General features: G+C 72.5%; 35 protein-coding genes (2 of these 35 running past the window's edge). 11 read left to right on the forward strand and 24 right to left on the reverse strand.

Annotation, left to right across the window (positions count from 1 at the left end; all coding sequences use genetic code 11):
• Nucleotides 1-3,012: the 3' portion of a GH92 family glycosyl hydrolase gene (locus tag ACZ3ZE_RS25490; RefSeq protein WP_467260809.1), read on the forward strand. 816 nt of this gene lie to the left of the window's left edge; 3,012 of the gene's 3,828 nt are visible here — the last part of the coding sequence; its start codon lies off the left edge, out of view; the stop codon is at nucleotides 3,010-3,012.
• A 66-nt stretch (nucleotides 3,013-3,078) separates the two neighbouring features.
• On the opposite strand, the gene acnA is transcribed toward ACZ3ZE_RS25490, so the two are convergent.
• Nucleotides 3,079-5,796 (reverse strand): aconitate hydratase AcnA, encoded by a 2,718-nt coding sequence (gene acnA, locus ACZ3ZE_RS25495; RefSeq protein ID WP_361176893.1) that lies wholly within the window; start codon nucleotides 5,794-5,796, stop codon nucleotides 3,079-3,081.
• A gap of 675 nt (nucleotides 5,797-6,471) precedes the next feature.
• Here acnA and ACZ3ZE_RS25500 point away from each other — a divergent pair.
• The gene (locus tag ACZ3ZE_RS25500; RefSeq protein ID WP_467260810.1) at nucleotides 6,472-7,644 is read left to right on the forward strand and encodes an eCIS core domain-containing protein; all 1,173 of its coding nucleotides are present in this window, start codon (nucleotides 6,472-6,474) and stop codon (nucleotides 7,642-7,644) included.
• Nucleotides 7,645-7,664: 20 nt separating this feature from the next.
• Here ACZ3ZE_RS25500 and ACZ3ZE_RS25505 read toward each other — a convergent pair whose 3' ends face one another.
• Nucleotides 7,665-8,516, reverse strand: a complete 852-nt coding sequence (locus tag ACZ3ZE_RS25505; RefSeq protein ID WP_467260812.1) for an alpha/beta fold hydrolase — start codon at nucleotides 8,514-8,516, stop codon at nucleotides 7,665-7,667.
• Between the two features lie 64 nt (nucleotides 8,517-8,580).
• On the opposite strand from ACZ3ZE_RS25505, the gene ACZ3ZE_RS25510 reads away from it, so the two are divergent.
• The 3 genes from ACZ3ZE_RS25510 to ACZ3ZE_RS25520 all read left to right on the forward strand — a co-directional run bounded on the left by ACZ3ZE_RS25510 (nucleotide 8,581) and on the right by ACZ3ZE_RS25520 (nucleotide 11,235).
• Nucleotides 8,581-9,210 carry a sigma-70 family RNA polymerase sigma factor gene (locus tag ACZ3ZE_RS25510; RefSeq protein WP_467260813.1) on the forward strand — a complete coding sequence of 210 codons (630 nt, stop codon included), beginning with the start codon at nucleotides 8,581-8,583 and terminating at the stop codon, nucleotides 9,208-9,210.
• 88 nt (nucleotides 9,211-9,298) lie between these two features.
• Entirely contained in the window at nucleotides 9,299-9,655 is a 357-nt protein-coding gene (locus ACZ3ZE_RS25515) for a VOC family protein (protein ID WP_361176887.1), read from the forward strand.
• 50 nt (nucleotides 9,656-9,705) lie between these two features.
• Nucleotides 9,706-11,235 (forward strand): helix-turn-helix domain-containing protein, encoded by a 1,530-nt coding sequence (locus tag ACZ3ZE_RS25520; protein ID WP_361176885.1) that lies wholly within the window; start codon nucleotides 9,706-9,708, stop codon nucleotides 11,233-11,235.
• A gap of 72 nt (nucleotides 11,236-11,307) precedes the next feature.
• On the opposite strand, the gene ACZ3ZE_RS25525 is transcribed toward ACZ3ZE_RS25520, so the two are convergent.
• Genes ACZ3ZE_RS25525 through ACZ3ZE_RS25540 form a run of 4 tightly spaced genes read right to left on the reverse strand, consistent with a single transcriptional unit; the run spans nucleotide 11,308 to nucleotide 20,092 of the window.
• Nucleotides 11,308-14,007, reverse strand: a complete 2,700-nt coding sequence (locus tag ACZ3ZE_RS25525; RefSeq protein ID WP_467260815.1) for a pPIWI_RE module domain-containing protein — start codon at nucleotides 14,005-14,007, stop codon at nucleotides 11,308-11,310.
• A gap of 10 nt (nucleotides 14,008-14,017) precedes the next feature.
• On the reverse strand, nucleotides 14,018-17,494 hold the full coding sequence (locus ACZ3ZE_RS25530; protein WP_467260817.1) for a pPIWI_RE_Z domain-containing protein: 3,477 nt from the start codon (nucleotides 17,492-17,494) through the stop codon (nucleotides 14,018-14,020).
• A 46-nt stretch (nucleotides 17,495-17,540) separates the two neighbouring features.
• Entirely contained in the window at nucleotides 17,541-18,722 is a 1,182-nt protein-coding gene (locus ACZ3ZE_RS25535) for a pPIWI_RE_Y domain-containing protein (protein ID WP_361624641.1), read from the reverse strand.
• Nucleotides 18,668-20,092: a PD-(D/E)XK nuclease family protein gene (locus tag ACZ3ZE_RS25540; protein WP_361624644.1), complete on the reverse strand. Its 1,425-nt coding sequence runs from the start codon at nucleotides 20,090-20,092 to the stop codon at nucleotides 18,668-18,670. Before ACZ3ZE_RS25540 ends, ACZ3ZE_RS25535 begins: the two co-directional genes overlap by 55 nt.
• A 201-nt stretch (nucleotides 20,093-20,293) precedes the next feature.
• Here ACZ3ZE_RS25540 and ACZ3ZE_RS25545 point away from each other — a divergent pair, with 201 nt between their 5' ends.
• A complete protein-coding gene (locus ACZ3ZE_RS25545; RefSeq protein WP_361624647.1) occupies nucleotides 20,294-21,196 on the forward strand; it encodes a serine/threonine protein kinase in 903 nt (300 codons plus the stop codon).
• A gap of 24 nt (nucleotides 21,197-21,220) precedes the next feature.
• Here ACZ3ZE_RS25545 and ACZ3ZE_RS25550 read toward each other — a convergent pair whose 3' ends face one another.
• Nucleotides 21,221-23,959 (reverse strand): AfsR/SARP family transcriptional regulator, encoded by a 2,739-nt coding sequence (locus ACZ3ZE_RS25550; protein ID WP_467260819.1) that lies wholly within the window; start codon nucleotides 23,957-23,959, stop codon nucleotides 21,221-21,223.
• A gap of 644 nt (nucleotides 23,960-24,603) precedes the next feature.
• Between ACZ3ZE_RS25550 and ACZ3ZE_RS25555 the strand changes: the two genes are divergently transcribed.
• Nucleotides 24,604-25,371, forward strand: coding sequence for a hypothetical protein (locus ACZ3ZE_RS25555; protein WP_361624656.1), 768 nt, complete (start codon nucleotides 24,604-24,606; stop codon nucleotides 25,369-25,371).
• On the forward strand, nucleotides 25,368-25,661 hold the full coding sequence (locus tag ACZ3ZE_RS25560; RefSeq protein ID WP_361624659.1) for a DNA-binding protein: 294 nt from the start codon (nucleotides 25,368-25,370) through the stop codon (nucleotides 25,659-25,661). The genes ACZ3ZE_RS25555 and ACZ3ZE_RS25560 overlap by 4 nt, the downstream gene beginning before the upstream one ends.
• Before the next feature lie 73 nt (nucleotides 25,662-25,734).
• Here ACZ3ZE_RS25560 and ACZ3ZE_RS25565 read toward each other — a convergent pair whose 3' ends face one another.
• From ACZ3ZE_RS25565 to ACZ3ZE_RS25575, 3 genes are all read right to left on the reverse strand, one after another.
• The gene (locus tag ACZ3ZE_RS25565; RefSeq protein WP_361176873.1) at nucleotides 25,735-27,288 is read right to left on the reverse strand and encodes an MFS transporter; all 1,554 of its coding nucleotides are present in this window, start codon (nucleotides 27,286-27,288) and stop codon (nucleotides 25,735-25,737) included.
• 100 nt (nucleotides 27,289-27,388) lie between these two features.
• A complete protein-coding gene (locus tag ACZ3ZE_RS25570) occupies nucleotides 27,389-27,787 on the reverse strand; it encodes a RidA family protein (protein ID WP_361176871.1) in 399 nt (132 codons plus the stop codon).
• Nucleotides 27,784-29,022: an acyl-CoA dehydrogenase family protein gene (locus ACZ3ZE_RS25575; protein ID WP_467260821.1), complete on the reverse strand. Its 1,239-nt coding sequence runs from the start codon at nucleotides 29,020-29,022 to the stop codon at nucleotides 27,784-27,786. Before ACZ3ZE_RS25575 ends, ACZ3ZE_RS25570 begins: the two co-directional genes overlap by 4 nt.
• A 225-nt stretch (nucleotides 29,023-29,247) precedes the next feature.
• Between ACZ3ZE_RS25575 and ACZ3ZE_RS25580 the strand changes: the two genes are divergently transcribed.
• Both ACZ3ZE_RS25580 and ACZ3ZE_RS25585 read left to right on the forward strand, forming a co-directional pair.
• Nucleotides 29,248-30,864 (forward strand): AMP-binding protein, encoded by a 1,617-nt coding sequence (locus ACZ3ZE_RS25580; protein WP_361178808.1) that lies wholly within the window; start codon nucleotides 29,248-29,250, stop codon nucleotides 30,862-30,864.
• A 43-nt stretch (nucleotides 30,865-30,907) separates the two neighbouring features.
• Nucleotides 30,908-31,741, forward strand: a complete 834-nt coding sequence (locus ACZ3ZE_RS25585) for a PaaX family transcriptional regulator (protein ID WP_467260823.1) — start codon at nucleotides 30,908-30,910, stop codon at nucleotides 31,739-31,741.
• A gap of 56 nt (nucleotides 31,742-31,797) precedes the next feature.
• Here the strand turns inward: ACZ3ZE_RS25585 and ACZ3ZE_RS25590 are convergent, their stop codons facing one another.
• Nucleotides 31,798-34,365: an oxidoreductase gene (locus ACZ3ZE_RS25590; protein WP_467260825.1), complete on the reverse strand. Its 2,568-nt coding sequence runs from the start codon at nucleotides 34,363-34,365 to the stop codon at nucleotides 31,798-31,800.
• The gene (locus ACZ3ZE_RS25595) at nucleotides 34,362-35,189 is read right to left on the reverse strand and encodes an enoyl-CoA hydratase family protein (RefSeq protein ID WP_046911368.1); all 828 of its coding nucleotides are present in this window, start codon (nucleotides 35,187-35,189) and stop codon (nucleotides 34,362-34,364) included. The genes ACZ3ZE_RS25590 and ACZ3ZE_RS25595 overlap by 4 nt, the downstream gene beginning before the upstream one ends.
• 317 nt (nucleotides 35,190-35,506) lie before the next feature.
• Between ACZ3ZE_RS25595 and ACZ3ZE_RS25600 the strand changes: the two genes are divergently transcribed.
• The gene (locus ACZ3ZE_RS25600; RefSeq protein WP_361624674.1) at nucleotides 35,507-35,971 is read left to right on the forward strand and encodes an ATP-binding protein; all 465 of its coding nucleotides are present in this window, start codon (nucleotides 35,507-35,509) and stop codon (nucleotides 35,969-35,971) included.
• Here ACZ3ZE_RS25600 and ACZ3ZE_RS25605 read toward each other — a convergent pair.
• The 12 genes from ACZ3ZE_RS25605 to ACZ3ZE_RS25660 form a co-directional block, all read right to left on the reverse strand.
• A complete protein-coding gene (locus tag ACZ3ZE_RS25605; RefSeq protein ID WP_467260827.1) occupies nucleotides 35,922-37,364 on the reverse strand; it encodes an amino acid permease in 1,443 nt (480 codons plus the stop codon). The two genes, ACZ3ZE_RS25600 and ACZ3ZE_RS25605, sit on opposite strands and share 50 nt — an antisense overlap.
• A gap of 178 nt (nucleotides 37,365-37,542) precedes the next feature.
• Entirely contained in the window at nucleotides 37,543-38,577 is a 1,035-nt protein-coding gene (gene argF, locus ACZ3ZE_RS25610; RefSeq protein ID WP_363291823.1) for an ornithine carbamoyltransferase, read from the reverse strand.
• 188 nt (nucleotides 38,578-38,765) lie between these two features.
• A complete protein-coding gene (locus ACZ3ZE_RS25615) occupies nucleotides 38,766-39,998 on the reverse strand; it encodes an arginine deiminase (protein ID WP_361178792.1) in 1,233 nt (410 codons plus the stop codon).
• A gap of 40 nt (nucleotides 39,999-40,038) precedes the next feature.
• The gene (locus tag ACZ3ZE_RS25620) at nucleotides 40,039-42,633 is read right to left on the reverse strand and encodes a DNA polymerase III subunit gamma/tau domain-containing protein (RefSeq protein ID WP_467260828.1); all 2,595 of its coding nucleotides are present in this window, start codon (nucleotides 42,631-42,633) and stop codon (nucleotides 40,039-40,041) included.
• Nucleotides 42,633-44,747 carry a hypothetical protein gene (locus ACZ3ZE_RS25625; RefSeq protein WP_363291825.1) on the reverse strand — a complete coding sequence of 705 codons (2,115 nt, stop codon included), beginning with the start codon at nucleotides 44,745-44,747 and terminating at the stop codon, nucleotides 42,633-42,635. Before ACZ3ZE_RS25625 ends, ACZ3ZE_RS25620 begins: the two co-directional genes overlap by 1 nt.
• The gene (locus ACZ3ZE_RS25630) at nucleotides 44,744-47,239 is read right to left on the reverse strand and encodes a hypothetical protein (protein WP_442304569.1); all 2,496 of its coding nucleotides are present in this window, start codon (nucleotides 47,237-47,239) and stop codon (nucleotides 44,744-44,746) included. Before ACZ3ZE_RS25630 ends, ACZ3ZE_RS25625 begins: the two co-directional genes overlap by 4 nt.
• A complete protein-coding gene (locus tag ACZ3ZE_RS25635; protein ID WP_467260830.1) occupies nucleotides 47,236-50,685 on the reverse strand; it encodes a tubulin-like doman-containing protein in 3,450 nt (1,149 codons plus the stop codon). The genes ACZ3ZE_RS25630 and ACZ3ZE_RS25635 overlap by 4 nt, the downstream gene beginning before the upstream one ends.
• 70 nt (nucleotides 50,686-50,755) lie before the next feature.
• A complete protein-coding gene (locus ACZ3ZE_RS25640; protein ID WP_467260832.1) occupies nucleotides 50,756-53,260 on the reverse strand; it encodes a VWA domain-containing protein in 2,505 nt (834 codons plus the stop codon).
• A gap of 7 nt (nucleotides 53,261-53,267) precedes the next feature.
• A complete protein-coding gene (locus ACZ3ZE_RS25645; RefSeq protein ID WP_361178781.1) occupies nucleotides 53,268-53,819 on the reverse strand; it encodes a Pycsar system effector family protein in 552 nt (183 codons plus the stop codon).
• Entirely contained in the window at nucleotides 53,816-55,237 is a 1,422-nt protein-coding gene (locus ACZ3ZE_RS25650; RefSeq protein WP_467260834.1) for a hypothetical protein, read from the reverse strand. Before ACZ3ZE_RS25650 ends, ACZ3ZE_RS25645 begins: the two co-directional genes overlap by 4 nt.
• A complete protein-coding gene (locus ACZ3ZE_RS25655) occupies nucleotides 55,234-57,645 on the reverse strand; it encodes an nSTAND3 domain-containing NTPase (RefSeq protein WP_467260835.1) in 2,412 nt (803 codons plus the stop codon). The genes ACZ3ZE_RS25650 and ACZ3ZE_RS25655 overlap by 4 nt, the downstream gene beginning before the upstream one ends.
• Nucleotides 57,642-57,671 carry the end of a nucleotidyl cyclase domain-containing protein gene (locus ACZ3ZE_RS25660; RefSeq protein WP_467260837.1) on the reverse strand. The gene runs 765 nt beyond the window's last position, so the window shows 30 of its 795 coding nt (coding positions 766-795); the start codon falls outside the window, past its right edge; the stop codon is at nucleotides 57,642-57,644. Before ACZ3ZE_RS25660 ends, ACZ3ZE_RS25655 begins: the two co-directional genes overlap by 4 nt.

Here is a 57,671-nt window from a genome sequence, read left to right on the forward strand (position 1 = left end):
TGGTCGTACAACAAGGTCTTCGACGTCGACACCCGGATCACGCGGAACACCGAGCTGTCGTACCGGATCTTCCCGGCGATGAACGAGACGGACCTGAACTACCCCGCGACGAACGTCGCCGTCGACCTCGCCTTCACCGACGGCACCTATCTGAGCGGGCTCGGCGCCACCGACACGCACGGCGGGCTCCTCACCCCGCAGGGGCAGGGCGCCGCCAAGCGGCTCTACGTCAACCAGTGGAACCAGGTCACGGCGAGGATCGGCGAGGTCGCGAACGGGAAGACCGTCGACCGGATCCTCGTGGCGTACGACTCCCCCAAGGGCCCGGCGAAGTTCCAGGGCTGGATCGACGACCTGTCGCTCGCCCCGAAGGCGCCGCGGCAGCCGCTCGCCCGGCTCTCCGACTACGCCTCGACGACCCGGGGCACGAACTCCTCCGGCTCCTTCTCGCGCGGCAACACGTTTCCGGCCACGGCCGTGCCGCACGGCTTCAACTTCTGGACGCCGGTGACGAATTCGGCCTCACAGAGCTGGCTGTACGAGTACGCGCGGAGCAACAACGCCGACAACCTGCCGACCCTGCAGGCACTGTCCGCGAGCCATGAGCCGAGCCCGTGGATGGGCGACCGGCAGACCTTCCAGCTGATGCCCTCGGCCGCCGCCGGCGCCCCGCCGGCCGACCGGACGGCCCGGGCACTGCCCTTCCGGCACGAGAACGAGACGGCCCGGCCGCACTACTACGGCGTCACGTTCGAGAACGGCCTGAAGGCGGAGATCGCGCCGACGGACCACGCGGCGGCGATGCGCTTCACCTACCCCGGCGCCGACGCGAGCGTCGTCTTCGACAACGTCACCGACCAGGGCGGGCTCACCCTCGACCCGGCGACGAGCTCCTTCACCGGCTGGTCCGACGTGAGGAGCGGGCTGTCCACCGGGGCCGGGCGGATGTTCGTGTACGGCGTCTTCGACGCGCCGGTCACCGGCTCCGGCAAGCCGGCGGAGCCGGGTGTGAAGGGGCACTTCCGCTTCGACGCGGGCGCGGACCGCACGGTCGGCCTGCGGATCGCGACCTCGCTGATCTCCGTCGAGCAGGCGAAGGCGAACCTCGCCGACGAGATCCCCGAGGGCACCGGCTTCGACACCGTACGGGAGCGGGCCCAGGACGCCTGGGACGAGGTGCTCGGCCGGGTCACCGTCGAGGGCGCGACCCACGACCAGCTCGTCACCCTCTACTCCAGCCTCTACCGGCTGTACCTGTACCCCAACTCCAGCTTCGAGAAGGTCGGTTCGGGCTACCGGTACGCCAGCCCCTTCGCCGCCCCGGCCGGTCCCGACACCCCGACCCGTACCGGCGCGAAGATCGTCGACGGCAAGGCGTACGTCAACAACGGCTTCTGGGACACCTACCGGACGACCTGGCCGGCCTACTCCTTCCTCACCCCGAAGAAGGCGGGCGAGCTGGTCGACGGCTTCGTGCAGCAGTACAAGGACGGCGGCTGGATCTCCCGCTGGTCCTCCCCCGGCTACGCGGACCTGATGACCGGCACCTCCTCGGACGTCGCCTTCGCGGACGCGTACGTGAAGGGCGTGGACTTCGACGGGGAGGCCGCGTACGAGGCGGCCCTGAAGAACGCCACCGTCGTCGCGCCGAGCCGGGGCGTCGGCCGCAAGGGCATGGAGACCTCGCCCTTCACCGGCTACGCCTCGACCGAGACCCACGAGGGCCTGTCCTGGTCCCTGGAGGGCTATCTCAACGACTACGGCATCGCGAAGATGGGCCAGGCCCTCTACGAGAAGACCGGCAAGAAGCGCTACCGCGAGGAGTCGGCGTACTTCCTGAACCGGGCGCGGAACTACGTCTCGCTCTTCGACGCGAAGGCCGGTTTCTTCCAGGGGCGGGACGCCAAGGGGGCCTGGCGGCTGCCCTCGGAGACGTACGACCCGCGCGTCTGGGGCTACGACTACACGGAGACCAACGGCTGGGGCTACGCCTTCACCGCCCCGCAGGACTCCCGGGGCCTGGCCAACCTGTACGGCGGCCGGGCGGGCCTCGCGAAGAAGCTGGACGCCTACTTCTCGACGCCCGAGACGGCGAGCCCCGACGTCGCCGGCTCGTACGGCAGCGTGATCCACGAGATGACCGAGGCGCGGGACGTGCGGATGGGCATGTACGGGCACTCGAACCAGGTCGCCCACCACGTGCCCTACATGTACGACGCGGCCGGGCAGCCGTGGAAGACGGCCGAGAAGGTCCGCGAGGTCCTGTCCCGTCTCTACACCGGCAGTGAGATCGGCCAGGGCTACCACGGCGACGAGGACAACGGCGAGCAGTCGGCCTGGTTCCTCTTCTCCGCGCTCGGCTTCTACCCGCTGGTGATGGGCAGCGGGGAGTACGCTATCGGCTCGCCGCTCTTCAAGAAGGCGACGGTGCGGATGGACAACGGGCGCACGCTGGTCGTGGAGGCCCCGCGCAACAGCGCCCGCAACGTGTACGTCCAGGGCGTGCGGCTGAACGGGAAGCGGTGGACGTCGACGGCGCTGCCGCACGACCTGCTGGCGAAGGGCGGCACGCTGAAGTTCGACCTGGGCCCCGAGCCCTCGGCGTGGGGCACCGGCGGCTCGGCCGCCCCGGTCTCGGTCACCCGCGACGACAAGGTGCCGGCGCCCCGGGCGGACCTGGTGAAGGGCGCCGGCGTGCTCTTCGACGACACCTCGGCGACGGCGGCGCCGCTGGCCGGCGCGGTGGAGCTGCCGGTGGCGGCGCCCGGGAAGGCGGTCCAGTACACGCTGACCTCCTCCGCCGACCGGGCGAAGGCACCGGCGGGCTGGGTGCTCCAGGGCTCGACGGACGGCGTGACCTGGAAGGACCTGGACCGGCGGGCCGGCGAGTCCTTCGCGTGGGACCGGCAGACCCGGGTGTTCACGGTGGCGGCGCCGGGCTCGTACGCGCGCTACCGACTCGTGGCGACGGGCCCGGGCGCGGAGCTCGCGGAGATCGAGCTGCTGGGCTGACACGCGTACGGGCATGAGGAAGGGCCCTCTCCCCACCGGGGAGAGGGCCCTTGCCGTTCCTGATCCTTAGCCGCGGATCAGGTTGCGCAGCACGTACTGCATGATGCCGCCGTTGCGGTAGTAGTCGGCCTCACCGGGGGTGTCGATGCGGACGACCGCGTCGAACTCGACACCGGTGTCGGTGGTGACCTTGACGGTGCTCGGGGTCGTGCCCTCGTTCAGCTCGGTGATGCCCGCGATGGAGAAGGTCTCCTCGCCGGTCAGGCCGAGCGAGTCGGCCGACTGGCCGGCCGGGAACTGGAGCGGGAGGACGCCCATGCCGATGAGGTTCGAGCGGTGGATGCGCTCGTACGACTCGGTGATGACGGCCTTGACGCCGAGGAGCGCGGTGCCCTTGGCCGCCCAGTCGCGGGACGAGCCGGAGCCGTACTCCTTGCCGCCCAGGATGACCAGCGGGATGCCGGCGGCCTGGTAGTTCTGCGAGGCGTCGTAGATGAACGACACCGGCGCGTCGGCCTGGGTGAAGTCGCGGGTGAAGCCGCCCTCGGTGCCCGGCGCGATCTGGTTGCGCAGGCGGATGTTGGCGAAGGTGCCGCGGATCATGACCTCGTGGTTGCCTCGGCGCGAGCCGTAGGAGTTGAAGTCACGACGCTCCACACCGTGCTCGGTGAGGTACTTGCCGGCCGGGGTGTCGGCCTTGATGGCACCGGCCGGGGAGATGTGGTCGGTGGTGACCGAGTCGCCCAGCTTGGCCAGGACACGGGCGCCGCTGATGTCGGTGACCGGGGTGGTCTCCATCGTCATGCCCTCGAAGTACGGGGGCTTGCGCACGTAGGTGGACTCGGCGTCCCACTCGAAGGTGTTGCCGGTCGGGATCGACAGGGCCTGCCACTGGGCGTCGCCCGCGAAGACGTCCTGGTAGGACTTGTTGAACATGTCCTCGCCGATGGCGTTGGCGACGACGTCGTTGACCTCGGCCTCCGACGGCCAGATGTCGGCCAGGTAGACGGGCTTGCCGTCCTGGTCCACACCGAGGGCGTCCTTGGTGATGTCCACCTTCATGGAGCCCGCGATGGCGTACGCGACGACCAGCGGCGGGGAGGCCAGGTAGTTCATCTTGACGTCGGGGTTGATACGGCCCTCGAAGTTCCGGTTGCCGGAGAGGACCGAGGTGACCGCCAGGTCGTGCTCGTTGACGGCCTTGGAGACCTCCTCCGGCAGCGGGCCGGAGTTGCCGATGCAGGTGGTGCAGCCGTAGCCGACGAGGTTGAAGCCGACCTTGTCGAGGTACGGGGTCAGGCCCGCCTTGTCGAAGTAGTCGGTGACGACCTTCGAGCCCGGTGCGAGGGTGGTCTTGACCCACGGCTTGCGGGTCAGGCCCTTCTCGGTGGCCTTCTTCGCGACGAGCGCGGCGGCGACCATCACGTACGGGTTCGACGTGTTGGTGCAGGAGGTGATCGCGGCGACGGTGACGGCGCCGTGGTCGAGCTCGTACGTCGTGCCGTCGGGGGCGGTCACCTGGACCGGCTTCGACGGGGCGCCGTTCGGGTGGTTCGCCGGGGCGTCGGAGGCCGGGAAGGACTCCTTGCCCGCCTCGTCGACCTCGTCGACGTAGTTGCGCACGTCCTGGGCGAACTGCGCGGCGGCGTTCGCGAGGACGATGCGGTCCTGCGGGCGCTTCGGGCCGGCGATCGACGGGACGACCGTGGAGAGGTCGAGCTCCAGCTTCTCGGAGAAGTCGGGCTCGGCGGCCGGGTCGAGCCAGAGGCCCTGCTCCTTGGCGTACGCCTCGACGAGCGCGACCTGCTGCGCGGAGCGGCCGGTGAGCTTGAGGTAGTTCAGGGTCTCGCCGTCGATCGGGAAGACCGCGGCGGTGGAGCCGAACTCGGGCGACATGTTGCCGATGGTGGCGCGGTTCGCGAGGGAGGTGGCGGCGACGCCCTCACCGTAGAACTCGACGAACTTGCCGACGACACCGTGCTTGCGCAGCATCTCGGTGATGGTCAGCACCAGGTCGGTGGCGGTGGTGCCGGCGGGCAGCTCGCCGGTCAGCTTGAAGCCGACGACGCGCGGGATCAGCATGGAGACCGGCTGGCCGAGCATCGCGGCCTCGGCCTCGATGCCGCCGACGCCCCAGCCCAGCACACCGAGGCCGTTGACCATGGTGGTGTGCGAGTCGGTGCCGACGAGGGTGTCGGGGTACGCCTGGCCGTTGCGGACCATGACGGTGCGGGCCAGGTGCTCGATGTTCACCTGGTGCACGATGCCGGTGCCCGGCGGGACGACCTTGAAGTCGTCGAAGGCGGTCTGGCCCCAGCGCAGGAACTGGTAGCGCTCCTTGTTGCGGCCGTACTCCAGCTCGACGTTCTGCGCGAACGCGTCGTTGGTGCCGAACTTGTCGGCGATGACGGAGTGGTCGATGACCATCTCGGCCGGGGAGAGCGGGTTGATCTTCGCCGGGTCACCGCCGAGCGCGGCGACGGCCTCACGCATGGTGGCGAGGTCGACGACGCAGGGCACGCCGGTGAAGTCCTGCATGATCACGCGCGCCGGCGTGAACTGGATCTCCTGGCTCGGCTGGGCCTGGGAGTCCCAGTCGCCGAGCGCCCGGATGTGGTCGGCGGTGATGTTCGCGCCGTCCTCGGTACGGAGCAGGTTCTCCAGGAGAACCTTCAGGCTGTAAGGCAGCCGGGCGGAGCCCTCCACCTTGTCCAGCTTGAAGATCTCGTACGACTCGTCACCCACGCGCAGCGTGGCGCGGGCGTCGAAGCTGTTCGCCGACACGACAGTCTCCTTCATATATGTGCGCGTTCCACCGCATCCTGCCGCCACGTACACGTCGTCGATCCGCTAAGGTAAGGCTAAGTTAGGTAACCCTTACCGGGGTGGCGGCAGCGGTGCGCCTCGGCAGATATCTCGATGTCGAGATAACTCTAGTACATCACCGGCGGTCGGTCATGCCCGGCATGCCAGTGGTGGCGCCCGCCGCGCGCCGCGGCTCGGGGGCCGAGCGGCTGCGGGGCCGGCACCTGGGGGGCTGGGCGGGCGAGCTCGGTTGCGGGGGCCCGGAGGGCTGGGGGCCTGGGGGCCTGGGGGCCTGGGGGCAGCGAACGATGCCCGGCGTTCTGCCTTCCCTTTCCTTTCCGCACCCCGGACAGGGCGGTGTCGTGGGGATGGCCTCCCGCAACGTCGACAGGAAGGGCGGCACCCCGCATGGTCCGCAAGAACGGTCGAACCCCCGACTCCGAACGCTCCCCCCAGCCTCCGCCCGGCCGGACACCCCTGCCCCGATCGGGCGCGCTGAACCTCCCGGAGACCGCCGGGAACACGGCGATGATCCAGATGCTCCGCCAGGCAGGGCACCCCTGGGCCCAGGCCCCCTCACCCGAGCAGCACCAGCACGGACCCGGCTGCGACCATCGGGCCACTTCGCGCTCCGGGGCCACGGAGGCGGCGCCGGTGCAGCGATCCACCGTCCATGACGTACTCCGCGCCCCCGGCCGGCCCCTCGACGACAACACGCGCACCGACATGGAGTCCCGCCTCGGCGCGGACTTCACCGACGTCCGCATCCACGACGACAGCGCGGCCCGCGCATCCGCCGACGAGATCGGCGCCCGGGCGTACACCTCGGGCAGTCATGTCGTCATCGGCGCCGGCGGCGGTGACAAGCACACACTGGCCCACGAGCTCACCCACGTCATCCAGCAGCGCCAAGGGCCGGTGGCCGGGGCCGATCACGGAGACGGTCTGCGCGTCAGCGACCCCTCCGACCGCTTCGAGCGCGAAGCCGAGGCCAACGCCACCCGGGCCATGGGGGCGTCCACCGCGGAACCCGCGTCACACGATGCGCTCCCTCGTTCCCAGGACACCGGCCACACGGCCAGCGTGCAGCGCATGCCCTTCAACTCCAACGGAAAGCAGACCGCCGGGCCGCCTCCGAAGCAGGGCGACCACCTGTTCAACAAACTGGCCGAGGCCGCGATCGCTCTCGGAACAAACGGCAACGACAGAATGCAAGCCGTTTTCAACGGGCTCGACAGCGCCACCAAGAAGATCCTGAAGAACAACCAGGCCGCCCTCCAGACGAAGCGGAACGCCTATATGGCCAAGCGGGCGGAAATGCTGGAGAAGGCGGCCGAGGCAAAACGGGAGCGGCACCCGAAGGACCACCCGAAGACGTTGTTCTACGCCGCGGAGGGCGTCAGCAGCCAGGCCGGCGGCGATACCAACTCGACGACGTTCGGGTCCTTCAGGGACAGCCTTGTCGCTCTGCCGAGTCTCTGCGGAACAACCGCCAACGGGACCGTCCAGCCCCTTGCGCTACCCGCCGATGTGGCCGCCGCGCGGGGTGGGTGGGACAACCTCAAGGGCAAGGTCTATGACAGTGACGCGGAAAACAGGGTGAGGACCTTCCTGAAGGGGATCGAGAGGGGGAAGCACCAAAGGAGTTTCGGGACGTGGCTCACTGCTACACAGACCATCTACACAGAGCTGTACACACTGATGATGGAGACGGTCGAGGCCCTTCAGGACGTGTGCGCGACGATGCTCAGGGGCGGCGTGGCCGCCACGCCCGCCACGCCCGCGAACAGTACGGCGACCACGGATCCGGAGGAGAGCCACACCTGACGGGCGGCCGGCGCCCACCTCTAGGAGAGGAAGCCGGCCAGGGTCTCCGTGAATCGCGCGGGGTCGTCGAGCCACGGGTAGTGCCCCGCTCCCGGCTGGACGGTGAAGTCGGCGCGGGGGAAGAGGCCGGCGAACTCCGCCACCGCGCTCGGCGGGCTGTTCAGGTCGTGGGCCCCGGCCAGCAGGAGGACCGGGGCGGGGAAGCCGGCGAGCGCGGCGCGGGTGGCGTCCGGGGTGAAGGCGCCGTCGGCGACGAAACGGGCGACGGCCTCGGGATTGTCGGGCTGCCCCTCGGCGTGGTGGCGTCGGGCGGCCTCGTCCCAGCGCCCGTACAGGAAGGGGGCGATGGCCTCCCAGTCGCTCCCCTCCCCCGCGACGATCGCCTCCAGGGCGGCGAAGGCCTCCGGGAACCACGGCTCGCCCGCCCTCTCCAGCGCCAGTTCGCGCCGGACCTCGGGGGCCACCTCCACCCCGACGGCCCGCATTCCGGGCGCGACCAGGGCGAGCCGGGTGACGCGGTGCGGGTAGCGGGCGGCGTACTGGGTGGCGACGTTGGCGCCCGCGGAGTGGCCGAGCAGGTCGAACCGGTCGAGCCCGAGGTGCCGGCGGAGCGCCTCGATGTCCTCGACGAGGCGGTCGCAGCGGTACGAGGAGGGGTCGGCGGGCACGTCGGAGCGGCCCGTGCCGCGCAGGTCCGGGATCACCAGGGTGCGGTGGGCGGACAGGCCGCCGAGGTCGCCGAGGTAGGCGGAGTCGGCGGGACCACCGGGGACACAGAGGAGCGGGGCACCGGAGCCGGTGAGGCGGTGGGCCAGCCGGGTGCGGTCGGGGGCGGTGAGGAACAGCGCGGGTGACGTCTCGACAGGTCTCATAACTCGGTTATATAACGTGGTTATGAGAGCTGTCGAGGGCGGGTTCGGCCGGTATAACTGGGGGGTGACAGCCGACGACAACGCACCCCCGGACCCGACCGCCGACCTGACCGAACAACAGGTCGAGGACCTGTTCGCCGGGATGAACGAGGTCATCCGGGCGGGCGAGGAGATGCGCCGGACACGCGCCGAGATGATCCAGCTGTTCGCCGCCGCCGGCTGGACGCAGGACCGGCTCGCGCGGCTCGCCGGGATGAGCCAGCCGGCCGTCTCCAAACAGGTGTCCAAGCCCCGCACCGGGGAGCCGGCCGACCTGTCGCAGGACGGGGACGACACGCCGTGGCTAGAGGGGCGCCTGTGGGGCCTGGCCGAGCAGGTGTCGGACACCTTGGACGGCACGGCCCACTGCTCGCGGCCGGTCCACGCGCTGGCCCGCGGCCGGAAGCGGTTCACCCCGCAGAACGTGGACGCGCTGCGGCGCCTGGTCGAGGCGGACCTGCGGGAGCGCGCGGCGGAACTGCCGGGCGCGTACCGGGACACGTACGACCGGATCGCCCGGGGTCTCGACGTACGGGCCGGGGCGGGCGGGACGAACGGGCCGGACGGGCCGACCGAGGCCGGCTCCGCCTCGGCGCGGCGGGCGCTGGCCCGCCAGATCCAGCGCGTCAGACTGCGCGACACCGACGGAAACTGACGGCCGACCGCCGCCTGTCGCCCCCGCCCCCACCCCGTACGGACGCGGAACGATTGCGACAAACAGCCCACCAGTGGACGATCAACCCATGTTCAGCGGCACGCATGTGATCCTCTACACCCGGGACGCGGAGGCCGACCGCACGTTCCTCAAGGACGTGTTCGGCTTCGACCACGTGGACGCGGGGCGCGGCTGGCTCGTCTTCCGGTTGCCTCCCGCCGAGGTCGCCGTGCACCCCACGGACGGCGAGCCGAAGCACGAGGTCTACCTGATGTGCGACGACATCACGGCGACCCTGGCCCGCCTGGAGGAACGGGGGGCGGAGGTCTCACGCCCCGTCAGCGACCAGGGGTGGGGCCTGCTCTCCGGAGTGCGCCTGCCGAGCGGCACCGAACTGCCGCTCTATGAACCGCGTCACCCCATTGCGCACAGCCCGTCACCCTGATGGCCCACCCCACCGCGAGCGTCATCTCATATCTGAGATAACGTGACGGCATGGCAGACGACTACCTCGTACGCATCGGCAAGCTCATCCGTGACGCCCGCCAGCACCGTGGCTGGACCCAGACGCAGCTGGCCGAGGCGCTCGGCACGAGCCAGAGCGCGGTCAACCGGATCGAGCGCGGCAACCAGAACATCAGCCTTGAGATGATCGCCCGCATCGGCGAAGCGCTCGACAGCGAGATCGTCTCTCTCGGTTACGCCGGACCCATGCATCTGCGGGTCGTCGGCCGCCGCCGCCTCTCCGGCGCGATCGACGTCAAGACGAGCAAGAACGCGTGCGTGGCGCTGCTCTGCGCCTCGCTCCTCAACAAGGGCCGTACGGTGCTGCGCCGGGTCGCGCGCATCGAGGAGGTCTTCCGTCTCCTGGAGGTCCTCAACTCCATCGGTGTCCGCACCCGCTGGATCAACGAGGGCGTAGACCTGGAGATCGTGCCCCCGGCCGAGCTGGACATGGAGTCGATCGACGCCGAGGCGGCGATCCGCACCCGCTCCATCATCATGTTCCTCGGCCCGCTGCTGCACCGCCTGGACCGCTTCAAGCTGCCCTACGCCGGCGGCTGCGACCTCGGCACCCGCACGATCGAGCCGCACATGATCGCGCTGCGCCGCTTCGGCCTCGACATCACGGCGACCGACAACCTGTACCACGCCCAGGTGGAGCGGTCCGTCTCCCCGGACCGCCCGATCGTCCTGACCGAGCGCGGCGACACGGTGACCGAGAACGCCCTGCTGGCGGCGGCCCGCCACGACGGCGTGACCGTCATCCGCAACGCCTCCTCCAACTACATGGTCCAGGACCTGTGCTTCTTCCTGGAGGCGCTCGGCGTCCAGGTCGACGGCATCGGCACCACCACCCTCACCGTCCACGGCATCCCCCAGATCGACGTCGACGTCGACTACTCCCCCTCCGAGGACCCGGTCGAGGCGATGAGCCTGCTCGCCGCCGCGGTCGTCACCGAGTCCGAGCTGACCATCCGCCGGGTCCCGATCGAGTTCATGGAGATCGAGCTCGCCGTCCTGGAGGAGATGGGCCTCGACCACGACCGCACCCCCGAGTACGCGGCGGACAACGGCCGCACCCGCCTGGTCGACCTGACGGTCCGCCCCTCCAAACTGGAGGCGCCGATCGACAAGATCCACCCGATGCCCTTCCCGGGCCTCAACATCGACAACGTGCCCTTCTTCGCGGCCATCGCGGCCACGGCCCAGGGCAAGACCCTGATCCACGACTGGGTCTACGACAACCGCGCCATCTACCTCACCGACCTCAACCGCCTCGGCGGCCGCCTCCAGCTCCTGGACCCCCACCGCGTCCTGGTCGAAGGCCCCACCCGCTGGCGCGCCGCCGAAATGATGTGCCCCCCGGCCCTCCGCCCGGCCGTGGTAGTCCTCCTCGCGATGATGGCAGCGGAAGGCACTTCGGTGCTGCGCAACGTGTACGTCATCAACCGGGGGTACGAGGAGCTGGCGGAGCGACTCAACTCGGTGGGGGCTCAGATCGAGATCTTCCGGGACATCTAGGAAGCCGATCGGACCCCCCGCGGGTCCCGTAGGCCCGGGCCAGGTGGACGACCAGGCCCGGGCCTCTCTCCGTCAGAGCTCGTCGAGGGTGGGCGCCTCGACTCGTGCCCCCTCCGGTGCTGCGAGCGGAAGCGCGTACTCTCCGGCGAGACGTGCCAGGTGCAGCGGGAGCGGCCTGGCGAGCGGCGGGTAGTCGTCGTGCTGACGCAACTGGTGTACGAGTGTCGCCCATTCCGCCGGCTCGTCAGGGGTGTCTCCCGCACGCCCGGAGTCCGTCAGGGCCTTCTCCGACAGGCATCCGAGTACCGTGATCTCCAATTGTCCGGGGTTCCAGGCGGTCTTCCCGGGGGCAGTACGGTTCTTCGCCGTCGGTACCAGCTTCATCAGCCCCTTGGGGAGTTTCGCGGCCGTGTGAGGCCGGCTTGTCGTGCTCGCGAAGACCCGGCTCGCCTCCGGTGTCCCCCACACGCCTTCGGCGAACCCCACCTCTCCGTTCGCGTCACGGGCGTACCACTCGGCGACTTCCTCCCGTCCGTTCGCGTCCCGTACGCACAGCACACGCAGGTCCTGCCCGTACACCGTGTGGCGCTGGTCGGGTTCGTTGCCGAAGCCGAGGGTGTCGCGGCTCAGCGCGCCGTTGCGCAGGCGCGGCCAGCACTGGCGCAGATTCGCCAGATCGGTGAGCAGGAGCGTCGGACGGTCACGGAGCTGGAAGAGCACGGCGCGGATCTGCCGCTCGACCTCCGGGTCTTCGTCCGCGGGCTCTTGGGCCTCAGCGAGTTGCTGGAGCAGACTCGGGTAGGGCAGCCAGTCGCCCCGCTCGGCGTCCCAGCCTTCGATGGCTCCCGGGCTGCCGGCGCCATCCCCCGGACGGACCCGCACCGCGACGAGTCGTCGGACCGGACGGCGGGTGGGGCCCTTCCTGGTGTGCCGGACGAACCAGAGGGCCGCGTACTGGAGGTCGCCGGGGATCCCGGCGCCCACCCGGTGAGCGGGCGGGCTGATCGCACCGAACTGGCGGAACGCGTCGAGCAGGGTCCACCGTGCCCGGTGCTCCAGTGCGCTGTCGGTGTCGTCGGACAGGTTCACGAACTGGGTGAGCCAGCCCTGCCTCGCCCAGGCGACTCGCAGCGCGTGCTTGGGGTCCGAATCCGGGACCGATGTGAAACGTTCCTTGCCGGCGATCTCCGCGATCACGATGCCGAGGCCCCCGCCCGGAGGGGCGGTCCGGTCCGCGACCAGGGCGCAGCGGCCCTCTACGGCCTCCGCGAAGCGGATGGCCCTCGGGCGCTTGCGGTCCTTGGAGACCGGCAGGGCGTCGGCCAGCTCGCCGGCCGGCCGGGCGCGCACCGTGATCTCGATGCCGTCGCCTCCGCACCGCCAGGTGCCGTCGGCCTCCGGCCCCACCCTTTCGACGGGGTCGAAGCCGATGAGCCTCGGCAGTTCCGACAGGAGCGCGTCCCGTGTCTCCTTGGACTGCCAGCGCACTTCGATCTCCAGCGGGCGGTCGCCCAGGGCGCGGGCCAAGGCTGCGCGGCGCTGGAGCGTCAGCTGCGCCTCCCGCTTCCCAGGGTCGGCCTTGGCCCCTGAGCGGGGCAGGAGCGAGGGGGTGTTGCGCCTCGTGACCCTGACGAGGTCGGGGACCCTGCGCAGCACCGGACCCAGCCCCTCCTCGACCCAGGCGTCGAGATCCGCCCGCTCCCGCGGCAGCAGTCCGGTTCCGACCGGGTGCGGGCCGAGCGACGGGTGGTAGACGATGCCGGCCGCGACGTCCCCTTGCCCATTGATCCAGCGCTCCGGATGGGCGAAGAGCTCCACGGCTTCCGGATAGCGGCGCACGATGTCGAGGTCGGGCAGCAGCGACACGGAGCTGTGCCGCCGCCAGGCCGGTTCCTTCTGGCGCCGGTCGTAGGCGAGCGTGTTCGCCGTCAGCCGGTAGCCCCGGTCAGGTCCTTCCGGCCAGGGCAGCGGAGTGTCGAGGAGGACCGTCGCGCCACTGAGCTGGTGAGGGCGCACATCCAGCTGGGTGGCCCAGCGCCGCACCTGCGTCGACACATGGACGCGGAAGCGGGAGGCGAACGGCACCGTGTGGACGCAGATGTTCAGACATGCCGAGTAGTACCAGGTCTTCTTCCGGTGCTCGTAGCGCTGGGGCGGCCAGGAGATCAGGCGCGTCCCGCTCCCCGAGCTCTCGACCCGGAAGTGGAGTGAGGCGCCGCCCGTGCGGAACGGACGGGCGGCCAGCCGGAACGCGATCCACTCCGGGAGCAGGCTGTACAGGCGAGGGACGGGTTCGGCGGTGCCGCCCGGCGACATCACCGTCTCGGTGAGGTCGACGCGCTCGGTCTCCCAGCGCGGGAGCAACGCCGGCACGCGCGGGTCCTCGGCGAGGAGCCGCGCCTCCAGGTCAAGGCCGTCGTCGTCCCCTTCGGCATCGAGATAGTCCGGTGCCAGGGCCATGGACCAGGTACCGATCAGCGGGGCGAGAACGTCAGGTGGCACTACCTCGCGGGCGTAGAGCCAGGGAAGGCCGCCGTCCGTACCGGCGTTGCGGCCGGTCGCGATGACGCCCGGAGCCATGGCCCGGAGCAGGGAGTTGAGCCCCCGGACGGGAAGCCGGTCGGGGCGGCTCCCGCCCTCGTTGGCGGCGGCGTTCAGGCAGGTGAGCTCGGCGTGCAGATCCTCGCCGAGCCGCAGCACATGCAGGTCCTCCCGCCAGGGTCCATGGCCCGGGTCGGGTTCGTACGCGGCGGAGCGGATGGTGGGGTACACGGGGTTCCTCCTAGCGGGTGCTGTGCGGTTCCTCGGCGGGGGTGCGGGGGTCCGGATCGGTGAGCAGCCGGGTGAGCATCTGCCGGAGCGGCCCGTACAGGGCGCCGGCGATGAACTGCTCCTCGGCGGTCTTCGTGTCGCTTTCGAAGTAGGGATCCAGTACGGCGAGCATGCTGTGCAGCAGGCTCGACTCCGGGGTGTCGGGACGGTCGGACGGCCCGCCTCGGTGCGGAGCGAAGGCCACGTCGACGAAGACGACCTTGGCGGGCACACCACCACGCACCAGCCGTCCGATCACCTGCCACATCAGGACCAGCAAGTCCCAAGTGACGCGTTCCCGTTCGTCCCCGAGGCGGCTCCACGCCATCGAGTGCTCCAGCACCTGGTACCAGCGGGACCGGGCCAGCCGGCGGACCTCGTCGGCCCCGTCCTCGACGGTGCGTCCCGTCCGCACCCACGAGGCGAACGTGTCACTGGTGGTGGCACGCACGATCCAGTCGTTCACCGCGTAGACGGCCTGGTGCAGGTCGTCTGGGTGCGGATTGGGGCGGGCCAGGAAGTAGACCGTCCCGATGGCGGCCTCGTCCTCCTCGTTGAGGATGTTGTGGCCCCGCTCCACGGAGAGCAGGGGCGCGACGAGAATCTCCGCGCCGAGGTCCTTCAGGCTTTCGACGTCCCCTCGACGGAGCGAACGGGCACGGTGCGCGGACGGCTCCTCGTCCTCGGGGGCGATGTCCTCGTCGTCCGAGACGAGGCAGAGCACGCTGTTCTGCCAACGCGGGTTGAGGTTGTGCAGGGTATCGGCGACGACGCGCGCCTCGACGTAACTGCCGACCAACAGGAGGATCCGGTTCCGCTCGGCCGGCAAGCCGAGCAGCTCAACCTCCAGTGGCCCACCGCTGGGGGCGTCTTCCTCTCCTTGCCCGAGGTACCGTGCGATGCGGCGCAGCTTCTCCGGCCGTTCGTCGGCGTCCGTCCCGGACAGGCGCAGCTTCTCGTCGCCGTCCTCGATGAACTCGAAGCGCATCGTGCTCTCGGACGCGATGCGCTCGGTCACCTCGCGCGGCGGCTCGATGAGCACGCCGACCGGCACGCGGACGTGGTAACGGCTGGACGCACCGGCCCAGCTGCTACCGGACATGAGGAGCAGATGGGCCCCGGGCCGGCCGTCCACGGAGGCGAGGTGCGGGATGGCACGGAGCAGTTCACGGCCGACGCCGCTACAACGGAAGAAACTGAGTTCGCCGCTGCGGACACCCCCCTCGTCCTCGCCGGCGACCTGGAACTGGAATCCCAGGACGTTGCCCATGGGTGCCTCGGGAACCATGGGGCCGTAGTCGTCGGGACGGCGGTACATCTCGTTGAAGCGCAGGTTGAGCGCGGACTCGACCCGGGGCCACATGGCGTTGATCATGGCGAGCCGCGGTTCGAGGGCGCTCACGAGCAGGGTGAACTCGAACTGTCGGGCGAGTTCCTTCCGCCACTCCTCGGGGGCCTTCGGGGGCTTCTTCCCGCACCTTCTCCGCCCATCGGCCCCGGACTTCCTCTTCCGCGACTCGTCCTGATCGCGCTGCCACTCGGCGAGCTCCTTCTCGTACGTCTCCTGCCGGGCCGCCATGTACGTGCCGTCCAACCGGAGGACGTCGTCCATGACCTGGCCCAGCCGGCGTCGGGTGTTCTCCGGGTTGCCCGTGTGGAGCAGTTCGTTGAGCAGTCCGGTGAGCAGGCCGAAGTCCTCGTCCGTGCGGCGGGCCCGGTCGCCGAAGGGGTTGTCGCGGAACGCGTCGAAGAGTCGGCCGAGCTGCTCCCTCGGCGCATGGTTCTCGTGTTCGGGACCGCTACCCTCGGGAAGCGGGTATCGCTGGTCGAGCAGGCCGATCTGAAGGGTCCAGGAGCTGAAGTAGCCCGTGCGGACCCAGCAGCGCAAGTCGTAGTCGGACACAAGCATCGCGTAGAGCCGGTCCGTCGCCGAGGTGGCGGTGTTGAGGGCGGCCGTGAACGTCTCGACGTCTCGCTCGGAGAGTTGGGTACGGCCACTGGCGGCGAGTTCACGGATCTTGTGACGGGCGAGCCCGTCGATGAGGCCCTTGTCCTCGTCGCCGACGAGGACCGTGGCCGGCGCGAAGATCTGGTCCAGCTGCATCTGCACCCGGTCGGCCTCGTCGATGATCACGAGGTCGCTGCGGCGGCAGGCCAGTTCGAGGTAGCGGATACGCTCGCCGTTCTGCGGGCGCGGTGGTGAGGCGTCGATCAGGCCGCCCGGTGTCGTGACCCAGATGCGCGCGCCGACCAGAGCGCGGGAACTGTGGTGCCGGGGGCAGAGGGACCAGTACGGACAGCTGTTCAGCCCCTTCTGCCACGGGGACTTCGCCGCTCCAGTGACACCGCGGCCCGGCTTAGTCGGCGGCCTGAGCCGGACACAGGGCGCCTCGCCGAAGGCCAGCGGTTCCGCGGACGGGGAGACGCCTTCACGCCGGGTGTTCAGGACACAGGACGTTCCGAGGTAGGCGAAGGCCGGATCGTCGTGGGCGAGTAATCGCTGCTCGTCGCGTCCGGCGAGTCTGCGGTGCAGCCGCTGGGCGTGCCGTTCCCGGCCCGAGTATCCGAGCACGGGAGCCGCCGCGCCGTCGGTGTACCGGTTGTACATCTCGACCAGCTTGAGCACTTCCGCGACGTCGGTGACGACGATGGTGGTGCTCAGGCCCAGCCTCGCCAGGTGGACGGCGATGATGTCCCGCAGCGTGCTCTTGCCCGCGCCGACGATGCCCAGCAGATGCTGGATCCCGTCGATCGTGAACTCGAAGTCGCGGGCCTTCCGGAAGACCCCGTCCTCGTTGACCGACAGCTCGAAGGCCCCGAGCCGCTCCACCCACCTCGGCCCACCTCCCCGCCCGGAGGACGTGTGCAGGGCGTCCATGTCCGCGGCGGTGCGCTCAAGATCCTTCCTGGTGAAGACCATGGGCGCGCCCTCACCGGCCGGAACGCGGTCCAGGTCGTGGGCGACGAGCGGGGTCGGGGGAACGTCCGGCAGATCGACCACCGCCAGGGACCGGCTCACGGCGAACGCGTGCCGCCCCGGACCCGCGACCGGCAGCCGTTGACCCGCCAGCGGCGGGGCGACCCTCAGCAGCCGGTCGTAGACGTCGAACCGGTCCCCGGCGACGGAGATCTCCTGGCGGACCGCCGGTGCCTCGGTGTCCGGCACGTCGAAGGCGCGCACCCGCGCATCCGACTGCTGGTACCGGTCCAGGGCCTCGCGCCAGGCCCGGCCCCTGCGCAGCGTCCACAGCGAGTACCGGGCGGCCCGCAGCGTCTCCTCCGCGTCCGCGGGCAGTGGGGCACCGTACGCCTCCGCGAACGCGTATCCGCTGAAGAGCACCCAGGCGCTGCCCGCGGGGATGCCCGGCAGCATGCGCTGCTGGAGGTGCAGGCCCAGTTCGACCTGGCAGAGAGCTTCCAGGGCGGGCCTCCGGACGGACGACCCCAAGAATCCCTGCAGTGCGCGGAGTACGTCGTTCAAGGGCGGTGTGAGGCTACGCACTGGCGGCCCCTTCTCCTAGATGGTGCACGAGTTCGTCAGGGGTGGTCAGCACCAACCGTTCCCTGGCCGTTTCGGGCAGCGCCGCGGTGAAGGCGGCCCGGTATCCGGGGCGCTCGGCGAGCCGTGGGGGCACCGCGACGAGGGTGCGGTCGGCGATCGGCGGGCTGTCCGCGAGACGGGCGGCGAGGAGACCGGGTTGAAGGCGGTCGTAGACCCGTACGCCGGTGTTCTTGAGTACGGCGCCCCGGACGTGGAAGGCGTTCAGATGGTCCGGTACGCTCTGGTGGGCGATGCCTGCGGCGTCGAGTCGGCTCAGGACGTCTTCCTCCGTGCGATGCGGGAGGACGAGGAAGACCCGCAGGGATCGTCGGAGCACCAGGCTGAGCTGGGGTTTCCGGACGGCCTCAAGCTCCGTGTCTCGTGGGCAGTCCTCGCCCTCGCACCAGACGTCGACGCGGGATGCCCCCGGCCCCGCGAGCGGTGCCCTCCGGTCCCCGGGCAGCGCCGGCAAGCGGCAGGAGCGGCAACACGGGAACACCCCCTGGACCCTCAGGAACTCCGGCACGGGCTGATAGAGCTCCTTCACCAGGCTCCACACGACCCTGTCCCAGCCGGACGAGCGCCGATGGCGGTCGTCCTGGCGGACCACAGGGTTGCGTGCCAGGAACAGGCGGCAGCGCTGGAACCGTGCGGCCGTCCCGCTGCGCGCCGCCAGGTCGCGCAGCAGCACGCGGGCCTCCGTCGCCACCCCGTCGGGCCCGTGTGCCGCCAGTTCGAGGCAGGTGCGGGTGGGCATCCGGCCGTGGGCGTCCACCAGGGTGGCGCCCGGAGCGACGAGGGAGGCGGGGCCATCGAAGAGCCGGTCGTCCGCCGTCCTGTGCCGGCACCACTCCCACAGCTCGGGGAGGCTGGTCGGCGGGGTCTCCCCGATGTCGAGGCAGTGCGCCACCGTACGGTCCAGCGCGCGCTGGGCCATGCCCGGGTAGGGCAGGGTGAACGATCGGAGGTCCTCCGCTTCCGAGAGGACCACCACCATGCGGGCGAGGTCACGGAGGAGTCCGGTGCCCCGCGAGCCGTCCGCGTGTACGGTGCCACCGGAGTGGCCAGGTGTCCCCGCCCTCACGCGGCGGCCTCGGTCGTGACGGACTCCGAACACCAGCGAGCCGCTTCGCACCGCGTGCAGGCGCGGCCGGGGACGGCCGGGTAGGAGTCGTCCTGGTGCCAGTCGGCCACCATCGTCCGCAGGACCTGTTCCGCCATCGTGCGATTGGCCGCGGCGAAGGGGTCGATGACCTCCAGGTCGGCGCCACCGGGGCGCAGGACCTCCAGCTCGACACGGGCGCGCTCCTGGCCGCCCCCGAGATCCCCGCGCGCCACGAGCAGCACCGCGAGGGCGAGTTGGGGATACCGCTCCAGCAGTGGCTGCTTCGAGCGCCGCTCGGCGACGGTGGACTTGGTCTCACGCCACACCCACGAGCCCGCGTCGCGGTAGAGCAGGTCGGGTGCCGCCATCACCACGACGTCCGCGGCCGGGTCGTACCGGACCACACGGGGTTCGGTACGGATGTCCGTCCCGTCCTTCACGCATCGCATCGGGCATACCGCGGCGTGCCGGCGCAAGAGTGATGCGCCCAGGGCCCGTTCAGGGTCGGGGAGGTCGAACCCTTCTGGCACCCACTGCTCGGGGACGTCGGCGGTGCACGGCCGGGTGGAAGTGTGCCGATCCGCGAGATAGGCGTGCAGCGCTCGGCCCCGCTCCGCCGTCGCCTCCCGTTCGACCGCGTCGACGGTGGGCAGATGCAGGCGACGCATGTGGTCGCGTGCGGGACAGGCCGTGTAATTGCGCCCGTTGGTCACCGACCACGTCCGCCTCGGCCGACCGCTCGCCTCGACTCCCAGAATTCCGGGCGCGGTTCGAAGTGCCGGACAGACACCCATGAACGGACAGTCGGCGCACGAGCCGCCGGGCCGGAACTCCCGTCCGTTCAGGAGCTCGGTCAGCGCGCCCGGGCCGTGCTGACGATAGCGGGCGACCGCCTGCGCGTGGCTCCCGGAGAAGAGCTCACGCGTACGGCCGTCGAGGAGGGCGAACTCCACGATCCTCACGCGCTCCGGCCTGGGGCCGGGATTGCCCTCGGCGAGGACGAGGGCCGCAGCCGCGATGAACTCCTCGGATGGAAGGGCGGCGCCGAGCCTGTGGACCGGGAGCCGGAGTTCGCGCAGCGCCCCGTCCGGAGAGGCCAGGCACCGGCCCCACACCGTGAATCTGTACTCCTCCACACTCCGCGCCTCGGCGGTCGCCGGCCGGTAGCGGTAGGCCCATCGTTCGGCCACCTCGTCCAACGGGTGTCCGGCGTCGGTGGGGAAGGCCTGGTCGTACATGGAGAGCCCGTGTTCCGTCCAGGCCCGGAGACCGTCGTGCAGCGGCGTGGTGCGCGACCCGCCCGGGCGCGCGGACGTGGAGCGGCCACGGGCGTCGCAGGCGTCCATGAAGGGACCGAGCGTGAAGTGCTCCAGTCGCTCGCGGCGACGCGGAACCGGCACCAGCGGAAGGTATCCGCGGGCTTTGAGAGCGTCAGCGGCCGGACAGCGGAATTCCCCTCTCTTGAACATCCCGACGGATACCGTGATGACTTGGGAGGTTCGGCGCACCCCTTCCGGGGGAAGCCAGGGCTGTGACATTTGTTCTCCTTTCACCGGGTGTGATGAACCGGCTCTTCCGAGGCCGGCCGAAAGTGAGGTTCCATGGACGCGATCGAAGAGATCAGGAATGTCGAGAAGCGTTACCAGGTGCACGAATTCCTTGGTGAAGGAGGGTCCGGAGACGTCTTCATCGGTCACGATCCGAAGGACGGCACCAAGGTGGTCGTCAAGGTGCAGAAAGCCTGGAGGGTTTGGGAGCGTGAGGATCACGCGAGCGAGGGAAGGAAGCTGATCGAAGAAGGCGAGGCCATGCGAAGGCTCAGCGGACACCGGGGAATCCCCCGCCTTCTCGCGACCGGAACGTACAGGGACGACGTCTGCCTGGTCATGGAATTCATCGAAGGGCAGCCACTGCGCGACGTCCTGGCGGGCAAACGGCCGGTCAAGCACCTCGGAATCGTCGCCTCGGTCATCGGACAACTCTGCGAAATCCTGTGGCCGATCCATGGAGAGGACTTCGCGCACGGCGACCTGAAGCCCGAGAACATCATGGTGGAGCCCGACGGACGGCTGCGTCTGATCGACCTGGGGCTAGCCGCCAGAATCGGCCAGCCGACGCAGGAACCGCACGGCACTACGGGATACGCCTCGGACGAGCAACTCGAGCCTTGCGCGAAGGGCCTGACCGGCCAGTCAGACATCTTCTCTCTGGGCTGCATCCTGCTGGAGATGGCGGTCATGCGGCTGCCCTACGGCGGGGCGGAGAAGCGAGTCGAGCGCGGATATCCCGTGCTGCCGCCCGACCGGCTCGCCGCGATCCCTCCGGAGTTTCGGGACCTCGCCCTGCACATGGTGCAGTGGGACCCCGAGGACCGCCCGCGGGACGTGCGCGAGGTGATGGACCGGATCCGTCGCTTCCTGCCCTCGCTCGGGGACGGGCGGCCACCCGGGATGCTGGACCCGGACCCCACGGAGTACTACCGCACCTTCCCGCCCGGACTGTGAGACCTCGTCGCCCACCGGGCGGCATCACCTCAGCTGCTCCAGGCGCTCACGGATCTCCTGCACGTCCGCGCCGTCCATCCCCTCACGCAGCACCTGGACCCGCTCCAGCTCCGTGATCGCCTCAGAGGCCCGCCCCGCCGTCACCAGGACCTCCGCGAAGAGCACGCGCGTCTTGTCCTCGTCGGTCCACTGCTCCTGCTCCTGGTAGATGTCGCACGCCAGCCGGTAGAGGGAGAGGGCCTCCTCCCGCTCGTCGCGCGCGAGATGCACCTTCGCCAGGGTGAACAGGATGTCGGCCCTGCCTCGGCGCTCCTCCGTGCGCTCGACCACACGGAGAGCGTCCGCGCACCACCGCAGCGCCTCATCGCACTCGCCCCGGTCGGCATGGACCGCACCGATCCCGTTCAGCGCCTGCGCCTCCCCCACCGGCTGCGCCAACTCCCGGTACAGATGCAGGGCTTGACGGAAATGGTCCTCCGCCTGCTGTGTCTCGTCCTGCTTGCGGAGGTTGAGCGCCATCGCGTACAGCGACCGGGCGAGGCTGAGGCGGCCGGTCTCGCTGGCGTCCTGCCGACTCAGGAGGATCGCCCGTGCCAGATTGGGGGCGGCCATCTCGAACAGACCCTGGCGCCACAACGTCCCCGCCAGCATGCGGCGCACCATCGCTTCGTCGACCGGGGTCGCCAACCTGCGTGCGGCCTCGCCGGCCTCACGAAGATCGCGGACCGTGTCGTCCAGGTAGCGGCGATTCCACTGGTAGGTGACCATGACCATCGGTAGCAGCCAGACGTAACGATCCATACCTTGCGTGGCCGCCAGAGCCCGACAGTTCTTGATGGTTTCGCTCTCCACGTCCAGCCAGGCCATGGCATCCTCCGGGGAACTGACATCGGCTACTGTCACGCCGTCGGGATCACCGAGGGGCAGTTCGCGCTGAGTGTCCAGGACCTGGTCGCAGGCCCGGATGTTGTGCAGCTGGTGCTCCATGATCTGTTGCACGGTGGCCCGTTCGAGGGCCGTTGCCTCCTCCGAGGGCAGCGGGTGCAGGTCGTGGCGGGCGAACAGGCGCACCAGGTCGTGCAAGCGGTACCGCTTGGACTGCGCCACCACCAGGTTGGCCGCCACCAGCTCCCGCAACGCCCGCTCCGTGCGCATTCCCTGGACCACCGCGCCCATGTCCATCACGGCCTGCCACGACACGCTGGGCCCCGGATGCACGCCGAGCTGCCAGAGCAGCACCCTCGCTTCCTCACTGAGCACACGTACGGAACAGTGCAAGGCCGCCCGGACCGACAGCTCGTCCTGGGGATAGTCCAGTCCGTCCAGTCTCTTTCGCTCCTCTTGCAGTTCCCTCACCAGGTTCACGATGGCGTTCAGCGGACGATCGGCCAGGCGCCGCTCCACGATGGTGAGCGCCAGGGGCAGGTTTTCGCAGAGCTCGATCAGATCCCGGAAGGGGACCTCGTGTACGGCCCGATCCTTCTCGGACACCTTCTCCTGAAGCACCTTCAGGGCGTTCTCGTCCGACAGCGGCTCCACCGTGCGCAGGTACACGCCGGGGCCGGTCACGCCATCGAGCGCGTCCCGGCTGGTGATGATCACGGCGCAGGTGCCGACACCCGGCAGCAGAGGCAGGACCTGCTTGGCGTTGAACGCATTGTCGAAGAAGAGGAGAGCCGAACGGTGTGCCAGGGCGGTACGCAGCGCCTTAGCCTTGCCGTCCAGCCCTGTCACGGTGGCATACGGCGGCAGGGCGGCCAGGAGCTGGTCCAGAACATGTTCCGGGTCCGTGGGCGACGTACCTTCAGTGAACCCGTTCAATTCGGCGTAGAGAGCTCCGTCCGGAAATCGCTCCCTGAGCCGGTGCGCGAGCCGAAGGGCCAGAGCGCTCTTGCCCACGCCCGCCATACCTCTGAGGACGATCACCGCCGTCGTGCCCTGCTCCTGCGCCGCGCGGATGATCTCGGCTAGCTCGCCGATCAGGCTCTCCCGCCCGATAGGGGGCCGGTCCTCACGCGGCAGCTCGTTCGGGACTGGGCGTAGCGACGGCCCTCCCTTCGCGGGTGATTCACGGAGCCAGTCGATGACGATCTTGAGTTCTTCGTCCGGCTTCTCGTAGTCCCGTTGCCACTGGGCGATGACCCTGTCGCGCTCCCTTTGGGTCATGCCCCGGCCGTGCGCGGTCAGGTAGAAGCGGCGGATCTCGGGCACCTCGGGCGAGCGGGCGTACCACCCCAGCGACGCTTCACGAAGGAACTTCTCCTCCCGGGCCTCCTCCGCCGCCCGCATCAGGTCGCACGCGGCGGCCACGCGCTCACCACGCAACCGCTCCCTAGGCGCATGGAAGCAGCTCTCGGTGAGTCCGCGAAGCGGCTCGTCGTCCCACCATTCGTCCTCGGCCGCGCCGAGCAGCCTGAATCGCTCGGGCGCCGACTTGATGTCACGGGTCCGCCTCCACCCCTCCAGGAACCTCAGGTAGTCCACGCTGCCGGGCGGCAGCCTCAGGGTGCAGAACCCCGACTTGCCGGCATGCGGTACGCATGCCTCGCCTAACAGCTTTCTGAGCTCCTTGACGACCCAGTCCACTCGACCGACGGCCTTCTCCACGCCCGGCCAGAGGGCGTCGGCAACTTCCAGCCGGCTGCACCGGAACCCCTCGGAGGTGACCAGGAGGGCCAACAGTGCAGCCACTTTCCTTCTGCCCAACACGTGTTTCCTGCCCGCCACTTCCACGGTGATCGGGCCCAGCACACGCACTTCCATCAACGTTCCTCCGCGCACCACTCCTGGCGGGCCGACTCAAGCGGCCCGTTCGACGTCTCTGAACTGTGCGCAACGGGCGGCCACTTCACACACGGACGCTCCTTCACGCCCCCCCCGACGCTCAGTTATCGCTCAGTTTCACGTCAGCGGGGCTCCGGACCTCCAGGGCACGATGGATTCAGCCGCTCGCCAAAGGGTGAGAGAACGGCACGATTCGCCCTCAGGAAGGACCACCACCCCATGGCCAACCGCCCCAGGACCCGTCGACTGAGCCGGCTCAGGCTGTCGCCCGGGTTCCCTCCCACCCGGCGCCGCCAGACGCCCGACCCGATCGAGGGGACGACTCCGGCAACGCCGCGCGCCGAGACCCCGGACGCCTCGTCCACCGACAGCGCCTGAGGGGCGTCGACAGCGGGGCGCCCGTCCTGGGCGGGCGTCCTCCCGCTCCCCTCACGAGCCTGTAACGGCCTCTAGGTCCGCCGCGCAGTCTCTCGACCAACGCGTTCGGGGCTGTCCACACGCGTACAAAGGTGTGCTGCCCCGGACCACCCAGCCGGTCCGCCACACGGCGGCCTCGCCCCACTCCCCAGCACGTCGCTCTTCACCTTCTGCCGATATCCATCGGCGCAAAGAGAGGATATTTCATGACTCATTACCCTTCCACGAGCGTGTTCGCCTCGGTGAGGCTGCTGTTCGACACTCCGCGATTCAGGGAGGAAGCCCTGATCACGATCGCCACCGCTCCTGACGCGGTGACGCCGTCGAGGCTGACCGCCGTCGAGGCGCACCAGGCGCTCTACGGCCCCGAGGCGGACCCGCAGCTCGGCGCCGCGGTCTGGGAAGCGGTGCTCACCACCGCGCAGGCCGACCGCACGCCACACGGCGACGGGACGCTCCTGGCGATCTGGCTGGCCCTGCCACGGCTCACCGGGACCGCCACGCGGGTCTGCAAGCGGCTGCGGGCGGACCGGGTCGACGTCGAGGCCGAGATGGTTCTGGCCCTGATCGAGCAGCTGCGGACGCTGGACAGCACGGACCCTCTCGCCGTCGCGGCACTGCTGAAGGCGGCCCGCAACCGGGCCTGGGACTTCGCCCGCGCGGGCCTGCGCGAGATCCCGTCCACCCAGGTGGAGCGGATCACGCAGGACCGCTCGGTCACCGCGCCGGAGCGGATGGCGGACGCGCCCACGACCCGGCAGGGGCTGGACGTACGGGTGGACCGCCCGGACGGACCGGACGGCCTGCGCGCCTCGCTGCGCTTTCGGGTGCGCCCGGAGCACCTGCGGGACGCCGTTCTCGCCAGGCCCGCACAGGGCGCGGGGGCCGGCGAACCGGACCGCTGCCACCGGAGCCGCCGCTCCCGGCGGCGTGTCGGCACCCTGCCGATCCGCCCCACCGCGAGGCGGGCGTGAACGGCCGGGCCGACGGTCCGGTCGGCTTCACCGAGCTGTTCGACCTTCCGGTCGCGATCGACCTGCGCATGGCGGCCAGGGTGTTCGACATCTGCACGGCGACCGCCTACCGACTGAACCGCAGGGGCGAGTTCCCTTGCCCGGTCATTCGTCTGGGCGGCAAGTTCCGGGTGCCGACCGCGGCGTTGATGCGTACGCTCGGCATCGAGCAGCGGCCGCTGTACTCCTTGGATCCGGACGCGGACCCGGACCCGGACGCGCTGAGGGACGACCTGTGGGACATGCGCTAGCCCTCATGTGACCGTTCCCGGATCCGGACGTGTGCTGCCTCGGGGCCTGAGCCCCGAGGCAGCACACGTGACGTCAGCCCGCGCCCGGCATCATTCCGCCGCCCTTGAGGCGTTCGATGTCGGAGGGGCGGACCTTGATGGCGAAGACGGCGATCAGGAAGGAGACGATCGCGAAGGCGGCCGCGACGATGAAGCCGGCGGTGACGCCGCTGGTCAGGACCTGGTCGGCGAAGGATTTGGGGAGTTGGCCGGTCTTGGCGAACTGGGCTTTCTCCACTGGGCCGGCCTGGGAGAGGAAGGCGGGGACCTGGGTGTCGGCCTCGTTGCGGCTGGCCGTGCCGAAGACCGTCACCAGGATCGACAGGCCCAGCGAACCGCCCACCTGCTGCGTCGCGTTGAGGAGGCCGGAGGCCGCGCCCGCCTCATGGGGGGCCACGTTGGAGAGGGCCATCAGGGTGAGCGAGACGAACATCATGCCCATGCCCGCGCTGAGCACCAGCATCGGGCCGAGGATGCTGCCGACGTACGTGGAGTCGACGTTCGTGAAGGTCAGCCAGGAGAGGCCGGCCGCCAGGCACAGGGAGCCGACGACCATGAAGGGTTTCGGACCGTAGCGGGGCAGCAGTTGGGAGGTGATCCCGGCGAGGACCGCGATGACGGCGCTGACCGGCAGGAAGGCCAGGCCGGCTTCGAGTGGGCTGAAGCCCAGGACGTTCTGCACGAAGAGGGTGAGGAAGAAGAACATCCCGAAGATCGCCGCCGCGAGGCAGAGCATGATCCCGTAGGTGCCGGACCTGTTGCGGTCGGCGAACATGTGCAGCGGGGTGATCGGCTGCCGCGAGCGCCGCTCCACGAACACGAAGGCGACGAGCAGGATGACCGCCGTGCCGAACGAGGCCAGCGTGTACGGATCCCGCCAGCCTTCCTGCGCGGCGCGGATGAACCCGTAGACCAGCGCCACCATGCCCAGGGTCGAGGTCAGCGCGCCGGAGATGTCGAAGTGTCCGGGGTGTCGTTCGGACTCCTTGACGTGCCGGGGCGTGAGGAAGGCGATGAGCAGGGCGATGGGCACGTTCACGAAGAACACCCAGCGCCAGTTGAGCCATTCGACGAGCAGCCCGCCGGCCAGCAGTCCGATCGCGCCGCCCGCCGCCGAGACGCCCGCGAACACGCCGAAGGCGCGGTTGCGTTCGGGGCCCTCGTCGAAGGTGGTGGTGATCAGGGAGAGGGAGGTCGGCGAGGCGATGGCGCCGCCCACGCCCTGGAGGGCGCGTGCGGCGAGCAGTTGCCACTCCTCCTGGGCGAACCCGCCGAGCAGAGAAGCGAGTCCGAAGAGCAGGACGCCGAAGATGAAGGTACGGCGGCGGCCGAGGATGTCACCCGCGCGGCCGCCGAGGAGCAGCAGGCCGCCGAAGGTGAGGGTGTAGGCGTTGACCACCCACGACAGGCTGGTGGTGGAGAAGCCCAGCGCGCTCTGGATGTGCGGGAGCGCGATGTTCACGATGGTGATGTCGAGAACGACCATCAACTGGCAGGAGGCGATCACGAAGAGAGCGATGCCTTTGCCGTCGCCGCCCTTCTTGGGGGCGGCGGCCTGCTGCGGGGTGGTCGGCTTGGGTGTACTCATGGCGCATCGCGCCCTCACCTGAGGCAGCCGTGGGCCGGTCAGTCCACCTTTTGACCCTAAGCCCACCCCCCGCACGTGACCAGTTGATCTACGACAGGCCCTAGCGGAGCACGGCGAAGCCGTCGAGTTCCACCAGCGCCTGCTCGTCCCAGAGGCGTACGGCCCCGATCACGGCCATCGCCGGATAGTCCCGGCCCGCCAACCGGTGCCAGATGTGCCCGAGTTCGGCGGCGTGCCGCCGGTAGTCGGCGACGTCGGTGGCGTACACGGTGACCCTTGCGAGGTCGGCGGGCGAGCCGCCGGCGTGCCGGAGGGCCGTGAGCAGGTTGCCGAGCGCGGTCTCGAACTGCTCGGGCAGCGTCTCGCCCGTCACCTTGCCGTCGCGGTCGAGGCTGGTCTGCCCGGCGAGGAAGACGATGCGGGAGCCGGTGGCGGTGACGGCGTGGCTGAAGCCGGTGGGCGGGGAGAGGTCGGCCGGGTTGTGGCGGTGCAGGCTCATGACGTCACCTCTGCCCGCGGCTCGGCCCCGGAATGCCGTTCGTGCGATGCGGGCGACGCGTGCGGCCTTGCGGAGTGGCGTTCGTGCGGCATTCCGTCGCGGGTGGCCGCGTTCCGGTAGAGCTCCTTGGCGATGATCGTGCGCTGTACCTCGGTGGCCCCCTCGTAGATGCGGGGCGCCCGCACCTCCCGGTACAGGTGTTCGAGGAGGTGTCCGCGCTGGAGGGCGCGGGCACCGTGCAGCTGGACGGCGGCGTCGACCACGTACTGGGCGGTCTCCGTGGCGAGCAGCTTGGCCATGGCGGCCCGGCGGGGCACGTCCGGGTCGCCCCGGTCGTGGGCCTCGGCCGCCGCGTAGACGAGCAGCCGGGCGGCCTCGGTACGGGTGGCCATCTCGGCGACCTGGTGGGAGACGGCCTGGAGGTCGGCGAGGACACCGCCGAAGGCGGGGCGGCCGGCGGTGTGGGCGAGGGTCGCGTCGAGGGCGGCCTGGGCCATGCCGACGGCGAAGGCGCCGACGCTGGGCCGGAACAGGTTGAGGGTGTTCATGGCGACCCGGAAGCCCTGCCCGGGCTCCCCGAGGAGGTCCTCGGGCCCGACGGGGACGCCGTCGAAGGCGAGGCCGCCGATGGCGTGCGGGGCGAGCATGTCCAGCGGCTCCCCGGTGAGGCCGGGCCGGTCGGCGGGGACCAGGAAGGCGCTGACGCCCCGGGCGCCGCCTGCGCTGTCGGGGTCCCCCGTACGGGCGAACACGACCGTGAAGTCCGCTTCAGGCGCGTTGGAGATCCAGCGCTTCTCGCCGTGCAGACGCCAGCCGCCCGTGGAGGGGTCGGGGACGGCGCGCAGGGCCAGGGCGGCGGCGTCGGAGCCGGCGCCCGGTTCGGAGAGGGCGAAGGCTGCGACGGCGCGGCCCGCGACGACCTCGGGGAGCCAGCGCCCGCGCTGCTCGGGGGTGCCGAAGGCGGCGACGGGGTGGGCGCCCAGGCCCTGGAGGGCGAGCGCGGTCTCGGCCTCCGTGCAGACCTGGGCGAGGGACTCGCGCATCAGGCACAGGTCGAGGGCGCCGGAGTCGAAGAGCCGGGCGAGCAGGCCGAGCTCGCCCAGGGCGGCGACGAGGGGCCGGTTGACGTGCCCGGGCTCGCCCTTGTCGGCGAGCGGCCTGAGCTGCTCGGCCGCGAGGGTCCGCAGCCGCGCACACCAGGTGGTCTGTTCCGGATCGAGCGAGAATGCGGGCATGTGGGCGCCCTCTCTGGCGCGCTCGCGCGCCGACGGCGGGACGGGCCGGGACGGGGTCCGTCCGGTGGTCTCCCGGGCCCGGCCGGCCGGGTCGAGGAGGCCACTCGGAGCGCGCCGCCCAGACCGACGTATCGCGAACCGTTGACTGTCGTCACCATCACGATACGCTCGTTGGGCGACGGTCGACCCCACCACGACGATCCCACCCGACAGGGGGACGGACGCATGGAGCTGACGCCCTCGGCCCACCAGGACACCTTCGCCCGCGACCATCTGCCACCCGGCGAGCAGTGGCCGCGCCTGCTGCTCGACCTGCCCGAGCTGGCCTACCCCGACCGGCTCAACTGCGGAGCCGAACTGCTCGACCGCACGGTGGAACGATTCGGCACCGAGCGTCCGGTCTTCCGCGACGCCGAGGACGGCCTGTGGACGTACGGGCAGCTGCGCGACCGGGTCGACCGGATCGCCCACGTCCTCAGCGACGACCTGGGCGTACGCCCCGGCAACCGGGTCCTGCTGCGCGGCCCCACCACCCCCTGGCTGGCGGCGTGCTGGCTCGCGGTGATGAAGGCGGGCGCCGTCGCCGTCACCGTCCTCGCGCAGGCGCGGGCCGGGGAGCTCGCGGTGATGTCCGAGATGGCCCGGTGCAGCCACGCCCTGTGCGACGTGCGCGCCGTGGACGAGCTGGTCAAGGCGGAGGTGCCGGGGCTGCGGATCACCCCGTTCGGCGGCGAGGGCCCCGAGGACCTGCTGACCCTCGCCATCGGCAAACCGGACCGCTACGAGGCCGTGCCGACCGCGGCGGACGACGTGGCGCTGATCGCCTTCACCTCCGGCACCACCGGACGGCCCAAGGGGTGCATGCACTTCCACCGCGACGTGCTCGCCGTCGCCGACACCTTCTCCGCGCACGTCCTGCGCCCGGAGCCGGACGACGTCTTCGCCGGCTCCCCGCCGCTCGGCTTCACCTTCGGCCTGGGCGGGCTCGTCGTCTTCCCCCTGCGGGCCGGGGCGTGCGCGGTCCTGCTGGAACAGGCGGGCCCCAAGCAGCTGCTCGCGGCGATCGACCGGCACCGGGTGTCGGTCCTGTTCACGGCGCCCACCGCGTACCGGGTGATGCTCGACGAGATCGGCGACCACGACCTCGGCTCGCTGCGCCGCTGCGTCTCCGCGGGCGAGAACCTGCCGGCCGGGACCTGGCGGGACTGGCACGAGCGGACCGGTGTGAAGCTGATCAACGGCATCGGGGCGACGGAGCTGCTGCACATCTTCATCGCCGCCGCCGACGGCGACATACGCCCGGGCACGACCGGGCGCCCGGTGCCGGGCTGGCAGGCCCGGATCGTCGGGCACAACGGGCGGGAGATGCCCGACGGCGAGGAGGGCCTGCTCGCGGTGCGCGGCCCCGTCGGCTGCCGCTACCTCGCGGACCCGCGCCAGACGGAGTACGTGCGGGAGGGCTGGAACATCACGGGCGACACATACGTCCGCGAGCCGGACGGGTACTTCCGCTATGTGGCCCGCGCCGACGACATGATCATCTCGGCCGGGTACAACATCGCGGGCACCCAGGTGGAGGAGGTCCTCACCACCCACCCGGACGTACTGGAGGCCGCGGTGGTGGGCCGCCCCGACACCCTGCGCGGCCAGATCGTGGTGGCGTACACGGTGGTACGCGACGGCGTGCCGCGCGACGCGAGCACCGCGGCGGCCCTGCGCACCTTCGTACGGGCCCGGCTGGCCCCCTACAAGTCACCACGGGAGATCGTCTTCCTGGACGCGCTCCCCCGCACGGCGACGGGCAAACTGCAGCGCTACCGGCTCCGCGACGCCGGTGCGTGACGCCCGCGGCACCCCACCCGCCCACACCCCCTAGAGTGATCACGTGGCCGAGCAGCACACCCCGCGTTCCCTGATCGTCTCCCTGTACGGCGCGTACGGCCGGTCGCCGGACGGCGCGCCGATGCCGGTGGCGGAGCTGATCCGGCTCCTCGGCGTGCTCGGGGTGGACGCGCCGTCGGTGCGCTCCTCGGTGTCCCGGCTGAAGCGGCGCGGCCTGCTGCTGCCGGGCCGGACCGCGGACGGCGCCGCCGGGTACGCCCTGTCGGACGACGCCCGGATGCTCCTGGACGACGGCGACCGCCGCATCTACGCCCGGACCGAGCCACGCCTGTCGGACGGCTGGGTCCTCGCCGTCTTCTCCGTCCCCGAGGCCGAACGGCACAAGCGGCACCTGCTGCGCTCCCGGCTGGCCCGGCTCGGCTTCGGCACGGCGGCGCCCGGCGTGTGGATCGCCCCCGCCCGCCTGTACGAGGAGACCCGGCACACCCTGGAACGCCTCGGCCTCTCCGACTACGTCGACCTGTTCCGCGGCGACCACCTGGGCTACGCCCCGACCGCCGAGGCGGTGGCCCGCTGGTGGGACCTGCCGTCCATCGCGAAGCTGCACGAGGAGTTCCTGGACGCGCACGAGCCGGTGCTGCGCGCCTGGTCGACGACGCCCGGGACGCCGGAGGAGGCCTACCGCGCCTACCTCCTGGCCCTCGACTCATGGCGCAGACTCCCGTACGCGGACCCGGTGCTCCCCCTGGAGCTGCTCCCCGAGAACTGGCCGGGTACCCGCTCGGCGGAGGTGTTCGCGGCGCTGCACGAGCGGCTGCACGCGCTGGGCGGGGAGTTCGTGACGCGGGAGCCCGAGGCACCAGCGCGGGAGTCCTGAGGAGTCCAGAGGAGCCCTGACGCCCGGGCTTACGCCTACCGTCCACCGCGTACCGCCTACCCGTCCTTCCGTCCGGTCGGCGGGCGCCTGCTGCCCGCCCGGTACGGCGCGGGCCACGGCGCGCCGCCCCCCTGGTACCCCTGCTCGGCGGCGGCGTGGAGTGTCCAGTGGGGGTCGTAGAGGTGCGGCCGGGCCAAGGCGCAGAGGTCGGTGCGGCCGGCGAGGAGCAGGGAGTTGACGTCGTCCCAGGAGGAGATCGCGCCGACGGCGATCACCGGGACACCGAGGTCGGCACGGATGCGGTCGGCGTACGGGGTCTGGTAGGAGCGCCCGTATTCGGGCCGCTCGTCGGGGACGACCTGGCCGGTGGAGACGTCGAGGGCGTCGGCGCCGTGGGCGGCGAAGGCGCGGGCGATCTCGACGGCGTCGTCGGCGGTGGTGCCGCCGTCGGCCCAGTCGGTGGCGGAGATGCGGACGGTCATGGGCCGGTCGGCGGGCCACACCTCCCGTACGGCGTCGAAGACTTCGAGGGGGTAGCGGAGCCGGCCCGCGAGGTCGCCGCCGTAGGCGTCGGTGCGGTGGTTGGTGAGCGGGGAGAGGAAGCCGGAGAGCAAGTAGCCGTGGGCGCAGTGGAGTTCGAGGAGGTCGAATCCGGCTCGGGCGGCCCGGCGGGCAGCGGCGGTGAACTCCTCGCGTACGGAGGCGAGTCCGGCCCGGTCGAGGGCCTGGGGTATCTGGTTGACGCCGGGCCGGTAGGGCAGCGGGGAGGCGGCGACGAGCGGCCAGTTGCCGCTGGGGAGCGGCTGGTCGATGCCCTCCCACATGAGCCGGGTGGAGCCCTTGCGGCCGGAGTGGCCGAGCTGGACGCCGATCGCGGCGCCGGGGGCGGCGGCGTGGACGAAGGCGGTGACGCGGGCCCAGGCATCGGCCTGCTCGTCGGTCCACAGGCCCGCGCAGCCGGGGGTGATCCGGCCCCGTTCGCTCACGCAGACCATCTCGGTCATGACGAGTCCGGCGCCGCCGAGAGCACGGGCGCCGAGGTGGACGAGGTGGAAGTCGCCGGGGACGCCGTCCTCCGCGACGTACAGGTCCATGGGGGAGACGACGACCCGGTTGCGCAGGGTGAGGCCGCCGAGCCGGAAGGGGGTGAACATGGGCGGGGTGCCGGGCGGGCAGCCGAACTCGCGCTCCACGGAGGCGGTGAAGGCGGGGTCGCGCAGCCGCAGGTTGTCGTGGGTGACGCGGCGGCTGCGGGTGAGCAGGTTGAACGCGAACTGGCGTGGCGGCCGGTCGAGTTGGCCGGCTATCTCCTCGAACCAGCGGAGGCTCGCGGCGGCGGCGCGCTGGGTGGACTCGACGACGGGGCGGCGCTCGGCCTCGTACGCGGCGAGCGCCTCGGGGAGGGAGGGGTGGCTGTCGACGTGGGCGGCGAGGGCGACGGCGTCCTCGACGGCGAGTTTGGTGCCGGAGCCGATGGAGAAGTGCGCGGTGTGGGCGGCGTCGCCGAGCAGGACGGTGTTGCCGTGGGACCAGCGGGCGTTGACGAGGGTACGGAAAGCGGTCCAGGCGGAGTTGTTGCCGCGCAGGGCACGCCCGTGCAGGACCTCGGCGAAGATCTTGGCGCAGCGGGCGGCGGACTCGGCCTCGTCGAGCTCGTCGAAGCCGGCGGCCCGCCAGACCTCCTCGCGCATCTCGACGATGACGGTGGAGGAGCCGGCTGGGTTCCGCGGGCCGGGGGGCTCCGCCGGGGGGTGGGAGGCGGGCGGCGGGTGGCCCTCGGACGCCCGGTAGTCGTCGGACGCCGGGTGGCCGTCGAGCGGCGGGCGGGCGTCGGGCGACGGGCGGGCGTCGGGCGACGGGCGGGCGTCGGGCGACGGGCGGGCGTCGGGCGCCGCGTGGGCGTAAGGGTAGGCGTGCAGCTGCATGACGCCGTGTTCGGTCTCGGCGATGTCGAAGCGGAAGGCGTCGAGGGCGAAGTCGGCGGCGAGCCAGATGTAGCGGCAGCGGTGGGTCGTGAAGGCGGGCCGGAAGACCTCGGCGTGGGCCTCGCGGGTCCGGCTGTGCACGCCGTCGGCGCCGATCACGAGGTCGTGGCCGGCGGCGAGTTCGGCGGGCGGCGGGGCCTCGGTACGGAAGCGGAGGTCCACGCCGAGGCCGGCGCAGCGGTCCTGCAGGATCTTCAGGAGCCGGTGGCGGCCGAGGGCGGCGAAGCCGTGGCCGGTGGAGGTGAGGAGGTGGCCCCGGTGGGCGATGTCGATGTCGTCCCAGCGGACGAGGGCGGCCTGGAGCTCGGCGTACACGGCCGGGTCGGCGTGCTCGATGCCGCCGAGCGTCTCGTCGGAGAGGACGACGCCGAAGCCGAAGGTGTCGTCGGGGGCGTTGCGCTCCCAGAGGGTGACCTGGCGTCGGGGGTCGCCGCGCTTGAGCAGCGCGGCGGCGTACAGCCCGCCTGGCCCGCCACCGACGATGGCGACCCGGAGCGGTACGGCGGGCGCGGAGGGCCCGGGGAGCTCGGGGGGCACGGGGAGCCCGGCGGGCCCCGGGGACACAGCCCCCGCTCCCCCAGGCCGTACCGCAGCGGTGCCGCCCGGTGCGGTACGGCCGTCCCGGGGCGGCACGGTCATCGCCCCCGCCACTTCGCGGGGCGTTTCTCCGTGAAGGCGGCGTGGAACTCGGCGTAGTCCTCGCCGTGCATCAGCAGGGCCTGGGTGGCGGCGTCCATCTCGACGGAGGCGGCCAGCGGCATGTCGAGCTCGGCGGTGAGCAGCGCCTTGGTCTGGGCGTGGGCGAGCGCGGGGCCCTCGGCGAGCCGGCGGGCGAGGGCGGCGGCGCGCGTGTCGGCGGCGCCTTCCTCGGTGAGCTCGCTGATCAGGCCGATGCGTTCGGCTTCGGCGGCGCCGACCGGGTCGCCGAGCATGAGGAGGCGGGTCGCGTGGCCGAGGCCGACGACCCGCGGCAGCAGGTAGGCGGCGCCCATGTCGCCGCCGGACAGGCCGACGCGGGTGAAGAGGAAGGCGAAGCGGGCGGTGGGGTCGGCGACGCGGAAGTCGGCGGCGAGGGCGAGGACCGCCCCGGCGCCGGCGGCGACGCCGTGGACGGCGGCGATGACGGGGAAGGGGCATTCGCGCAGGGCGCGGACGGTCTGGCCGGTCATCCGGTTGAAGTCGAGGAGCTGGGCGGTGTCCATGGAGAGGGTGGCGCCGATGATCTCGTCGACGTCGCCGCCCGAGCAGAAGCCGCGTCCCTCGCCGCCGAGGACGAGGGCGCGCACGGCCCGCTCCCGGGAGAGCTCGGCGAGCAGGTCGCGGAGGTCGGCGTAGGCGCCGAAGGTGAGGGCGTTGAGCTTCTCGGGGCGGGCCAGGGTGATCGTGGCGACCCCGTCGTCGACGGTGAGACGCAGGTGCCGCCAGCGTTCGGTGCGGCTCGCGGAGCCGGTGAAGGGGCTCATTTCGGGACGGCCTCCCTTTTTGTGCGCACGTACGGGTACGGCATCACCCCAAGGAGGGTATCACTCGGTTGTGACTGTCGTCACGAGTACGCGATACGGCTGGTCGTGGTGTGGTGCGTCACCCGGTGCGACCGGGCGTACGGCACCCGCCGCCCGTCCCGCCCGAAGGTCCCGCCCCCGCGCGGACCCAGGTCCCCGGAGTTCCCGGGCGACCGGCTCTGTATCCAGATTTATGGGTCCGTAAGGTGACACCAGGACACCCCCGCCGCCCGCCGCCGCCCCCGCCGCCCGCCCCGAGCCCGAACGGAAGCCCCGCCGTGTCCGAAGTCCCAGGCCCCGCCTCCTGGCGCGTCCCGCTCCCCCACACGACGGCCGCGGTGCCGATCGCCCGCGCGCTCGTCCGGTCCGCCCTCGCCGACATCGAGGGCGACGAGATCGGCGCCGCCGACCGGGACACGGCCGAGCTGCTGACGGCCGAGCTGGTGGCCAACGCCGTCGAGCACACCGCGGGCGACGGCCCCATCGAGCTGGTCGTGGAGCTGCTTCCTGCCCCCGGCGGCTGTCAGATAGAGGTGCACGACGGGCGCCCGGCGGCTCCCGGAAGGCTGGGCGGCCCCGAGCCCGGGACGCCGGTCGACCCCTGGCAGGAGCACGGGCGCGGACTCCTCCTGATCCGCGCCCTCAGCAGCGACTGCGGGCACCGCCCCACCGCGCACGGCAAGGCGGTCTGGTTCACGCTCCCGGCCGTGCCGGCGCAGCGGCGCCGGAGTCCGGAGTCGTGACGAGCCGCGACCTGCGGCGCCCGTACAGCGCGTAGACCAGCGCGCCGACGCCGACGAAGACCGCGAACTGCACCCAGGTCGCCCAGCCGGTGCCCCAGATCAGATAGCAGCAGAATCCGACGCCGAGGATCGGGCTGAGCGGGTACAGGGGGACCCGGAAGGAGCGCGGCAGCTCCTGGTTGCGGCGGCGCAGCGCGATCACCGCGATGTTCACCACGACCATGATCGCGAGGGTGCCGATCGTGGTCAGGTTGACCACGACGTCGAGCGAGGCGAACGCCGCCGGGACCGCGAAGACGCAGGCCACGATCCAGGTGTTGGCCACCGGGGTCGCGCTCTTGGGCGAGACCCGCTCGAAGACCCGGGGCACCAGGCCGTCGCGGGACATCGACATCAGGATGCGGGTCTGCCCGTACATCACCGTGAGCACCACGGAGGCGATGGCGACGACCGCGCCGAAGGCGACGATCCCGCCGCCGACGGTCGACCCGGTCACCTGGTTCACGACGAGCGAGAGGGCGGCCGGCTTGTCGGCGACGGCGTCGGCGCCGAGCGCCCCGATCGCGGAGAGCGCGACGGCGCAGTAGAGCAGGGTGACGAGGCCGATGCAGATGAGGATGGCCAGCGGGATGTTGCGCCGCGGGTTCTTGACCTCCTCGCCGGCCGTGGTGATGGCGTCGAAGCCGATGTACGAGAAGAAGGCGACGGAGGCGCCCGCGGTGATCCCGGCGGTGCCGTGGGTGGCGAACGGGGAGAGGTTGCCGTCCTCGAAGGCGCTGAAGCCGATCGCGCAGAAGAGGATCAGGATCCCGATCTTGAGCACGGCCATGGCGGCGGTCGCCCGGGCGCTCTCGCGCACCCCGCGGACCAGGAGCGTCGCCGCGAGCAGGATGACGATCACGGCGGGCAGGTTGACCACCCCGCCGTCACCGGGCCCGGCGGAGAGCGCGGCGGGCAGCTGGTGGCCGGTCAGGCTGTCGAGCAGCTCGTTCAGGTACTGGCTCCAGCCGACCGCGACCGCGGAGACGGACACGCCGTACTCCAGGAGCAGACACCAGCCGACGAGAAAGGCGAGGCGCTCGCCGAGGCTCGCGTACGCGAAGGAGTACGAGGAGCCCGACACCGGGATCGCGCTGCCCAGCTCCGCGAAGGAGAAGGCGGTGAAGACGCAGGTGATCGCGGCGAGCACGAAGGAGACCACCACCGCCGGCCCGGCCTCGGCGACGCTGTCGGAGAGCCCGACGAAGATGCCGGTGCCGACGATGGCGCCGATGCCGAAGCACACGAGCTGGAAGAGGCCCATGGTGCGCTTGAGGCCGTGCCCTTCGAGGTCGGCGCCGGACTCGGCGATCAGCTGGTGGGGGGATTTGATCCGCCGGGCGGACGGGGACATGCGGTGGTTCTCATCTCTGGTGGGGCAGACGCGAGGGGGGTCCGGGCATGTATGCCCGGACCCCCCTGAAGGATGCGATAGTAGTCCGCATCACGCATGTTCACCCAATTGGGTGTATTTCTATTCGCCCGAGTCGGCGCGGTCCCTCCGCGGTCCCTCCGCGGTCCCCACCCGGCCCCTACGCGGTCGGCGCGGCGGTCGGCGCGGCCACCGGGTCGCCCAGGGTGGCGACCATGACCGCCTTGATGGTGTGCATCCGGTTCTCCGCCTCGTCGAAGACGACGGAGTGCGCCGACTCGAAGACCTCGTCGGAGACCTCCAGCTCGGTCAGCCCGTGCCGCGCGTGGATGTCCCGGCCGACGGCGGTCCCGAGGTCGTGGAAGGCGGGCAGGCAGTGCAGGAACTTGACGTCCGGGTTGCCGGTGGCGCGCAGCACGTCCATGGTCACGGCGTACGGGGAGAGCGCGGCGATCCGCTCGTCCCAGACCTCCTTGGGCTCTCCCATCGACACCCACACGTCGGTGGCGACGAAGTCGGCGCCGCGCACGCCCTCGGCGACGTCCTCGGTGAGGGTGATCCGGGCCCCGCTCCCCTCGGCGAGCCGCCGCGCCTCGGCGACGAAGCCCTCGGCCGGCCAGTACTCCTTCGGGGCCACGATGCGGACGTCCATGCCGAGCAGGGCGCCGGTGACGAGGTAGGAGTTGCCCATGTTGAAGCGGGCGTCGCCGAGGTAGGCGAAGGCCATGCCGGTCAGCGGCTTGTCGCAGTGCTCGGTCATGGTGAGCACGTCGGCGAGCATCTGGGTGGGGTGCCAGTCGTCGGTGAGACCGTTGAAGACGGGCACGCCGGCGAAGGCGGCCAGCTCCTCGACGGCCTCCTGGCTGTCACCCCGGTACTCGATCGCGTCGAACATCCGGCCGAGGACACGGGCGGTGTCCTTGACCGACTCCTTGTGCCCGATCTGGGAGCCGGAGGGGTCGAGGTAGGTGGTGGCGGCGCCCTGGTCGGCGGCGGCGACCTCGAAGGCGCAGCGGGTGCGGGTCGAGGTCTTCTCGAAGATCAGGGCGACGTTCCGGCCCTTCAGTCGCTGGACCTCGGCGCCCGCCTTCTTCGCCGCCTTGAGCTCGGCGGCGAGCGCGATCAGGTCGCGGAACTCCTCGGCGGTGAAGTCCAGCTCCTTGACGAAGTGGCGGCCGGTGAGGTCGGTGGCCATGGAACGCTCCTGGGATGGGTCGGGGGGATCGCAACGGACCGCGAGAGATCACAAAGGATCCCAAACGACCACAAGAGATCGACAAGGGGTCGCGGGGGATCGGCAAGGATCAACGTGGATCAGGACCCTGGAAGTGTATACGTAATTCAGAATTCTTATACAGCCCCCTTCCTCTATCTCTCTCCGACCTAAACGGCCTCCCTCTCCACCGGGCAGCTCATGCACCGCGGGCCGCCCCTCCCCCGGCCCAGCTCGCTGCCCGGGATCTCGATCACCTCGATGCCCTGCTTGCGCAGATGCGTGTTGGTGGTGACGTTCCGCTCGTACGCCACGACCACACCCGGCTCCACCGCGAGCACGTTGCACCCGTCGTCCCACTGCTCGCGCTCCGCCGCGTGCACGTCCTGGGTCGCCGTGAGCACCCGGATGTCCTGCAGGCCGAGCGCTGCCGCGATCGCGCTGTGCATCTGCTCCGGCGGATGGTCCGTCACCCGCAGGGACTGCCCCTCGTCGCCCGGCTCGATCGTGTACGAGCGCAGATTGCCGAGCCCCGCGTACTGGGTGAACGTGTCCTGGTCCACCATCGTCATCACCGTGTCCAGGTGCATGAACGCCCGGCGCTTCGGCATGTCCAGCGCGATGATCGTGCGCGCCGAGCCCGCCGCGAACAGACCGCGGGCCAGCATCTCGACGGCCTGCGGGGTCGTCCGCTCGCTCATCCCGATGAGGACCGCGCCGTTGCCGATGACCAGGACGTCACCGCCCTCGATCGTCGACGGATAGTCGGCCTGCCCCTCCGACCAGTGGTGGAAGTGGCCCGCCTCCGCGCCGTTGAACAACGGGTGGTGCTTGTAGATCGCCTCGAAGTGGACGGTCTCGCGCTGCCGGGCCGGCCAGCGCATCGCGTTGATCGAGACCCCGTCGTAGATCCAGGCCGAGGTGTCCCTGGTGAACAGGTGGTTCGGCAGCGGGCCCAGCACGAAGTCGTCCAGATCCAGGGCGTGGAAACGGACCGAGGTCGGTTCACGGTGCCCGGCCAGGAACTCCCGCTTCGTCATCCCGCCGACCAGCGCCTCCACCAGAGTGGCCGCCTCGAACGAGTCGAAAGCCGCCCGCAGGTGGTCCGTGGCGAGCGGACCGTACTCCTTCTCGTCGAAGACCCGGTCCAGGACCAGCGCGCGCGCCGCCGGAAGCTCCAGGGCCTCCCGCAGGAGGTCCCCGAAGAGGTGCACCTCCACACCCCGGTCCCGCAGCACGTCGGCGAAACCGTCGTGCTCCTGCCGGGCCCGGCGCACCCACAGCACGTCGTCGAAGAGGAGGGCGTCCTTGTTGGTCGGAGTGAGCCGCTTCAGCTCCAGATCGGGGCGGTGCAGGATGACGCGGCGAAGCCGCCCGGTCTCGGAATCGACATGGAATCCCATGGGCCCATCCTGACGGAGCGGGACGGCTCGCGCGTGGTTCTCAGCGCGTCAGGATCGACGCGAAGATGACGATGACCAAGAGGACGAGAACCGCACCGAGCACCCCGACGACGACTCGGCCGTCGTTGGCGGGGGCGGTGGGGTCGGGGGTTGGGTCGGTGGGGGGTGGCGGGGGTGGTGGGGTGGAGGTCGGCGGAATGCGGCTCGGTGGAGCGGGCCTTGCCGGGGCGGGGCCGGTTGGAGCGGGGCCTGCCGGGACGTGGCTCGGTGAGGCGGGGCCTTCCGAGGCGTGACCCGGTGAAGCAGGGCCTGCCGCGGCGTGACCCGCTGGAGCGGGGCCTGCCGGAGTGTGACTCGTTGAGGCAGGGCCTGCCTGGGCGTAGCTCGGTGAGGCGGGGCCCCTCGTTGGGGCGGCGCTCGGTGAGGCGGGGCCTGCCGTAGCGGGGCCCGTTGAGGTGGGGCCTGCCGTAGCGGGGTCCCCTGGGGCGGAGGCGTCGGGCCTGTGGGCGGGCGGCGCCGGTCGGGGCCGGCCCTCGGGGCGGGAGTCCGGTGGCGCCGAGGGTGGCCGGCCCGGGTCCGGCGGATGGTCGCGCTCGGCATGCCGCTGGGTGCCGAGGACCAGGCCGCGCAGGACGGACTCCGGCAGCCCCGACCGCTCGTCCCGCACGATCTCGTCGAACGCCGTCCGGGCCGCCGGGTGCGGACTGGTGCGGAAGCGGGCGAGGAGGTCCGCGAGCTCGGCCACCGCGGCGTCGGCGTTCCGGCCGCCGCTGCCGCTCTTCCTGCCGCCCAGCACCGGGGCCACGGCCCAGCGGTGCAGGGCGGCGGCGTCGGCGCCCCGCTCGGCGGGCTCGACGTGGTCGGCGGGGTGGACGCGGTAGACGAAATACGCCTCGCCGAGGACGAGATCGCGCAGCTCGTGACGGAGCCGCCGGTTCCAGGCGGGGAGGCGGTGCGCGGCCTCCTGGACGAGGACGGTGGTGAGGCGGTGCGGCAGTCCGCGGTCGCGGAGCACGGCGAGCAGGTCCGCGTCCGAGGCCTCGCGCGCGGCGGCCTGCGCCTGCCCGACGTTCTCCGCCCGGTCCAGCCGCCCGCCGAGCCCGCCCTCCTTCGGAGCCGGCCCCCTCCGCCACCGCGCCCTGCGCCCCGGCTTCGCGGGCCCGGCCCAGGGGGAGGCGGCGGGGTCGGCGCGGCGGGTGGGCGAGGGCGGGGAGGCCTCCGAGCCACGTGGGACGTACGAGGGGGGCGGGACTTCCGACCCGCGCTCCCGCTCGCCCTTCGGCCGAGACGCCTCGGGGGTACGGGAGGTCTCGGGGCCCCGAGAAGACCCGGCCCCCCAGGACGACTCGGCGCCGCGAGGCGCGTCGGTGCCATGAGGCGAGTCGGCGCCAGGAGGCGAGTCGGCGCCGTAGAGCGAGTCCGCCCCACGCGGCGGCTCGGCAGCCCGACGGCTCTCGTCCCCCCAGGGCGACTGGGCCCCGCGAGTGGACTCGGTCGCCCGCGATTCCACCGCCCGGGGGGACTCATCACCCCGACGGGGCTCGTCGCCCCGAGCCCGCTCGGCCTCCCAGGGCGAATCCGCGCCGCGCGGCGATGCCGCCCCCCGAGCCGAATCCGTCCCCCAAGGAGACTCGCCTCCCCGAGGAGACTCACTCGCCCAACCCGGCCCCTCCCCCCGGCCCGCGTTCTCCCCCCGCACGCCCCCCGGCGCCCGCCCCGGCGCCGCCCGCCCCGGCCGCGCCGGATACCGGCGGTCGAGGCGGGCGGCCGCCGTCTGGGCTGCCGTGAGGAGGGGTGTGCCGGGGTGGGGGTGGAAGTGTTCGAGGGCGCGGCTGACGGCGAACTCTCGGTTGTCGCCTTCCTCCAGGCCTCGTAGGTGGTGTTCGACGAGGCGGGTCGCCACCGACTCCGCCGGGTCGCCGAGGCGTTCGCGGGGGTCGGTGCGGCGGCGGTCGGTGTTGCGGGTGGCGGCGCCGGACCAGCGGCTGACGAACACGAAGCGGAGGCCGGGGAGTTCGGCTGTGTCGTGGCTGGCGAAGGTCCAGCTGCGGTGGACGAGGCCGAACATGCTGTGCAGGCCCCACAGGACGGGAAGGGCGGTGTCGCCCCGCTCGTCCAGGAAGGTGAAGCGGTCGTCGGGGTGGCGGAGCAGTTCGGCGGCGACGCCGACGAGTTCCTCGGCGACGTCGGGGATCCGTGCGTCGAGTGCGAACTGGCCTTCGCCCACGGCCGAGAGCAGCGTTTCCTCCCACACCGTGGGCAGCTCGCCGCGCACCTCGGCGAGTTCCAGGTCGGCGTGCCAGGCGTGCAGCCCCAGGCAGGTGGCGGCGCCCAGGGCCTCGGGTGAGCCGACGAGGGCATGGCAGAGGGCTGAGGCGCCGCCGCCGGGGTCGGTCCAGGGGAGGCGGCGGATCAGCACCGCGTCGCCGCCCCGGCGCTGGAGCCGGATCAGCGCGGCAGAGGGTCTGGTCTCGTCCCCGCTGGCCCGCAGCAGCGATCCGGCGCCGTGGAACACGCCCTCCGCGTCCGTGCGCGCGCCCGACCAGGCGACGGGTCCGAATCCGGTGGTGCCGGTGACGTTCTCGCTGTCCCAGCGGAAGACGATCTGGTCGAACTCGTCGGGGTTTCGCGCCATCAGCCTCTCCCTCGAAGCAGCCCGCACGCGGCGAAGACGGACAGCAGCGGCGCCAGGACGCGCCGTGGCCGGGCGCCGTGCGGAAAGCGGTCGCCGCGTGCCTGGCCTCCGGTGGCGGCGACGAAGTGCAGGGTGCAGTGGGCGTGGTCGTCGAAGGGGCGGAGCCAGGCGGGGCTGGCGTGGTGGTCCAGGAACGCGTACACGTCCCGGCTCTCGGCCCTGGTCTGCTCCGGGTCGTACCGCTCGGGCAGTGCGCGCCCGAGCCAGCGGTCGACGGCCGGTTCGAAGCGCATCAGGTCGCTCTTGTTGACCGCGATCGCGGCGGGCGCGGGGAGGAACCCGTGCGAGGGCCGGTCGAGCTTGTTGAGGACGGTGGTGAACGCCTCGTCGCCGAGGTCGCGGCGGGGCAGCCCGTACCGTTCGCGCAGCGGGTCGAGGGCGGGCATGCGCAGGGACCGCAGCGGGTCGACGACGAAGACGAAGGCGTCGACGCCCATCAGGAAGCGGGTCACCACCCCGTCCTGGGCGAGGTCCTCGCCGGCGAGGTCGAAGAAGACGACGGGGCGTGGGGTGCGGCCGGGGGCGGAGACGAGCAGTCCGTCGGCGAAGTGGGCGAAGGTCTGCTGTCCGGTGCGGCCCAGCTGCCGTCCCTGCTGGAGGCTCTGCACGCGTTCGCGCAGGTAGGCGCGGTGCGCCTCGGGGTTGAGGGGCAGCGCCTTGAGGCCGTACGGCTCCAGGCCGCCGAGTTCGACCTCGCCGAGCATGGCGGCCATGAGATGGGTCTTGCCGACGGCGGAGCTGCCGACGAAGGCGATGGACAGCGGCTCACCGTTGGTGAGGTAGGGGACGGGCAGTTCGTGGGCCTCGTCCCCGTCGGCGTGCGGGCACAGGTGGTAGGCGGTGCGCAGCGCGTCCTTGATGTGGGCGGGGCGGTGCTCGGCGCTGAGGTCGAGCGGGATGCGGGTGCCTTTGGCGTCGATGGTGACGAGGAGGTTCTCGTCGTAGTGGACGGGCAGCAGGCAGTACGGGCAGGTCCGTGGGGGCGGTTCGACGGGCGGGGGCGGCACGGCGGCGGCCCGTTCGTCCTCCCGGTTGACTCTCGGGAACCAGCTCTTGCGCGGCGGGGCGGGTTCGCGGGGCGCGTGGCGCCGGGCCCGTTCGTCCGCTTCCTCGCGCGCCGCCCGCAGGACCTCCCGCTTGCGGGCGAGTTCGGTGTCGTACCGTTCCCGACCGTGGTCGAGCGGGTCGGCGGTGTCGACGGAGTCGGCGAGCGGGTCGCGCAGGCGGAGCAGCCGCAGCAGTTCGGCGGGGGACGGCCGGGCGGCGGCCGTGGGGGCGAAGAGGCCGCTCTGGGCGAGCGCGGTGAGCCGGCGGTACTCGCCGAGGTCGGCGGGCGGCCCGTCGGCCCGGTCGGCGAGTCCGGGCGGTCCGGGGTGGCCGGAGAGCAGGTAGTACGCGATCCGGGCGAGCGACCACAGGTCGTCGCGGGTGTCGGCGCCGCCGCGGCCGGCGCGCTGTTCGGGCGAGGCCCACGGGGAGGTGCCGAAGGGTTCGCGGGGTTCGCCGCCGCGCTGCGCCGCGTGGGGCTCGCTCAGCCGGACGTGGCCGCCGGTCCACCGTACGGTCTCGGGTGTGAGGGCGCGGTGGACGAGCCCCGCCTCACCGAGCAGCCGGACGGCGACGGCGAGCTGGCCGACGATCTTCTGCTGTTCCTCGCCGCCGAGGCGGGGCAGGGCTTCGGCGAGCGGGGTGCCGGGCGAGGCCCGGTAGAGCACGAAGGGTTCGGCGCAGTCGAGGTCGAAGCCGACGATCCGGGTGAAGAGTTCGGCGAACTTCTCGCCTCCGTAGCGGCGTTCGACGGCGACCGCGGCGGCGACCTCCCGTTCGAGCAGGGCGTACGCGCGGGGGTCGCCCTGGGCGGAGCGCGGCAGCCGGTACTGGACGACGGGCCAGCCGTCGCCCATGGAGAGCTGCCGCGTCAGCAGATGGGGCCGGGCGGGCGCCCGCCGTTCCTCGCCGGCCCGTACGGCGACGCGGATCTGCTCGTGTCGGTGGGTGAGGAACTCCAGCTCCTCCAGGGGTTCCTGCCCCGGTGCGGATCCCGCCTCGGTCATGGCGCTCCGCCCTCCTCTTCTCTCACGGTGCGCACCACGTCCGCACGCAGGGGTACGAGACGCAGGACGCCCGCGTGCCGGCCGGAGTCCGTCCACACGACGTCCTCGACGGCGCCGCGCCAGATGTCGTCGCCGGTCGTCCCGCGCCGCATGGTCTCGGGCACGAACCGGACCCGGCGCACGGCGCCCGGCTCGTGGGAGAGCAGCCGCAGGTGTTCGGGGCCGCACAGCGGGACGGTCAGGCCGGGGTCGTCGTCGGCGGCGGCGATGAGCCGGGCGACGGCTTCGGGGGCGACGCCGGTGAGCCGGGCGGCGTCGGGCCGCTCGCCGCGGTCCCGGCCGGGCGGCGGGGAGGCGGCGGCGTCGCGTTCCAGGCGGGTCCTGGTCTCGTCGAGCAGCTCGTTCATCGGCCGGTCGAGCGGGGCCCGGCCCGCGTTGCCCGGGTCGCGTTCGATGCCGGCCCAGCAGGTGTCGAGCAGGGCCACGACCCCCTCGACGAGGTCGCCGTTGAGGGTGTCCACGAGGGCGGGGCCGCCGTCCCCGTACCGCCGCTCCAACCACTTCGGGGCGGGCGCGGGCGGCATGGGCGCCGTCGGCGGCGCGGGGGTGGTGGAGGAGCGCGAGCCGGCGCCGGGCCAGGCACCGCCGGGTGTGTTCCCGGCCGGCCAGGAGCCGTGGTCGGCGCCGTACGCGTCGCCGTACCCGCCGCCGTCCGCCGAGTCGTCCCAGTCCCAGCCGGTCGGCTCGCCCCGCCGGGCCCCGGCCGCCGTCGCCGCGCCGTGGGTCTCCGGGGGGTGCGTCTCCCATCCGTACGGGTCGCTGTCCTCCTCCCCGCCGTGCGCCTGCGCCGTCGCCGCGAGGCCCTTGAGGAGCCGGGCGACCGCGCCGGCCCCGTCGGAGCAGTGGTGGCGTACGTCGGCGAAGAGCCAGTCGTGCACGGCGGTGGTGACGACCAGGGCCTGGATCTCCTTGAGGACCCGGCCCGCTCCTTCCGGGTCCGCCCGGTCCCACCACTCGTCCACGGCCCGGGTCCAGTCGCGCAGCGCGAGCAGCACGACCGCGACCGTGGCCACGGCGAAGGCGGGGGCGCCCACCCAGAGCGGCAGGCCGAGCCAGGAGCCCGCCGCCGCCCCGGCGAGCCCGCCGGCCAGGCCGCCGATCAGGCGGGGCGCGGTGCCGGTGCTGCCGCCGCCGTCCAGGCGCCCGTCGGGCGAGCGGTTGGGGCGGCGGCGCAGCATCCGGTGGGCCAGGAAGGCGGCGAGCAGCCCGACGGCGGGGCCGAGGACCCAGCCGACGCCCGCCCACAGCCCGGCGATCGCGGCGAGGAGTCCGGTCACGACGGCGGCGGCTGGCCGTGGGCCGCCGGCGAGGAAGGGGTACCGCGCGGTGAGCCTGTCGCGTTGCGCGGGGCCGCAGATCGCGTCGAGGCGGGCGAGCCGGGCGGCGCTGCCCGCCGGGGCGGTCCGGGCCGCGAGGGCGGTGAGCCGGGCGGCGACCGAACGCAGCGGCAGCCGGCGGCCGATCAGCTCGTGGGTGTGGTCGCGCAGCGCGGGGACGATGCCGGTACGGGTGATCTCCCTTGGCATCTCGGGGAGTTGGACGCCCCGGTCGCGCAGCAGCCCGCGCTCCTCGATGGTGGGCCGGGTGCCGCCGGCGAGGGCGAAGGCGTCGGCGACGGTGTTCCGGAACCGGACGAGGGCCTCGGCGAGGCGTTCGAGGTCGCCGGGCAGGTCGGCGTCCCGGCCGGCGGCGCCGAACAGCCCGGCGGCGCCCCGCGCCCGGGCGTGGCCCTCGATCGCCTCGTCGAGGGCGTCCTCGCAGGCGCTGAGCTGGGCCCCGGCCCGCCCGTGGGCGGGCAGCCAGGCGTGCCCGGCGAGCGAACGCGGCACCGACTCGTCGAGCAGCAGCGCCAGTTCGCCGGGGACGGGTCCGATGGAGGCGGGGGTGGGGACGTCGGGCCCGGTCAGCGCCTCGATCGCCTGCCGCCAGGCCCGCGCCCGGGCCTCGTCGGTCAGGTCGTGCTCCAGGATGCGTACGGAGGGGACGGCGACGCCGTTCACGATGCGGCCGAGGCCCCGGAGCACGGCGTCGAACACCTCGGGGGTGGCGAGCACGTCGACGAGCGGCCGCAGGGCGCCCGCGTCGGGGCCGCGGAAGTCGTCGAGCAGCCACAGCACCCCGGCGGGCGGGGGCCCCAGGGTGGGGGTGCGGCGCAGGGTCCGCTCCCCCGGCGCGCCGACGGCCAGGCAGACGATCTGGGCGGGCCCGTAGGAGGACAGGCGCTCGTAGAGCCGCTGGTGGGCGATGAGCCGGTCGGCGTCGTCGACGACGAGGAAACGGCGCTCGCCGACGGGCTGCGGGGCGGCGAGCGCCCGGTGCACGGCCGCCTCCGCGCCGGCGTCGGCGTGGCTGGGGGCGTAGCCGCCGGCCCGCAGGTCGAGCAGGACGGCGTGGCCCGGGACGGACTGGTCCAAGGTGGTGCGGTCGCTCACTCCTCCTCACCGTCCAGTTCCCACGGGTAGCCGCCGTCCTCGGGTTCGGGGCGGCGCGGCGGGGCGGGGTGCGGTTCGTACGCGGGCGCCGCCGGGTCGGGTGCCCGCGGCTCCGGCGGCTCGGAGGGCCAGGGCGCTCGTGACTCCGACGGCTCGGCGGGCCGGGGCGCCCGCGACGCGCGCGGGTCGTGCCGCTCGCGCGGCTCGGCGGTCCGGGGCGCCGGGGGCCACGAGGAGTCGGCGGCCCAGCCCTCGGAGGCCCGACCCTCGGAGGCCCGGCCTTCGGCGCGCCCGCCGCCCTCGGGCCAGCTCTGCTCCCGGCCCGGCGCATGGCGTTCGAACAGGGCCCGCAGGCTGGGCCGGGTGGCGCGGCTCGCGCCGGCGAAGCGCATGTGGAGGGCGCCCGGGAAGGTGACCTCCCAGAAGTGCCGCAGCGGGGCGAGCCATTCGGCGTCCTCGTCCCCGTACTCGGCGGCCAGTTCGTCGAGGAGCACCCGCTGGCGCGGGGCGACCTTCTCCACGAAGTGGGTGAAGAGCGGTGCGGGCGGCGACGGTGTGTGGGCGAGTCCCCTGGGCAGGGCGCGCATCAGGCGTTCGCAGAACTCCTCGATGATCTGCCCCTCGTCGAGCAGGGCCCACCGCTCGTAGGCGCGCAGCAGTCCGGCCCAGCTGGACAGGGCGCCGTCGAAGCCCTCCAGACGCAGCGACATGGTCGCGGACTCGCCTTCCTGGAGGCGGATGCGGACCAGGTCGGGCGAGTCGGGGTGGCCCTCGACGTGGATGTTCCCGTTCCACATGGCGTTGAGCAGCCGGTGCAGGATCCGCTGCCGGTCCTCCTCGGTGGAGACCAGCCAGTCGTCCTGGTAGCCGAGGCGCTGGCGCCAGTGCAGGAAGTCGTCCTGGCCGGCCGAGTCGCGCGCCTCGGCCCAGAGCGTGAGCACGCCGCGGACCTCGGAGATGTCCGTGAGGTTCATGCCGCTGCGGAAGAGGACGACGGTGATGGATTCGGTGTCGACGGCCCGGTACTCCTGGGTGGCGCGCGGCGGCAGGTTGAGCTCCTGGCGCAGGTACTCGCTGGCCCGGCCGTCGGACTCGCTCGCCGGATGCACGATGAGGATCTTCAGGGGGCCGCCGCCGTCCGGGGTGAAGCCGACCGGGAGCAGTCCGGCGAGCGCCGAGCGGAACTGGCCGAGCCACCGGGCGTCGACCCGGGACTCGGCGGACTCGTCGCCGGCCGCGGCCCGCAGCAGCAGCTCCATGGAGGGCAGCAGGGGGCGGTCGAACCGGTCGTCGTCGGCCTCGCCGAACAGTTTCTTGACCCGCCTTTCGACGACCTGCTTGATCTCCTTGACGGCGGCGCCGGGCGAGCGGCGCACGGCGTCGAGGGCGCGCCGCCAGTCCTCGGGGCGGACCAGCTCTTCGAGCAGGCCCGCGGCGTCCGTGTTCTCGGGCAGGCCCTCGCTCTTCACGAGCCGGTCGAGGACGTCGTCGTAGAAGGCGCGCAGGCTGTTCTGCGGGGGCAGCAGGTAGGAGATGCCGGTGCGGTCGTCGCGGTAGAGCTCGCGGCGGCGGTCGGCGAACTGCTTGCCCTCGTCCTGCTCGTGGGCGCGCAGCACCTTGGCGAGTTCGCCGAGCTCGCCGAGGATCCGCAGCAGCGGGGGCCGCCACTGGGAGTCGCCGGCCTTCCAGGCCCGGTGCCACAGGGTGCGGGCCCGCCACTGGTACCAGAGTTCCTGGCGGGCGAGGGCCTCCTGCACGTCGGGGTCGCCCCAGCGGGCCGGGACGAGGCCGCCCGCGCCGCGTTTGATGTGCGGGATGGCGGGGGCCGAGGTCTGGATGTCCGGGGGCCGTTCGGGGTCGTTGCGCCGGTTGTCGAGCATCCCGGTGAAGCCGACGGAGGCGACCCGGTCGGCGTGGCCCGGCAGCCCGTTGAGGACGGACTCCAGGCGGAACGGGCTGATGACGCCGAGGAGTTCGCGGGCGGCGGTGCCGGGCTTGAAGTCCTCGGTGAGCCGGGGCACTTCGCGGGCGAGCTCGGCCTCCAGGCGGCGCAGCGAGTCCTCCATGTCGCCGAGCCGGTCGCGCAGGGCCTGGGTGATGGCCCGGCTGCCCTTGGGGAGTTGCTCGGGCGCGGGGACGTCGGGGGCCTCGCGGGTCCACAGGCGCCCGACGCCGGAGCGGTTGAACATGTCCTGGACGAGCTGCTTGTCCTCGCGGCCGCCGCGCCGGGCCCGCTCGCCGAGGCCACGGACCGCCTGGGCGAGCAGCCGGGCGGAGACGATCTCGGCGAGGTCGTCGACGGGCACGGTGAGGGAGGCGGCGAGGCTGGTGGACATGCCGCGGTAGCCGATGCCGGTACGGGCCGGGGTGGAGCGCTCGACGCTCTTGTTGATGAAGCTGGCGGCGAAGGACTGGTAGTCGTCCTCGGCGCGGCTCGCGGAGCCGCTCTCCTCGCTGAGTTCGGTGCCGATGAGGGACAGCACCATGGCGGTGATGGAACGGCGCAGGTCCTCGGTGCCGATGACGGCCGGCTTGGAGAAGAGGAAGGCGGTCTGCACGGTGGAGGGGCGCAGCGAGACCACCCCGTCGCCGGGGTAGTGGACGCTGATCCGGCCGCGCTGTTCGACGTCGCCGACCTCGTCGAGGGCGTCCGGCACGTTCTGGTCGTCGACCAGCCGGGACAGGTCCACGAGGGCGCGGGCGGAGTTGAGTTCGGCCTCGCGTCCGCCGCCCGCCTCGGGCGGGAACGCGGAGGGCATGACGACCAGCGGGTAGATCTTCACGCCGGGGACCTTGGAGCGCCGGAACTCGTGCCCGATGAGATGGATGAAGTCGTAGAAGATCCCGGCGCCGGTGCCGCCCGCGACGGAGAAGGCGACGAAGACGTCGCAGCCGCGGATCCGGCCGCCGCCGACCTGCTGGAGGTCGCCGGCCGAGTTGCCGATGGCGCCGATGGCCTCGCGCAGTTGCCGCAGGACCGGTTCGAGGCCCGCGCGCATGGTCGCGAAGAGGGCGGCCCGGCCGACGGTGGGGAGCTGGCCCGCGCCGTTGTGCAGGGGGGCCACGCGCGGCTGGCGGGCCTGCGGCGGCAGCCAGAGCCGGGTCTCCTCGTGCAGGGCGACCCGCAGCATGCGGGTGACCTCCGGGGAGGAGTCGTAGTCGGTGGGCAGCAGGTCGCGGACCATGCGGGAGGTGCGGGCGTAGGCGGCGCCCTCGGCTCCCTTGGCGCGGAACTGCGGCTGCCGCAGCAGCTCGGACTCGCTGAAGTCGGCGTACACGAACTGCAGGCAGTCGGGCAGCTGGAAGGGCAGCCTGCGCCCTCCGTCGACGAGTGCGGTGCCGTCGGGCCCGCACAGTTCGCGGCGCAGGCTGCGTTCCAGTTCGCTGCCGATGCGCCCGCCGGTGCCGCCTAGCCCGACGAACAGCATGGGCTGGTAGATCTTCATGTCGTCTCCCTGAAGGACCCTGAGGACCCCGTGGTTCGGTGGGTGGGGGTGTCGCTCGTCGGGGCGTGGGTCAGAAGTCCCCGTTCCAGGTGCCTCTCGTGCCGGTGCCGTCGGTGTCGAGCGCGGGACCGGGCTGCCAGGTCGTGTCGGCCCCGCCCGCGCCGCCGTCGCCGGTGCCCGATCCGGCGTTGGTACGTGTACGGGTGCCGGTACGGGTACGGGACCGGGCCCCCGGGAAGCCGGCGAGGCGGGAGCGCGGGGTGCGGGCGGTGCGGGCGGTGCGGTCTGGGGCGCGGGCGCCCTGTACGACGAGTTCGCAGTCGTCGACGGCGACCGCCTCCCCCACCCGTACGGCCTCCTCGCGGCCCCGGTCCAGGCGCAGCAGCAGCTCGCCCGCGCCGTTCCTGCGCAGCCGGTGGGCGCCGCCGCCGCGGGCCCGGCGCAGGGTGGGCGCGGCGCCCCGCACCTCGTCGACGGTGAAGTGGAACTCGCCGCCCACGCTCTGCCCGGCGCGGATGGTGAGGGTGTCCAGGGTCCTTCCGTCCCTGCGGAGTTCGAGCCGGGTCCCGGCGAGGACCCGGCGGCGGCGCCGGGCCGCGAGCCGGACACCGGCGAAGGCGCCGCACAGCGCGAGCACGGCCGCGCCGCCGGCCACGTACCGCCAGTACTTCTCCCACCAGGTGGGCCAGGGGGTGACCGACACGTCGAGGAAGGCGGTGTCGAGGGGCCGGTCCGGGTCGGCGGTGTCCACGACGGCGACCTGGCCGCCGAGTTCGCCGAGCGGCGTGCCCCGGCCGACGGTGACGGTGAAGGCCAGGCTCGTCTGCTTGCCCGGTGGGGCGACGACCGTGGCCGGGGAGATGCCGAGCTCGGCGTCGCCCGCCGTGCCGCCGGTCGCCGTGGAGCCGCCGGACGCCTGGCCGGTCGCCGTGGAGCCGTCGGATCCGGAGGCGTCGGGTCCGGAGCCGTCGGTGAGGCTGAGGCGCAGGGTGCGCGGGCCGGTGCCGTTGTTGGTGACGGAGAGCGTGCCGTGGACCGTGTCGCCCGGGTGCACGGTGACCCGGTCCACGGAGAGCCCGGCGGTGATCTCGGGCGTGCCGACGGTCGTCATGGTGTACAGCGGGCGTTCGTCGGAGGTGACGCCCGGCGCGGACATCCGGGCGACCAGCTTCAGCTTCCCGGCGGCGCCGGGAGGAACGGCGAGCGTGCCCGTGAACCGGACGTCCCCCGCCCGGCGGTCCGGGGCCCGCCCGTCGTCGGCGAGGCGCGCGGTGACCGGGGAGAAGCCGTCGCCGCTCAGTTCGACGGTGACGCCGATGCCGTCCAGCAGCCCGGGGTCGGTGATGACGACCCCGCGCCGGGTCTGCATCCGCACCTCCACCACGGCCTGCTGGCCCGCCCGCGGCGCGGCCGGGTCGAGGGTGAGGACCGAACGCAGCCGGCCCTGCCAGATGGCCCGGACGGCGACCTCCTGGCCGCCGTGGCCCTCGGGCGCCTCGACGCGGATGCGCCAGCGGCCCGGCAGCGGGTTCTTCACGCGCAGCGCCTCGACGGGCCCGTCCTCGCCGCTGACCTCGAAGGCCGACTCCTCGAACTGGCCGTGCGTGGGCACCTTGCGGCCGGCCGGGTCGTAGTAGGTGACGCGCACCTTCGGGTCGTGCTTGCTGACCGTGAGGGAGCCGTCGGTGGCGATGGGCGGGATGGTGACGTACAGGTCGGCGGGCGGCTTGCCGACGGTGCCGTTGGCGACCCGGGCGCAGCGGGCGGCGGCGAAGGTCTCCTGGAGCGCCTTGTCGATCTGGGCGGAGGAGTCGGCGACCCGCATCCGGGGCGTGGCGCCGGGGACGTCGGAGCAGGCGCCGCGGTAGCCGCCCTGGGCCATCGCGTCGAGCGCCGCCCTGTCGATGCCGCTGCCGAAGCCGAGCGGCCAGATCTGCACCCCGGCGGCGCGGGCGCGGGCCAGCTCCTCGTCGAGGCGCTTGGCGCCGTTGGCCTGGCGGCTGGCGGGGTCGGTGCCGTACTCGGGGCTGTCGCCGACGTCCAGCTTCCCGTCGGTGAGCAGGAAGACCACCTTGGGCGTGGTCTTCCCCGCGGCCCCGGTCCCGGCGGCCTCGGTGAGCCGGGAGACGGCCTGGCGGATCGCCGCGGGGAAGTCGGTGCCGGGGCCCATGAGGGCGCTGTCGCGCCGGGACAGGCCCTGGACGCAGTCGCTGAGCTTCCGGCGGCCGGCCTCGTCGACGGTGAGGAGCGGGCACACCTCGCGCACCGGCGACTGCCCGGCCTTCTCCGAGCTGCCGAAACCGATCACGGTGGCGCGGGACCGGTCGGATATCTCGCCCTGACTGAGCAGGGCCGCGGCCTCCGTCTCGCGCACGAGGTCCTTGTCGGCGAGGCTGGCCGACTGGTCGACGACGACGGCGAAGTCGATCGGGTCGGGCCCGTCGGACGCCTCGGACGCCGTCGTCAGGGGCACGCCCGCGCCCGGCACCGCGACGGCGGGGCCGCCGAACGGGCCGGACAGGGCGAGCAGCGCCCCGGCGAGGAACAGGGCGTTCCTCGGGTGTCTCCACTGCATCGTCAACTCACCACAGTTCGCTGAGGAGGGCCAGGAGCGCGCCGAGCACGAGGGACGCGACGCCGAACCTGAGCCATCGGTACTTGGCGGCGAGGACCACCCCGTGGACACTCGCCTGTTCGAGGAGCCAGCCGGTGGCGTCCGTGGCGGAGCCCTCCAGCCGGGTCCGCAGGGCGCCGGCGGTGGTGCCGGCCGTGAGTTCGCGCAGCAGGGTCCGCTCGGCGCCGAACCGCGTGCGCGGCAGGACGACGGAGACCAGCATCAGGACGCCCGCGGTCCACAGCAGCCCGGCCGTGACCAGGAGCGCGAGGGAGCCGCCGGCCGGCAGCGGGCCGCGGTCGCGCGAGAAGACGACCGCGAGGAAGGCGAGGGCCCCGGACAGCAGGATGGCCGCCTTGGTGTCGGCCCGGCCTATGTCGTCGCGGACGGTGGTCAGAAGCTGCTCGGCCATGCCGCGCAGCTCGGCGGGGACGGGGACGGGGGCGGGGGGCGGGGCCGGGGCGGTCCCGGGCTCGGCTCCTGTGGCCCCTGTGGCCCCCGTGGCCCCGGCGGTGGTCATTCGTCGTCCCAGTCGTCGAAGTCGGCGCTCGGGAGGGAGGAGCGGGGAGCGGGGCGGTCCGTGTCGTAGCCGGCGCGCCCGTCGCGCCCGTCGTACCTCTCGTCCGCGTCGTCCCGGCGCCCACGGTCTCCGTCACCACCCCGCCCCCGCCCCTGCTCCCGCTCCCGTCCCCGCTCGCGCTCGCGCTCGCGCTCGAACGAGGCCTGGACGCGGGTCGGTTCGTAGACGCGCGGGTCCGGCGGGCTGTCCGGGGTGTCCTCGTCGTCCCAGTGGGGCGCGGTCGGCTCCGGGTGCGCCGCCCGCTCCAGGGCCCGGCGGTCGGGGCCGGTGGCGGATTCGAGGACCCGGTCGGCGACGCCGCCGAGGATCGTGCCCGTGCTGCTCCGCAGGTGCTGGAGGATCTGGTACGCCTGCTCGTCGACCTCGTGGCGTTCGAGCACGCCGGAGTCGAGGAGCCGGTTGAAGACGGCGAGGAGGTCGGCCTGGCCCTCGCGCTTCTCCCGCTGGAGCTGGGTGCGGATCTCCCACTCGTGGTCGGGGTTCTTGGCCATGTGGTGGGCGATCTGGGCGAGGTCGCCGCGCCGGAACATGGCCTCCAGGTCCTCGGCCCGCGCCATGATCTTCTTCCGCTCCCACTCCTCCCGGCGCAGTTCGGCCTCGGCCTCGCGGGCGTCGGCCCGGACGGTCACCTCGACCTTGTCGGCGCGGGCGACCTCCTTGCGGACCTGCTCGTCCAGGTCGAAGAAGACGTACACCTGGGTGCGCAGGCCGATCTCCCGGCCGAGGGCGAGCCGGCCGGTGCTCAGCTCGTCGCGGACGGCCTCGTCGGCCCGCTGGGCCTCGGTGAGCCGGAAGCGGCGGGAGAGCGAGCGCAGTCCGTCGAGCAGGTCGTCGTGGAGGAGTTCCGCCACGTTCCACACCTGTTCCTTCACCACGCGGTACGGGTCCTCGACCGTCCACTTGACCCGCACCCGGACGTTGAACGAGGCCCCGTCGCCGGCGGCCGGCAGCTTGAGGGAGAACTCCGTGACGTTCTGCCCGAGCTGGACCTCGAAGACGGTGTACGGGGCGCGCAGCAGCGGCTTGTCGTTGTCCTCCTGCCGGTCGGGCCAGACGATCCGGTGCCCGCCGTTGCGGTAGAGCAGGACGGCGGCGATGAGACCGCTGGTGCGGCGGTACGGGGGCGCGACCTCGCGGATCAGCGGCCCGAGCGGGCCCTTGGGGCCCTTGCCGGACGGGCGCCCGGGCCCATTGCCGCCGCCCGCCCCGGCGCGCGCCCGGCCCTGGTTCGGGGCTCCCTGGTTCGGTACTCCCCGGTGCGGCGCGCCCTGGTGCGGCGCGCCCTGGTTCCAGCCGCCCTGCTGCTGCCCGCCGGGGCGCTGTGCGCCCCGGGCTCCGCCCTGCTCGGGACCGCTCATCGCTTGGCTCCTTCCGCGACGGCGTCCCACATGCGGCGCGCCGCGCTCTTGTTCAGGGGTCGGTCCCGGTCCCGTACCAGCTCGTTGAGCAGGCCGCGGAGCCGGTCGCGGTCGCGGCGTTCGACGGCGAGCAGCGGGAGCAGGCCGCAGACGAGGGCGAGGGCGGTCTCGTCCTTGGCCGCTCTCCGCACCAGGCCGCCGAGTCCGTCGAGCGCGGCCTCGCCGGCGCGTGCGGTGCCCAGGGTGCGGCGCAGCAGGGCGCCGAGCGCGGGCCCGAGGTCGGGCCGGGTGGCGAGCAGCGCGACGAGGAGGGGGCGGCTCGCGTGCTCGTCGAGTTCGGGCACGTCGCGCAGGCCCCACAGGTGGGTCGTCCGGGTGGTGAGGCTCGTGATCAGGGTGATGTGCACGAGGTTGGACAGGTTCAGGCGTCCGTCGGCGAGCCAGCGTTCGAGCCGGCGCAGCACCGGCTCGGGGTCGCCCGAGGCGAGCAGCCGCGTGACGCTGAAGCCGGCCGGGCCGAGGATCTCGACGGCGTCGGCGTCGTGCGACCTGACCACCCGGCCGATGGCGTCGAGCGAGCCCGGGACGCCGCCGGCGGCCAGCACGTAGCCGTGGGTGAGCAGCGCGGTCTCCACGAGCGCGGGTTCGTCGGCGCCGGCCCAGTCCTTGACGGTCGCCGCGACCGCGGGCCGGACGCGCGGGTCTCGGGCCGCCTCCGCGAGCGCGGTCGCGGCGGCCATCCGCGCGACGGCTTCGTCCCGTGCCGCGAGGGGCGCGACGAGCTCCCCGTAACCGTGGATCCAGTCCCAGGAGCAGAGCACCCCGGCGGCTATGGAGGCCCGGACCCACACCTCGGGCCGGGAGTCGTCGCACAGGCTCCGCAGCCAGCGGGCGACCGGGCCGCGGACGTTGTGGTAACCGTGCCAGACCTCGGCGAGGACCGCGGTGGCGAGCGCGTCGCCCTGGAAGCGCACCGCCCGCGCGGGCACCTTCGCCGGACCGAGGTCGAGCTCGACGTCCTCCAGGACGGAGCGGGCGAGGACCGGGCGGTGTTCGGCGTGCGTGCCGAACAGGCGCCGCCCGGCCGGGTGTTCGGGGTCGAGGGTGACGGCGAGTTCCCAGGCGAGGAGTTCGGCTGCCTCGGCGGCGATGCTGTACGCGGAGCCGTTGAAGACGGCGACGGCGATCCGGAACGCGGTGGCGTTCAGGGCGGGCAGCGCCTCGGGCACGGTGCCCGGCAGGTCGGCGCCCGCGAACCACTTGCGCGCCTGCGCCCGTACGAACGCGGCGCAGTCCTCCAGGAGTTGCTCGTCGGTCAGCTCCTCGCGCCGGCGGCGGGCCAGGTGGTCGGCGAGCCGGGCGGCCTCGCGCGGGCGGAGCTCCTCCAGGCCGAGCGCGGCGACCACGTCCTCGCGGTCCGCGAGGGCCCGGGCGGCGGCGGTGGCCTCCTCGGGCTCGCCGCGCAGCAGCAGCCGCAGGTGCCGGTGGAGCACCTCGTCGGCGGGTGGCGGGGCGCAGAACATGCCGTACCGTCCGCGCAGCAGCCGGTCGGCGAGGTCGCCGCTGCCGACGACGAGGACGCCGTAGCCGTCGACGCCGCCCAGCAGGTCGGCGAGCCGGTCGAGGTGCAGTTCGGAGAGGCGCACGCCCGGCTTCGGGTCGTGCGCGGCGCCGGAGCCGCCAATGTGGCGGGGCTCGCGCTCGGCGCGCTCGTCCTCGGCGAGGAGCTCGATGAGGTGGCCGGCGCCCGGCTGGAGGTTCTCGGAACGGATCTCGTCGACGCCGTGCCGGGGGTCGAGCCGGAAGACCTGCCGCTTGGCGACCTCGGCGAGCAGCGCGAGCGCGGTGGTCTTGCGTCCGCTGCCCGGCTCCCCGCACAGGACCAGGACGCGGTTGCCGCGCAGCCGGTCCTTCATGCGCTGGTAGCCGGCGGTCTCGCAGTACACCTCGTCGAGGTGGTCGAGGGTGTCGCGCGGGACGGCGCCCTGGACGAAGTGGCCGTGACCGCTGAGCCAGAAGTTGTAGAGGTCGCCTTCGTGGATCGTGGCGTCCCGGCCGACGGTGGTGTGGCGGTCCCCCGCCTCCCGCACGAGGGTGGCCCGCGCCGCGCGCGCGGTGCCCGCGCCGCCGGTGCCGGCCCCGCCGAGGTAGCCGCGGCCGACGTTCTCGAAGGGGTTGGCGGGGGACGGCGTGTCGGGGGCGTCGGGGGCCTTGTCCGCCTCCTTGTCGCTCCCCTTGCCGGACCCTCGGTCGCCACGGTCGCCGCGGTCGCCGCGGTCCCCCCGGTCGGCCTTGTCGTCCCTCTCGCCCCTGCCGCCCCTGTCGTCCCTGTCGTCCCTGCCGTCATGGCCGGAGGCCCCTCCCGGGGAGTCCCCACCGCCGCCCTGGTCGAGGTCGTCGTCGCTCACGCCGGGTCCCCCTCGCTCGTGCCGCT

This window comes from Streptomyces sp. NPDC023157 (assembly GCF_055560575.1).

Excerpts from the sequence above, each read along its gene's own strand:
- ACZ3ZE_RS25520 (WP_361176885.1), top strand. The coding sequence starts at position 9,706 with ATGGCAGACGACTACCTCGTACGCATCGGCAAGCTCATCCGTGACGCC.
- ACZ3ZE_RS25620 (WP_467260828.1), bottom strand. The coding sequence starts at position 42,633 with ATGGCGCGAAACCCCGACGAGTTCGACCAGATCGTCTTCCGCTGGGAC.
- ACZ3ZE_RS25595 (WP_046911368.1), bottom strand. The coding sequence starts at position 35,189 with ATGAGCCCCTTCACCGGCTCCGCGAGCCGCACCGAACGCTGGCGGCAC.
- ACZ3ZE_RS25570 (WP_361176871.1), bottom strand. The coding sequence starts at position 27,787 with ATGAGCCTGCACCGCCACAACCCGGCCGACCTCTCCCCGCCCACCGGC.
- argF (WP_363291823.1), bottom strand. The coding sequence starts at position 38,577 with ATGGCCACCGACCTCACCGGCCGCCACTTCGTCAAGGAGCTGGACTTC.
- ACZ3ZE_RS25625 (WP_363291825.1), bottom strand. The coding sequence starts at position 44,747 with ATGACCGAGGCGGGATCCGCACCGGGGCAGGAACCCCTGGAGGAGCTG.
- ACZ3ZE_RS25545 (WP_361624647.1), top strand. The coding sequence starts at position 20,294 with ATGGACGCGATCGAAGAGATCAGGAATGTCGAGAAGCGTTACCAGGTG.
- ACZ3ZE_RS25650 (WP_467260834.1), bottom strand. The coding sequence starts at position 55,237 with ATGAGCGGTCCCGAGCAGGGCGGAGCCCGGGGCGCACAGCGCCCCGGC.
- ACZ3ZE_RS25575 (WP_467260821.1), bottom strand. The coding sequence starts at position 29,022 with ATGCCCGCATTCTCGCTCGATCCGGAACAGACCACCTGGTGTGCGCGG.
- ACZ3ZE_RS25615 (WP_361178792.1), bottom strand. The coding sequence starts at position 39,998 with ATGGGATTCCATGTCGATTCCGAGACCGGGCGGCTTCGCCGCGTCATC.
- ACZ3ZE_RS25580 (WP_361178808.1), top strand. The coding sequence starts at position 29,248 with ATGGAGCTGACGCCCTCGGCCCACCAGGACACCTTCGCCCGCGACCAT.
- ACZ3ZE_RS25565 (WP_361176873.1), bottom strand. The coding sequence starts at position 27,288 with ATGAGTACACCCAAGCCGACCACCCCGCAGCAGGCCGCCGCCCCCAAG.
- ACZ3ZE_RS25635 (WP_467260830.1), bottom strand. The coding sequence starts at position 50,685 with ATGAAGATCTACCAGCCCATGCTGTTCGTCGGGCTAGGCGGCACCGGC.
- ACZ3ZE_RS25640 (WP_467260832.1), bottom strand. The coding sequence starts at position 53,260 with ATGCAGTGGAGACACCCGAGGAACGCCCTGTTCCTCGCCGGGGCGCTG.
- ACZ3ZE_RS25645 (WP_361178781.1), bottom strand. The coding sequence starts at position 53,819 with ATGACCACCGCCGGGGCCACGGGGGCCACAGGGGCCACAGGAGCCGAG.
- ACZ3ZE_RS25590 (WP_467260825.1), bottom strand. The coding sequence starts at position 34,365 with ATGACCGTGCCGCCCCGGGACGGCCGTACCGCACCGGGCGGCACCGCT.
- ACZ3ZE_RS25605 (WP_467260827.1), bottom strand. The coding sequence starts at position 37,364 with ATGTCCCCGTCCGCCCGGCGGATCAAATCCCCCCACCAGCTGATCGCC.
- ACZ3ZE_RS25515 (WP_361176887.1), top strand. The coding sequence starts at position 9,299 with ATGTTCAGCGGCACGCATGTGATCCTCTACACCCGGGACGCGGAGGCC.
- ACZ3ZE_RS25555 (WP_361624656.1), top strand. The coding sequence starts at position 24,604 with ATGACTCATTACCCTTCCACGAGCGTGTTCGCCTCGGTGAGGCTGCTG.
- ACZ3ZE_RS25550 (WP_467260819.1), bottom strand. The coding sequence starts at position 23,959 with ATGGAAGTGCGTGTGCTGGGCCCGATCACCGTGGAAGTGGCGGGCAGG.
- ACZ3ZE_RS25505 (WP_467260812.1), bottom strand. The coding sequence starts at position 8,516 with ATGAGACCTGTCGAGACGTCACCCGCGCTGTTCCTCACCGCCCCCGAC.